53 protein-coding genes and 1 riboswitch (2 of these 54 running past the window's edge) are annotated in these 57671 nt (G+C 40.3%); of the genes, 41 read left to right on the plus strand and 12 right to left on the minus strand.

Features of this window, described 5'->3' with window-relative positions; all coding sequences use genetic code 11:
* The 6 genes from argS to cysK form a co-directional block, all read left to right on the plus strand.
* Positions 1-1371, plus strand: the 3' portion of a protein-coding gene (gene argS / locus KH286_RS06040; RefSeq protein WP_278617755.1) for an arginine--tRNA ligase. The gene continues 363 nt to the left of window position 1, outside the view; only the last 1371 of its 1734 coding nucleotides appear in the window; its start codon lies beyond the left edge, outside the window; it ends in the stop codon at positions 1369-1371.
* 15 nt (positions 1372-1386) lie between these two features.
* Positions 1387-2997, plus strand: a complete 1611-nt coding sequence (locus tag KH286_RS06045; protein ID WP_004695015.1) for a CTP synthase — start codon at positions 1387-1389, stop codon at positions 2995-2997.
* 9 nt (positions 2998-3006) lie between these two features.
* Complete coding sequence (locus KH286_RS06050; RefSeq protein WP_060919048.1) at positions 3007-3222, plus strand: hypothetical protein; 216 nt, start codon at positions 3007-3009, stop codon at positions 3220-3222.
* A 188-nt stretch (positions 3223-3410) separates the two neighbouring features.
* Positions 3411-3974, plus strand: a complete 564-nt coding sequence (ahpC, locus tag KH286_RS06055) for an alkyl hydroperoxide reductase subunit C (protein ID WP_004695016.1) — start codon at positions 3411-3413, stop codon at positions 3972-3974.
* Positions 3975-4456: 482 nt separating this feature from the next.
* Positions 4457-4906 carry an RrF2 family transcriptional regulator gene (locus tag KH286_RS06060; RefSeq protein WP_004695020.1) on the plus strand — a complete coding sequence of 150 codons (450 nt, stop codon included), beginning with the start codon at positions 4457-4459 and terminating at the stop codon, positions 4904-4906.
* Positions 4907-4921: 15 nt separating this feature from the next.
* A complete protein-coding gene (gene cysK / locus KH286_RS06065; protein ID WP_012864824.1) occupies positions 4922-5857 on the plus strand; it encodes a cysteine synthase A in 936 nt (311 codons plus the stop codon).
* 275 nt (positions 5858-6132) lie between these two features.
* Here the strand turns inward: cysK and KH286_RS06070 are convergent, their stop codons facing one another.
* The 5 genes from KH286_RS06070 to dapF all read right to left on the minus strand — a co-directional run bounded on the left by KH286_RS06070 (position 6133) and on the right by dapF (position 15634).
* The gene (locus KH286_RS06070) at positions 6133-9984 is read right to left on the minus strand and encodes a subtype B tannase (RefSeq protein ID WP_278617756.1); all 3852 of its coding nucleotides are present in this window, start codon (positions 9982-9984) and stop codon (positions 6133-6135) included.
* A gap of 446 nt (positions 9985-10430) precedes the next feature.
* Positions 10431-12425 (minus strand): PTS fructose transporter subunit IIABC, encoded by a 1995-nt coding sequence (locus tag KH286_RS06075; protein ID WP_004695026.1) that lies wholly within the window; start codon positions 12423-12425, stop codon positions 10431-10433.
* A gap of 33 nt (positions 12426-12458) precedes the next feature.
* Positions 12459-13373 carry a 1-phosphofructokinase gene (gene pfkB, locus KH286_RS06080; protein WP_101928485.1) on the minus strand — a complete coding sequence of 305 codons (915 nt, stop codon included), beginning with the start codon at positions 13371-13373 and terminating at the stop codon, positions 12459-12461.
* Positions 13374-13401: 28 nt separating this feature from the next.
* Positions 13402-14799, minus strand: a complete 1398-nt coding sequence (locus tag KH286_RS06085) for a Na+/H+ antiporter NhaC family protein (protein ID WP_042986489.1) — start codon at positions 14797-14799, stop codon at positions 13402-13404.
* Between the two features lies 1 nt (position 14800).
* Positions 14801-15634: a diaminopimelate epimerase gene (gene dapF, locus KH286_RS06090; protein ID WP_004695030.1), complete on the minus strand. Its 834-nt coding sequence runs from the start codon at positions 15632-15634 to the stop codon at positions 14801-14803.
* A gap of 318 nt (positions 15635-15952) precedes the next feature.
* Between dapF and ptsP the strand changes: the two genes are divergently transcribed.
* Both ptsP and KH286_RS06100 read left to right on the plus strand, forming a co-directional pair.
* Positions 15953-17680 carry a phosphoenolpyruvate--protein phosphotransferase gene (gene ptsP / locus KH286_RS06095; RefSeq protein WP_155085940.1) on the plus strand — a complete coding sequence of 576 codons (1728 nt, stop codon included), beginning with the start codon at positions 15953-15955 and terminating at the stop codon, positions 17678-17680.
* Positions 17681-17818: 138 nt separating this feature from the next.
* Positions 17819-18079: an HPr family phosphocarrier protein gene (locus KH286_RS06100; RefSeq protein ID WP_215675767.1), complete on the plus strand. Its 261-nt coding sequence runs from the start codon at positions 17819-17821 to the stop codon at positions 18077-18079.
* A gap of 92 nt (positions 18080-18171) precedes the next feature.
* Here KH286_RS06100 and KH286_RS06105 read toward each other — a convergent pair whose 3' ends face one another.
* A complete protein-coding gene (locus KH286_RS06105; RefSeq protein WP_004697521.1) occupies positions 18172-18450 on the minus strand; it encodes a metal-sensing transcriptional repressor in 279 nt (92 codons plus the stop codon).
* 331 nt (positions 18451-18781) lie between these two features.
* Here KH286_RS06105 and KH286_RS06110 point away from each other — a divergent pair, with 331 nt between their 5' ends.
* The 11 genes from KH286_RS06110 to KH286_RS06160 all read left to right on the plus strand — a co-directional run bounded on the left by KH286_RS06110 (position 18782) and on the right by KH286_RS06160 (position 33081).
* Positions 18782-19588 (plus strand): transglycosylase domain-containing protein, encoded by an 807-nt coding sequence (locus KH286_RS06110; protein WP_038125688.1) that lies wholly within the window; start codon positions 18782-18784, stop codon positions 19586-19588.
* Between the two features lie 123 nt (positions 19589-19711).
* Positions 19712-20413, plus strand: a complete 702-nt coding sequence (locus tag KH286_RS06115) for a hypothetical protein (protein WP_008714896.1) — start codon at positions 19712-19714, stop codon at positions 20411-20413.
* A gap of 334 nt (positions 20414-20747) precedes the next feature.
* Positions 20748-21959, plus strand: a complete 1212-nt coding sequence (locus KH286_RS06120; protein WP_004697508.1) for an argininosuccinate synthase — start codon at positions 20748-20750, stop codon at positions 21957-21959.
* The gene (gene argH, locus KH286_RS06125; protein ID WP_004697518.1) at positions 21959-23386 is read left to right on the plus strand and encodes an argininosuccinate lyase; all 1428 of its coding nucleotides are present in this window, start codon (positions 21959-21961) and stop codon (positions 23384-23386) included. The genes KH286_RS06120 and argH overlap by 1 nt, the downstream gene beginning before the upstream one ends.
* 589 nt (positions 23387-23975) lie before the next feature.
* Positions 23976-25307 carry a putrescine-ornithine antiporter gene (gene potE, locus KH286_RS06130; protein ID WP_004697529.1) on the plus strand — a complete coding sequence of 444 codons (1332 nt, stop codon included), beginning with the start codon at positions 23976-23978 and terminating at the stop codon, positions 25305-25307.
* Between the two features lie 402 nt (positions 25308-25709).
* A riboswitch (cobalamin riboswitch) is annotated at positions 25710-25897 on the plus strand.
* A gap of 144 nt (positions 25898-26041) precedes the next feature.
* Positions 26042-26980: a nickel ABC transporter permease gene (gene nikB, locus KH286_RS06135; RefSeq protein ID WP_004697516.1), complete on the plus strand. Its 939-nt coding sequence runs from the start codon at positions 26042-26044 to the stop codon at positions 26978-26980.
* Positions 26980-27801 (plus strand): nickel transporter permease, encoded by an 822-nt coding sequence (gene nikC, locus KH286_RS06140; protein ID WP_004695039.1) that lies wholly within the window; start codon positions 26980-26982, stop codon positions 27799-27801. The genes nikB and nikC overlap by 1 nt, the downstream gene beginning before the upstream one ends.
* Positions 27802-27954: 153 nt before the next feature.
* Positions 27955-29523 carry an ABC transporter substrate-binding protein gene (locus KH286_RS06145; RefSeq protein ID WP_004697531.1) on the plus strand — a complete coding sequence of 523 codons (1569 nt, stop codon included), beginning with the start codon at positions 27955-27957 and terminating at the stop codon, positions 29521-29523.
* A gap of 12 nt (positions 29524-29535) precedes the next feature.
* On the plus strand, positions 29536-30333 hold the full coding sequence (locus tag KH286_RS06150) for an ABC transporter ATP-binding protein (RefSeq protein ID WP_021148551.1): 798 nt from the start codon (positions 29536-29538) through the stop codon (positions 30331-30333).
* Positions 30326-31141: an ABC transporter ATP-binding protein gene (locus tag KH286_RS06155; RefSeq protein WP_038125689.1), complete on the plus strand. Its 816-nt coding sequence runs from the start codon at positions 30326-30328 to the stop codon at positions 31139-31141. The genes KH286_RS06150 and KH286_RS06155 overlap by 8 nt, the downstream gene beginning before the upstream one ends.
* Positions 31142-31527: 386 nt before the next feature.
* Positions 31528-33081: an ABC transporter substrate-binding protein gene (locus KH286_RS06160; RefSeq protein ID WP_004697524.1), complete on the plus strand. Its 1554-nt coding sequence runs from the start codon at positions 31528-31530 to the stop codon at positions 33079-33081.
* A 67-nt stretch (positions 33082-33148) separates the two neighbouring features.
* Here KH286_RS06160 and KH286_RS06165 read toward each other — a convergent pair whose 3' ends face one another.
* Positions 33149-34078, minus strand: a complete 930-nt coding sequence (locus tag KH286_RS06165; protein ID WP_008602411.1) for a DUF3829 domain-containing protein — start codon at positions 34076-34078, stop codon at positions 33149-33151.
* 314 nt (positions 34079-34392) lie between these two features.
* On the opposite strand from KH286_RS06165, the gene KH286_RS06170 reads away from it, so the two are divergent.
* The 6 genes from KH286_RS06170 to KH286_RS06195 all read left to right on the plus strand — a co-directional run bounded on the left by KH286_RS06170 (position 34393) and on the right by KH286_RS06195 (position 38286).
* Positions 34393-34557: a DNA/RNA helicase of DEAD/DEAH box family gene (locus KH286_RS06170; RefSeq protein WP_021148546.1), complete on the plus strand. Its 165-nt coding sequence runs from the start codon at positions 34393-34395 to the stop codon at positions 34555-34557.
* Positions 34558-34608: 51 nt separating this feature from the next.
* Complete coding sequence (locus KH286_RS06175; protein ID WP_008602416.1) at positions 34609-35427, plus strand: sulfurtransferase; 819 nt, start codon at positions 34609-34611, stop codon at positions 35425-35427.
* A 13-nt stretch (positions 35428-35440) separates the two neighbouring features.
* Entirely contained in the window at positions 35441-35668 is a 228-nt protein-coding gene (locus KH286_RS06180; RefSeq protein WP_004695048.1) for a hypothetical protein, read from the plus strand.
* 150 nt (positions 35669-35818) lie between these two features.
* Positions 35819-36574, plus strand: a complete 756-nt coding sequence (locus tag KH286_RS06185; RefSeq protein ID WP_278617757.1) for an exodeoxyribonuclease III — start codon at positions 35819-35821, stop codon at positions 36572-36574.
* Positions 36575-36642: 68 nt separating this feature from the next.
* Positions 36643-37332, plus strand: coding sequence for a 7-cyano-7-deazaguanine synthase QueC (gene queC, locus KH286_RS06190; protein ID WP_278617758.1), 690 nt, complete (start codon positions 36643-36645; stop codon positions 37330-37332).
* Between the two features lie 462 nt (positions 37333-37794).
* Positions 37795-38286, plus strand: coding sequence for a QueT transporter family protein (locus KH286_RS06195; RefSeq protein ID WP_278617759.1), 492 nt, complete (start codon positions 37795-37797; stop codon positions 38284-38286).
* A gap of 121 nt (positions 38287-38407) precedes the next feature.
* On the opposite strand, the gene KH286_RS06200 is transcribed toward KH286_RS06195, so the two are convergent.
* From KH286_RS06200 to ispE, 4 genes are all read right to left on the minus strand, one after another.
* Positions 38408-39664 (minus strand): Glu/Leu/Phe/Val family dehydrogenase, encoded by a 1257-nt coding sequence (locus KH286_RS06200; RefSeq protein ID WP_008602423.1) that lies wholly within the window; start codon positions 39662-39664, stop codon positions 38408-38410.
* Positions 39665-40006: 342 nt separating this feature from the next.
* Positions 40007-41467 (minus strand): alanine/glycine:cation symporter family protein, encoded by a 1461-nt coding sequence (locus tag KH286_RS06205; protein WP_278617760.1) that lies wholly within the window; start codon positions 41465-41467, stop codon positions 40007-40009.
* 140 nt (positions 41468-41607) lie between these two features.
* Positions 41608-42300 carry a GntR family transcriptional regulator gene (locus KH286_RS06210; protein ID WP_004697535.1) on the minus strand — a complete coding sequence of 231 codons (693 nt, stop codon included), beginning with the start codon at positions 42298-42300 and terminating at the stop codon, positions 41608-41610.
* The gene (gene ispE / locus KH286_RS06215; protein WP_004697538.1) at positions 42297-43193 is read right to left on the minus strand and encodes a 4-(cytidine 5'-diphospho)-2-C-methyl-D-erythritol kinase; all 897 of its coding nucleotides are present in this window, start codon (positions 43191-43193) and stop codon (positions 42297-42299) included. Before ispE ends, KH286_RS06210 begins: the two co-directional genes overlap by 4 nt.
* Positions 43194-43398: 205 nt before the next feature.
* Between ispE and KH286_RS06220 the strand changes: the two genes are divergently transcribed.
* The 16 genes from KH286_RS06220 (at position 43399) to atpC (ending at position 57345) form a co-directional block, all read left to right on the plus strand.
* The gene (locus tag KH286_RS06220; protein WP_156697263.1) at positions 43399-44349 is read left to right on the plus strand and encodes a YitT family protein; all 951 of its coding nucleotides are present in this window, start codon (positions 43399-43401) and stop codon (positions 44347-44349) included.
* Positions 44350-44513: 164 nt separating this feature from the next.
* Positions 44514-46151, plus strand: coding sequence for a phosphoglucomutase (locus KH286_RS06225; protein ID WP_278617761.1), 1638 nt, complete (start codon positions 44514-44516; stop codon positions 46149-46151).
* A gap of 134 nt (positions 46152-46285) precedes the next feature.
* Complete coding sequence (locus KH286_RS06230; protein ID WP_004695058.1) at positions 46286-46561, plus strand: ACT domain-containing protein; 276 nt, start codon at positions 46286-46288, stop codon at positions 46559-46561.
* A gap of 8 nt (positions 46562-46569) precedes the next feature.
* The gene (locus KH286_RS06235) at positions 46570-47928 is read left to right on the plus strand and encodes a PFL family protein (protein ID WP_101928468.1); all 1359 of its coding nucleotides are present in this window, start codon (positions 46570-46572) and stop codon (positions 47926-47928) included.
* A gap of 34 nt (positions 47929-47962) precedes the next feature.
* On the plus strand, positions 47963-49114 hold the full coding sequence (locus tag KH286_RS06240; RefSeq protein WP_278617762.1) for a glycosyltransferase family 4 protein: 1152 nt from the start codon (positions 47963-47965) through the stop codon (positions 49112-49114).
* A gap of 57 nt (positions 49115-49171) precedes the next feature.
* Positions 49172-50314, plus strand: a complete 1143-nt coding sequence (wecB, locus tag KH286_RS06245; protein WP_278617763.1) for a non-hydrolyzing UDP-N-acetylglucosamine 2-epimerase — start codon at positions 49172-49174, stop codon at positions 50312-50314.
* A 1-nt stretch (position 50315) separates the two neighbouring features.
* A complete protein-coding gene (locus tag KH286_RS06250) occupies positions 50316-50510 on the plus strand; it encodes an AtpZ/AtpI family protein (protein WP_012864790.1) in 195 nt (64 codons plus the stop codon).
* A gap of 76 nt (positions 50511-50586) precedes the next feature.
* Positions 50587-50889, plus strand: coding sequence for an ATP synthase subunit I (locus KH286_RS06255; protein ID WP_278617764.1), 303 nt, complete (start codon positions 50587-50589; stop codon positions 50887-50889).
* A 170-nt stretch (positions 50890-51059) separates the two neighbouring features.
* On the plus strand, positions 51060-51758 hold the full coding sequence (gene atpB, locus KH286_RS06260; protein ID WP_120056073.1) for a F0F1 ATP synthase subunit A: 699 nt from the start codon (positions 51060-51062) through the stop codon (positions 51756-51758).
* Between the two features lie 20 nt (positions 51759-51778).
* Positions 51779-52006 carry a F0F1 ATP synthase subunit C gene (atpE, locus tag KH286_RS06265; protein WP_004695064.1) on the plus strand — a complete coding sequence of 76 codons (228 nt, stop codon included), beginning with the start codon at positions 51779-51781 and terminating at the stop codon, positions 52004-52006.
* 18 nt (positions 52007-52024) lie between these two features.
* The gene (atpF, locus tag KH286_RS06270) at positions 52025-52522 is read left to right on the plus strand and encodes a F0F1 ATP synthase subunit B (RefSeq protein ID WP_278617765.1); all 498 of its coding nucleotides are present in this window, start codon (positions 52025-52027) and stop codon (positions 52520-52522) included.
* Between the two features lie 4 nt (positions 52523-52526).
* Positions 52527-53078: an ATP synthase F1 subunit delta gene (gene atpH, locus KH286_RS06275; RefSeq protein WP_278617766.1), complete on the plus strand. Its 552-nt coding sequence runs from the start codon at positions 52527-52529 to the stop codon at positions 53076-53078.
* A 16-nt stretch (positions 53079-53094) separates the two neighbouring features.
* The gene (gene atpA, locus KH286_RS06280; RefSeq protein ID WP_012864785.1) at positions 53095-54633 is read left to right on the plus strand and encodes a F0F1 ATP synthase subunit alpha; all 1539 of its coding nucleotides are present in this window, start codon (positions 53095-53097) and stop codon (positions 54631-54633) included.
* A gap of 3 nt (positions 54634-54636) precedes the next feature.
* Positions 54637-55491, plus strand: coding sequence for an ATP synthase F1 subunit gamma (gene atpG, locus KH286_RS06285; protein ID WP_004697537.1), 855 nt, complete (start codon positions 54637-54639; stop codon positions 55489-55491).
* Between the two features lie 18 nt (positions 55492-55509).
* A complete protein-coding gene (gene atpD, locus KH286_RS06290) occupies positions 55510-56934 on the plus strand; it encodes a F0F1 ATP synthase subunit beta (protein WP_105087018.1) in 1425 nt (474 codons plus the stop codon).
* A 3-nt stretch (positions 56935-56937) separates the two neighbouring features.
* Positions 56938-57345 (plus strand): ATP synthase F1 subunit epsilon, encoded by a 408-nt coding sequence (gene atpC, locus KH286_RS06295; protein WP_187002371.1) that lies wholly within the window; start codon positions 56938-56940, stop codon positions 57343-57345.
* A 44-nt stretch (positions 57346-57389) separates the two neighbouring features.
* On the opposite strand, the gene KH286_RS06300 is transcribed toward atpC, so the two are convergent.
* A protein-coding gene (locus KH286_RS06300; RefSeq protein ID WP_187002369.1) for a hypothetical protein crosses the window boundary here: on the minus strand, positions 57390-57671 show its end. The gene runs 627 nt beyond the window's last position; 282 of the gene's 909 nt are visible here — the last part of the coding sequence; its start codon lies beyond the right edge, outside the window; the stop codon is at positions 57390-57392.

Below are 57671 nucleotides of genomic sequence, written 5' to 3' on the forward strand. Positions count from 1 at the left end.
ATTCAAGTAGAGTACGTAAGTGCAAACCCAACAGGTCCATTGCATGTTGGTCATGGTCGCGGTGCTGCGTACGGTAGTGCTCTTGTAAACTTGTTACGTGCAACGGGTTATAATGTACAATCCGAGTACTATATCAATGATGCAGGTAATCAAATCGACAACATGGCTATTTCCATTGAGTACCGTTTCCAAGAGTTACAAGGTGCTACATTAGTATTCCCACCTAAACGCAATGAAGACGGTTCTATGCCTGAGTTCGATATTCCAGAAGGGGCTTTAGTGTTCCCTGAAAATGGCTATCGTGGCCCAGATATTATTGAAACAGCGAAAGCGATTGCAGAACGCGAAGGCTTTGATAAATTAAATGCTATGAACGAAGCAGATCGTGTAGCCTTGTTTAAGGAAGAGGGCTTAAAAGAAAAATTAGCTCGCTTAGAGGAAACATTAAGAAACTTCCGCGTTACTTTTGATAATTGGTTCTCTGAACGTACAGTTCATGAAACGGATGAGATTCATCATTCCGTAGAGGCATTAAAGGCCCTTGGCAAAGTTTATGAAAAAAACGGTGCTTTATGGTTAAAATCTACTGATTATGGTGATGATAAAGACCGCGTAGTTATTCGTGATAATGGGGTTCCTACATATTTGGCGGCAGATATTGCGTATCATCGCAATAAATTTGATCGTGGCTTTAAAGAAATGATTGATATTTGGGGCGCTGACCATCATGGCTATGTATGTCGTGTAAAAGCGGCTATGGCGGCATTTGGTTATGACCCTGATAAATTAACAGTATTGTTATTACAAATGGTAGCATTGTTCCGTGACGGACAACTTGTTAAATTGTCTAAACGTAGTGGTGATAGCGTTACATTAGATGAATTGATTGAAGAGGTTGGCGTAGATGCGTCTCGCTATTTCTTCTTGATGCGTTCCTTAGACAGCCAACTTGATTTCGATATTAACTTGGCAAAATCTCGCAGTAATGACAACCCGGTGTATTATATCCAATATGCTCATGCTCGTATTCACAGCATTTACAACCAAGTGCGTGAAGCTGGCATCGCATTTGGCGATTATAGTGAAACTGATTTCACAACACTTACAAGTGAAATGGAATTAGAATTAATTAAGAAATTAGCTGAATATCCGGAAGAGGTCGTTCAAGCTGCTGAACATCGTGCACCTCATCGTATTGCTCGGTACTTATACGATTTGGCAAGCATGTTCCATTCATTCTACCGTCAAGGTCGTATCATTGGCGTAGATCCAGCGTTGCAACAAGCTCGTCTTGGATTAATCACAGCGATTGCCCTCGTTCTTCGTCAAGGCTTGGGTATTTTAGGTATTTCCGCTCCGGAAAAAATGTAATAGGTGGGAGGCATCATGGCAACTAAGTATATTTTCGTAACTGGCGGCGTTGTTTCTTCTCTTGGAAAGGGGATTACAGCAGCATCTTTGGGTCGCTTACTAAAAAACCGCGGTTTCAATGTAACGATTCAAAAATTTGATCCATACATTAATATCGATCCTGGTACGATGAGCCCTTACCAACATGGTGAAGTATTCGTAACAGATGACGGCGCCGAAACGGACCTTGATTTGGGGCATTATGAACGCTTTATCGATATTAACCTTAGCAAACGTTCTAATATTACAGCTGGTAAAGTATATTGGTCTGTAATCAATAAAGAACGCAAAGGTGATTACCTAGGTAGCACTGTACAAGTAATTCCACATATTACAAATGAAATTAAACAAAATGTTTACCGTGTAGGTAAAGAGGATAATGCTGATGTAGTTATTACAGAAATCGGCGGTACTGTAGGTGATATTGAAAGCTTGCCATTTATGGAAGCTATTCGCCAGGTGAAAAAAGAAGTAGGCCGTAACGATGTACTTTACATTCACGTTACGTTAGTGCCTTACATCAATGCCGCAGGCGAGTTGAAAACAAAACCTACACAACATAGTGTAAAAGAATTGCGTAGCATTGGTATTCAACCAGATATTTTGGTATGTCGTAGTGAGAAACATATCTCTGATGATATGAAAGAAAAACTTGCTTTGTTCTGCGACGTAGAACCTGAAGCAGTTATTGAAAATCAAACTTGTAGCTCTATCTATGAAGTGCCATTGATGATGCAAGATCAAGGTCTTGATGATATTGTTATCAAAAAGTTAGGTCTTGAAGATCGTCCATGTGATATGACTGCATGGAAAGAAATGGTTCATAAGATCTTGAATCCTAATAAAGATATTACAGTTGCTATCGTTGGTAAATATGTAGCGTTGCATGATGCGTATTTATCCGTAGTTGAAGCTCTAGATCATGCTGGTATTGCTACAGGTACTAAAGTGAATATTCGTTGGATTGACTCTGAAGAACTTGATGATACTTCTGTAGATCCTAAAGAGGTATTTGAAGGTGTTGAAGGTATCATCGTGCCTGGTGGCTTTGGTTCCCGTGGTGTAGAAGGTAAAATTCGCACAATCCAATACGCTCGTGAAAACAATATTCCATATCTTGGCCTATGCCTTGGCATGCAATCTGCAGTAATGGAATTTGCTCGTAACGTATGTGGCATGGAAGGAGCAACCTCTAGCGAATTCGATGAAAATGCTAAGTACAAAGTAATTGACTTGATGAGTGATCAAGTTGATGTAGATAAAAAAGGCGGTACAATGCGTTTAGGTATCTATCCATGCAAAGTGGAAGCCGGTACGAAAACTCACGAGGCTTATGGAGAAGATTTGATTTATGAACGTCATCGCCATCGCTATGAGTTCAACAATGAATATCGTCAACAATTGACTGATGCAGGCCTCGTAATTTCTGGTACATCTCCAGATGGCCGTCTCGTTGAAAGTATTGAAGTAAAAAATCATCCATTCTTCATTGGTACACAAGCACATCCAGAACTTAAATCTCGTCCAAATAATGCACATCCATTATTCCGTGGTTTCGTAGATGCAATCTTAGAACTAAAAAAATAGATTAAAGCGATGGAATCTATTTTATCTATTATAGGTTTATTTATATTAGCTGCACTCAAACTAGAGCAGTTTGTATATGGTAAATCGGGAAAAGAACAATCTACAACTGGTCACATAGCACGGAGAGGGCTTGCTAATATAGCGGGTTTAATAGCTTTTGATCACGCTACTGTGAACAGTAAGTCTGTTGTAGTACGTAAAAAGAAGAAAGATGCTCAGAAATGAGCATTTTTCTTCTTTTTTTTGCCTACATCGAAAATGTTGAAAAAATATATCGATAAATTTAAAAATAACGCTTGCAATATTGAATGATATTTGTTATTATATAGACAAAGATAGATATAGATATGGTGTTAAGTACACCAATGTAAATATATTCGTTACATATGGAACTCAAATAAGGAGGACATAACATGTCTATTATTGGTAAACAACTTCCTGAATTTACACTTGATGCTTTCAAAAAACCTGAATTGGTAAAAGTTAGCACTGCAGACGTGTTGGGTAAATGGTCTGTATTCGTATTCTATCCAGCAGACTTCACATTCGTATGCCCTACTGAGTTGGAAGACGTACAAAATTCTTATGCAGAGTTGAAAGAATTGGGTTGCGAAGTTTACTCCGTATCTTGTGACTCCGAATTCGTTCACAAAGCATGGTCTGATGCTTCTCCAAGCATTAATAAAATCGAGTACTACATGTTGGCTGACAAAAAACATGAATTGGCTGATTTCTTCGATGTATTCCAAGAAGAATCTGCTATGGCTTACCGTGGTACATTCGTAGTAGATCCAGAAGGCTTCGTGCGTACAGCAGAAATTCATGATATGGGTATCGGCCGTTCCGCTGAAGAATTAGTTCGCAAAGTACAAGCTGCTCAATTTGTAGCTAAACATGGTGATCAAGTGTGCCCTGCACGTTGGAAACCAGGTAAAGATACTTTGAAACCAGGTCTTGATCTTGTAGGTAAAATCTAATTAAGAAACTTATACTTAAATGCTAGAGTAATCTAGACAACTCCTCAAATGACATAAACACGGGCGCGCATCGTTTTCCTGACGATACGGTAAGTCCCAATACCAGATGAACCCTCTCCAATTCATCATGGTAAACCTCATATAACAAACTACAAACTATACGCAAAAGGACTGGCCTTCGGGCTGGTCCTTTTGTGTTATAAGATTATCCTTACTTCGTTGTGTTGCGAATTAACAAAAGTATTATAACTTGAGCTTTCTACGAGGCAAGTTATTAAGTTAAAATATAGGATAAACTCAATAAATATAGAATGAGTAAATATCCCTTTATAAAAGTAGGAAATAAGTTCTTGCATTTTTATAGTGAGTGGTCTATAATGAAATTAATTCCTATTAATATGAAAGGTTTTATAAATATAATATAAGTACTTTATAATATGGGGTGTGTTTAACACTAACGTTTACAAAGAAAGGCAAAATATATGAGGATTTCCACAAAAGGTCGGTATGCATTGATGGTCCTCATCGATTTGGCAGAGCAAGGTCAAGATAAACCTGTCTCCTTGCGATCTGTGGCAGAACGACAAGGCATATCTGAAAAATACCTAGAAGGTATCGTAGCTCGTTTAGGCGCTGCAAAACTAGTGGATAGTATCCGCGGTAAGTATGGCGGCTATCGCTTATCTAAAAGTCCTAAAGAATATACAATTATTGAAATTTTGCTTGCTACAGAGGAATCTATGGCTATCATCTCTACCCTTGATGAAGGGGTGAGTACTGATACAGTGATCAACGAACGGACTGTTGGTTTCTGGGCAGGATTACAAAACTATATTCATGATTATTTAGAAAACGTAACCCTTCAAGATGTAATCGATGGGACCTATGCTAAACTTGATACAAAATATGATAATTGGGATGGTTCTATTTAATAAGGAGTGACCACTATGTCTAAAATTGCAAAATCTTTTGTTGAATTAATCGGTAAAACACCATTATTAGCTGCTACACGTTTTGGTAAAAAATATGGTGCAAACGCTAATATTTTCGCAAAATTGGAATACTTCAACCCAGGCGGTTCCGTAAAAGACCGTATCGCAGCAGCAATCATTCAAGCTGCAGTTGAATCTGGTGAATTACAACCAGGCGGCACAATCGTAGAAGCTACATCTGGTAATACTGGTATTGGCTTGTCTGCTGTAGGTGCTGCGCTTGGTTATAAAGTTGTAATCGTAATGCCTGAAACGATGTCCATTGAACGCCGTAAATTAATGCTTGGTTATGGCGCGCAACTCGTATTGACTGACGGTTCTCTTGGCATGAAAGGCGCTATTGCAAAAGCTAAGGAAATCGTAACGGCTACAGCCGGTGCTATTGAAGCAGGTCAGTTCGTAAATCAAGCTAATCCAGCAATTCATTACAGAACAACTGGACCTGAAATCTGGCAAGATACTGATGGTACTGTAGATATCTACGTGTCTGGTGTTGGTACAGGCGGTACGTTGACAGGTGCAGGTCGCTACTTGAAAGAACAAAACCCTGATGTACATGTGGTTGCCGTAGAACCAGCAGATTCTCCTGTATTGTCTAATGGTAAACCAGGCCCTCATAAAATCCAAGGCTTAGGTGCTGGCTTCATTCCAGATACATTGGATACTAACATTTACGATGAAGTAATCCAAGTTTCTAACGAGGATGCTTTTGCTACATCTCAAGCTTTCGGTCACACAGAAGGCGTATTGGTAGGTATTTCCTCTGGTGCTGCGCTTTGGGCGGCTCAAGAATTGGCAAAACGCCCTGAAAATAAAGGCAAAAATATTGTAGTAATTCTCCCTGATACAGGCGAACGCTACTTATCTACAGCATTGTTCCCTGAAGTTTAATCGCCTATCATGGTGAAAGCATAATAATTGCTTTTACCTGGCTCAAACACATAGATGCCCCCTGTATTTTACAGGGGGCATCCTTTTTTGATTGAATTCTTTTATTATTATAATAGGGTGATGTACTGATTAAATAATGGTGCAGATTATTCATAGTCGGAGAGGGACTTTCACAATAACATTTATAATTGAATACACAAGAAAATTTATAATTGTATATGAAAAAGGAACTACTAGGTAGCTCCTTTAGTATTTTGGTATGTATTTAATTGTGATTATCTACCGTTTTTAACGATATTATCCATCCAGTTGAATAATTCTTCTAAATCGTAGTCACCAGAGTGATCTACATTAAATGGTGTTGCCATATCTACTCTGTACCCAAGGTTTTGAGCACGTGTACCTACGATTAAAGGAATTGCAACAGATGTATTACTGTCGGCTGTGCCATAACGAATACGATAGAATCGTGCATTTGTCGCAGCAGGAGAACCAAGATAGTTCATTGGGTTCATCATAGTAACGATCTTAGCATTTTCTACGTATACATCTTGGTTAGCTGTTGAATCGTGTAATGCAGCAGTAATGGTAAAGTGATTATTATCTGTAGTACTTGTACCAAATAGATTGTTTTCACCTGTATCATTAGCACGAGAGTCAAAGGCACCAGGCGCTTTTGAGCGACTTACAAAGTGGTTATATGCTTCCCAGTTTATGTCTTTGATAGTTCCTGTTTTATTATCTCGTACAAGGTATGTATGCTTGGATAAATCAGTACCTTTAGCTGCTGCTTTATTAGCGGCAGCAACAATAAATTCTTTTACATAATTTTTGAAAGTACCGTTACCGTTCTTGTCAAGTTTTAGTACACGACCTAGAGAGTCACGTAATTGTAAGTTATTTACGTAATCAGGGAAGTGTTCGCTGAGCATTTTAGAGTATGATAGATCGTCTGCATTCAAGTTTACACGTTGCATCGTGCGTTGTGGTGGAGCAGAGTTGCCACCTACATTAGCTTGTGGTAATTCGCCTTGGCCCATAGTTACTTTGTTAAAGGATGTGATACCATTATAGCTCCATTCGTAAGCCATATCAGCCGCATCAAGGTTAGTGATAGGGGCATACGCAGATACTGCGTATACATTAGTTGCCGCTGTAGCTGCACCTAATGCTTGTAAATATGGTTGGAAGTCGGAACTGTTACCAGTTGCACCTTGTAACAAGGATACACCACCGCCTGCACTTGTACCATTTGTGATAATGCGGTTTGCATTACCTGGCATAGCGGAATCGTTAGCGTGTAAGTAGGCTGTAGCCGCTTGTAAGTCAACGATTACTGCCGGGGCCTTACCGATGAAGTTGCCATCGGAAGCTTTATTGGTACGACCACGAGTAGATGGGGAAGCTACTACATAACCACGGGATAATGCGTAAAGAACACTGTTAGGTTTTCCATTTTCCACCTTAGGCGTCATAGCTTGGCTCGGCATGTAACCACCTACTGCATTTGGCATGAAGATAGGGGCTGTTTGGGTATTGTAACCATTGATTGTACCGTTGTTGAAATATTCCTCTGGTACATAAATGTTCATGTATTGCTGATCTATGTCGATTGGATTAGCCACGTAAGGGATATACTCGAAGGCGCGATATTTAATTTCCTTATTATCTACTGTGGTAGACATGGATTCATAATTTTTCGCGTCGAAAGCAAGACTAATCTTTGCAGACGCATCAGCTTGCAATGGGGGTTCAATTGGTTGGGAGAGAATATTTTTCTCTTCTGTAACAGTAGAGCCCTTTGTGGAAGCTTCATTACGAGCGTTTACATAAGATTGCGGTAATTTACTTTCTTGAACCTGTTTAGTCTCTGCGTCAGATTTAGCTTTTGCTTCGGCTTCAGATTGAGCTTTAGCCTTAGCCTCGGCTTCAGCCTGAGCTTTAGCAGCAGCATCTACTTCTGCTTTAGCTTTTGCCTCTGCTTCAGCTTGCGCTTTAGCAGCAGCGTCTGCTTCTGCTTTAGCTTTTGCCTCTGCTTCAGCCCGAGCTTTAGCTGCAGCGTCTGCTTCTGCTTTAGCTTTTGCCTCTGCTTCAGCCTGAGCTTTAGCTGCAGCTGCCGCTTCTTCTTTTGCTAGTTGTTCAGCAGCTAAACGTTCTTGTTCTTCTTGGATCACAGCTTGTCTTGCAAGTTCCGCTTGTTTAGCAGCAATACGTTCTTGCTCCGCTTTTATAGCGGCTTCGCGTTCAGCTTTAGCTTTCTCGGCCGCGATACGCTCTTGTTCAGCTTTTAAAGCTGCTTGCCGTTGAGATTCAGCCTGTTGTGCGGCGATACGTTCTTGTTCTGCTTTAATAGCTGCTTGGCGTTGAGCTTCAGCCTGTTGAGCTGCCATACGTTCTTGTTCTGCTCTAATAACTGCTTGTCGTTCGGCTTCAGCTTTAGCGGCGGCTTCAGCACGTTGGCGAGCTGCTTCTTCAGCCGCTAAGCGTTCTTCTTCAGCCTGTTGAGCGAGGATACGCTCACGTTCAGCTTTTAAAGCCGCTTGGCGTTGAGCTTCCGCTTGTTGAGCAACGATACGTTCTTGTTCTGCTTTAATAGCTGCTTGGCGTTGAGCCTCGGCTTGTTGAGCAACGATACGTTCTTGTTCTGCTTTAATAGCTGCTTGGCGTTGAGCCTCGGCTTGTTGAGCGGCGATACGTTCTTGTTCCGCTCTAATAGCAGCTTGTCGTTGAGCCTCGGCTTGTTGAGCGGCGATACGTTCCTGTTCAGCTCTAATAGCTGCTTGACGTTGCGCCTCGGCTTGTTGAGCGGCGATACGTTCCTGTTCAGCTCTAATAGCCGCTTGACGTTGAGCTTCAGCTTGTTGAGCTGCCGCCATACGCTCTTGTTCAGCGCGTAAAGCTTCTTGTCGTTGCGCCTCAGCTTGTTGAGCGGCGATACGTTCCTGTTCAGCTCTAATAGCCGCTTGACGTTGCTCCTCGGCTTGTTGAGCGACGATACGTTCTTGCTCTGCTCTAATAGTCGCTTGACGTTGCGCCTCGGCTTGTTGAGCGGCGATACGTTCTTGCTCAGCTCTAATAGCAGCTTGGCGTTGCGCCTCGGCTTGTTGAGCCGCTAAACGTTCTTGATTTGCTTGTTGCTCAGCAATACGGCGTTGTTCCTCTTGGATACGGATGCGTTCTAGCTCAGCCGCTTGACGGCGTTCTTCTGCAATACGAGCTTGCTCAGCTTGTTGAGCCGCAATACGTTCCTGTTCAGCACGTAAAGCCGCTTGTCGTTGTGCCTCGGTTTGCTGAGCTACCACACGTTCTTGTTCCGCCCGCAAAGCTTCTTGCCGTTGTGCTTCTGCTTGTTGTTGTGCTTGTAGTGCTGCTTGCCGTTGAGCTTCAGCTTGTTTTTGAGCGAGTTGTTGTTGATCAACTTGTGATACATTTTCTTGTTGAGCTGCTTCTTCCGCGGCTAGTTGAGCTAAACGTTCACGCTCAGCTCGTTGAATATCTCGAATCGTAAGCCTCTGTTTTGCTACTACGGCTTTTGTTACTGTAGTATTAGATACAGTTAATGGCGCTATGGATTCTTGTTGAATAACAACAGGCGTACGCTGTACTTGTGTAGTTTGTACTTGTTGCTTACCATCTACTGGTTTCTCTACAGTAACAGGTTCAGTTTTTCGCTGTACATTTATCAAGCTGTGCATTGCTAATGTAGGTTCCATGACAGCCTTTGTATCTTTATTGACAACATACTGAGGTTGAGCTTGAACCTGTTGTTGAGATTGCATTGGTACTACTTGTTGCGGTACTGCTTGTAATGGTGTAACTTGTTGAGTTTGTATAGGGCTAACCGTTGCTGGTTGCATCACGTAGGATGGTTGAGGTTGTGCCATCGGTGGTGCTTGTTGTTGTACAATGGTGGCTGGTTGTGGTGTAGTTGGTAAGACTGGCTGAGTTGCCATTGGTTTCACGACTGGAGTTGCTACACTTGTAGTACTTTGTGTCGTTGATTCAGCACTGGTACTCGTACCTACTAAATCATTCATGTTAAGTGTAGGCTCTGCATGGGCAACACCACCCAGCGCAGCTGCGGCAAGAAATGCAGCAGTAACCTTACAATTTTTGGATGATTTCATGAATTAGTTCTCCGAACTAGATTTCTAATAATAATTTATAATTTTAAAGTTAATTAATATTTATATAGTTTAACATAAATCGATGTAATTGTACAATTTTGAGGATTTGCTTCCACTTTTGAAAGTAGTTTTGATAATGAATTATAAAATAATATTAATTATTTTTGAATATAAGAAAAGGACTAGAGCACGTATATTTTTGAACTATACCTCCTAAATTATGTCCAATTTTAGGTCAGTTCAGAATACGTATATTCTAGTCCTTTTACTATATCTACTAGTGTGACACTAGCTTTTACCATCATAAGAGTCATTAATCAATTAGTCGCTAAATGTTAACTATTAGTTACTAACTGCTAATCGTCGAAACTCATCATAAACAATCAACAATTATCAGCCATCAATCAATCATATATAAGCTATAATTGATGGTTAATTTTAATGATTTATTTTGTGATACTATTTTTTAAGCTTGGCTTTACAAGTGCTAAGATAAAGCAAGCCACAACGGAACCGATTGCGATGGACGCAAGGTATAGTAGTGGATTACCAATTGTTGGTACTACAAAAATGCCGCCGTGTGGAGCGCGTAGTGTGCATTCGAAGAACATGGATAACGCACCGGCTGTACCAGCACCGATAATACAAGCTGGTAATACGCGAACTGGATCGGCTGCTGCAAATGGGATGGCACCTTCTGTGATGAAGGAAAGGCCCATGATGTAGTTTGTGATACCAGATTTACGTTCAGCCTCTGTGAAGCGGCTAGGGAAGAATGTAGTACAAAGAGCGATTGCCAATGGAGGAACCATACCGCCTGCCATGACAGCCGCCATAATACCGTATTCGCCAGTTGCAAGAGCACCAGTACCGATAACATAAGCCGCTTTGTTTACAGGGCCGCCCATGTCAACGGACATCATAGCACCAAAGATAAGACCTAACAATACGCGGCTCGTTGTGCCCATGGATTGCAAGGAGTCCATCAACCAGTGGTTAAGTGCGGATACAGGAGGATTGATGATAAAGGTAATGGCGATACCAATGAATAATACGCCAAGCACAGGGTAGAAGAGAACCGGTTTTGTACCTTCTAAGGCTTGAGGTAAACCAGATACTAATTTCTTAACTAATAATACCAAATAACCTGCTGCGAAACCGGCAATCAATGCACCTAGGAAACCAGAGCCACCTTGGTTAGCTAATAAGCCTCCAACAAAACCAGCTACAAGACCTGGACGGTCCGCAATACTCATAGCGATGTAACCCGCTAATACGGGTAACATGAAGCCAAAGGAAGCGCCACCGATTTGCATTAAGAAAGCTGCAAGAGGTGTACCGGAACCAAAGTTTTTAGGATTTGCTGGGTCGAATACATCGAATAAAAAGGCAAGGGCAATTAAGATACCGCCACCGATAACGAATGGCAACATGTGGGAGACACCATTCATCAAATGTTTGTAGATTTGACGACCAAAGTTATCTGCCGCATCGAATGCAGCCACTGCACCATTTTTGTCAGATGGGGAAGCATGGTATACAGGTGCTGTACCAGCCATAGCTTCACGCAATAACTCTTCCGCTTTATTGATGCCGTTCGCAACCTTAGTTTGAATCATAGGTTTGCCATCAAAGCGTGCCATCTCTACTTGACGGTCAGAAGCTACGATAATGCATTTAGCGTGCTCGATTTCTTCTGCTGTAAGAGCGTCTTTAACACCAGATGCACCATTCTTTTCTACTTTTAAAGAAACACCCATTTCTTTAGCTTTGCGTTCTAAAGATTCAGCCGCCATATAGGTATGTGCAATGCCTGTAGGGCAGCCAGTAACAGCAAGTACATCATAATGCGGGTTATCTACAGAAATCTTAGGTGCTACCTTTTCAATTGCTTCTGTAGCCTTTGCTTCGATAGCATCGGTAATGCTGGTTGCTTTTTGATCCTCTGCTGGTTTGATATATCCTTCTACGGATGGGTCAAAGTTTCCTTCTTCTTTAGCTGTAATGAGCTCTAAGAATCGATCAACAGTAGCCGCTTGAATTAGGGCTTCTTTGAAGTCTGGGTCAATCACCATAGTTGCTAGTTTGCTCAATACCTCAACATGAGTGTCAGCGGCGCCTTCTGGAGCCGCAATCATGAAGAATAGGCGAGAAGGTTGACCATCTAATGCTTCAAAGTCTACCCCATTAGGTACAACCATAGCGGCGAGGCCTGGTTCTTTTACTCCTGCAGATTTAGCATGTGGTGTGGCAATACCGTCGCCAAGGCCTGTAGAACCAGACTCTTCACGAGCGAAGACAGCTTTTAAATATTCTGCCTTGTCTGTCAAATAGCCTCCTTTGTCCATCAATTCACCTAAGGTGTAAATGGCGTCAGCTTTTGTGACAGGATCTGCATTCAGTAGGATAGATTGAGGTTTTAATAGATCAGTGATTTTCATATGTGTACTCCTTGATGCACATAAAATATAAAACTATTTAACTCGTACTTGTGAAAGCAGTGTTTCTACTTCTTCAAGGGTTGCGAGGTTTTCAGAGTAAGCGGAGGCAGAGCCACTGGAGATACCCCAATAGAGCGCCTCTTGTAAGTCACCCGTCTTTTCATAGCCCGTAATAAAGCCGGCTACCATGGAGTCGCCAGCACCCACGGAATTCACGAGAGTTCCTTTAGGGGCAGGACTGGTATATACAGTGCCGTCAGCGGACACCAAAATAGCACCATCACCAGCCATGGAGATGAGCACGTGTTGTGCGCCTTTCTCTTGCAATGTTTTTGCTGCTTCTACAAGCTGATCTTTTGTAGATAAAGTGCGCCCAAAGATTTCACTAAGCTCGTGATTATTTGGCTTAATTAAAAATGGTTTATAAGGCAAGACTTTTGTGAGTAGATCCTTTGTAGCATCGACTACGATGCGAATATTTTTATGTTGTAAGCGCTCCATAATGAGTTCGTACATATCGCTTGGTAGGCTAGAAGGAATGCTGCCAGCAAGGATTAAGGTGTCCTTTTCGGTCAACGCATCAAGCTGTTTGTATAGAGCTTCTAATTCGTCGGTACCGATGATTGGGCCGCGGCCATTAATCTCTGTTTCCTCATCAGAGGCTTTTACCTTAACATTGATGCGGGTTAATCCTTCGCGAAGCCGGATGAAATCTTCTTTCACGCCGAATTTCTTGAGTTGTGTTACGATTTCTTCGCCTGTAAACCCTGCGATGAAGCCGAGTGCTGTCGTATCCATGCCAAGATTGTTGAGCACGATAGATACGTTGATACCTTTGCCACCACCGAGAACGTATTCTTGGATGGTGCGATTAATAGTACCCGTCTTGAGGTGATCAAGGCGCACGATATAATCGAGAGCTGGATTAAAGGTAATGGTATAAATCATACAATTTCCCCTTTTGAGATAATACTAATTAGCGTATGATTGGTTGATCTTGCTTCCGTAATCGTAACCAATAGATGAGTGGTACTAGATATAGGAAGAAGGCAAATGGTACATAACCTGTTGAACTTGTACCCATCATGACAATGGGCACGTAGGCAGCGATATTCCATGGTTGTAATGGAGCGATGAGAATGCCACTATTTTCAAAGTCTAGCATTACATCTTCGTCTTGAATACCTCGCTGTGCGTAGGTAATACGCATAATAGAGTGCGTCATAACTACCGCAATAGCTTGGCTGCATCCAACCGCACCTGTTAAGAAAGCAAGACCTACATTGGCAGCAAATACATCGCTCCGTGTTTTAGCTCGCTCTAACAGTTGTCGTATATCGTTCCAGAAGCCAACCCCTTCGAGCATGCCTGAAATGGCAGTAGCCATAAAAATTGAAAGGGTAGGGATAAACATCGTTTGTAGACCGCCGCCATGAATGATATTAGCTAGTGGATTATAGTGCGGTAGTTCAAAGCCTGTTAAGGTATACCATCCCAACTCTGAGAGGCTCACATCCTGATTGGTATAGGCTAGAATGGCCGCCGCTAATGCACTGAGTCCGATAGGCCAACGGATAGATACTTTCAAAGGCAATAGGCCAATGACGATGATGACTGGAATCCATAAAGTCCAATCGATATTGAAAATAAAGTGAATTGTATCGGATAGTAAACTATTTTCGTAATTGAGTGGGTACCACTGAGATAGTAATAGATACAGCACTGTAGAGATGATGAGTGCTGGAATACCATCTTTAAACATGATGGGAATATTTGTCGATACCTTTGTATGGGTCAAGGCCGCTACAAGAGATGCACTAGAGGATAGTGGACCGTTTCGATCACCAAAGTAAGCACCTGCAATAATGGCACCGGCCACAATATTTTCTGGAATACTTCCAGCTCTTGCCATCGTGATGAGTACGATGCCTATCGTGCCTACAGTGCCTAGTGCAGTACCTAACAACATACTCACTATAGCTGTTATTAAAAAGGCACAGACGATAAAGATGGATGGATCAATTAAATCGATACCTGTGGCGATAATCATAGGAATAACGCCTGCTGCTTGCCACATGGCGATGAGCCAACCGATGAGAAGGAAGATTTGCATCACTACGATGGATGTTTTCGCACCTGTCCAAGATAGGTTTAATAATTCTTTTAGTGTATATCCTTTGCGGTAGAACACGTAGGCCATGATGCTCCATACGACAATCAAGGCATAACCAATAGCGATGCTATTGGCTACGGCTATGAGGATGACGAGAATGGATGCAAGTAGTCCCAAAAGGGGCTCTATATTCCGTGGCATGAGTGTGCGGCCCTGTTGGTACCTTAGGAACGCATTTAATATAAGTTGTAACCACTTCATTTTAATCGATAGGAAGTTCTGTTTCGAAGACTTCCTCAGCCGGGCCTGTCATGAGCACCGTGCCATCCTCCAAGTATGAAATATGCAATGTTCCTAAATAGAGTTCCACATCTACTTCGCGGCCTGTTAAGCCCTTTTCAAAGGACATAGCGGCAGAGGCACAAGATCCTGTTCCACAAGCTAAAGTAGCGCCAGCGCCGCGTTCCCATGTGCGCACCTTGATGTGTTTGTCGTTTACCACTTCAATGTAGTTTACATTGGTGTTGGCAGGGAAGGCATCGTGCTTTTCAAGGATAGGGCCTTGTGTTGTAACAGGGGCTTTTGTAATGTCGTCGATGAATACCTCCGTATGAGGCACACCGAGCAATACAGAACTCACTGTTACGGTTTCACCGTTTACATTGAGGTCTACGTCGATAACCTTATCCATGTTTACATTCATAGGAATGTCTTGGGCCTTAAAAAATGGTTTGCCCATGTCTACAGTAACTTGTGTGACTATACCGTTTTCGATAGTCAATGTAGGCTTCATTACGCCAGCTAAGGTTTCAATGGTGAAAGTCTCCTTCGTTGTTTCACCGTGTTCATAAGCGTATTTGGCAAAGCAACGGATGGCATTACCGCACATTTCTGCTTCACTACCATCGGAGTTGATGATGCGCATGCGCACATCACAGGTTTCGGAAGGAACTAGGATAGCAAGACCATCAGCACCAATACCCGTGCGACGATCGCAAAGGCGGATGGCGAGGTCTGTGTAGTCTTTAGACGTCCCTTGTGGGTCGGCAAAGAGGATGAAGTCATTGCCGAGACCATGCATTTTCGTTAATTTCATAAAGTCTCCTATCAATAAGTAAGACTTTCACCATGAAGCCCGTGAAAGTCTCATATGTTTATTATTATATATTCTATATTATAATATTATATCATAAATAGGTCCTAAGCATGGCATGGAATCGTATAAATTTATAGCAAAATAAAGGGAAAATAAGGAAAGCTTACAACGTTTATTGAGAGTTATAGTAAAACAAAAAATGCCCCATATGGGACGGTTATTTAAGGGAGTATAGGTATTTGGATTACTTTATTGTTTAACAGAGAAATGATAAAATAAAGAGTAATGTAGTTAATCGTAATAGAAAGAGGAACACATATGCGAATTCAAGGGATTTCTGGATCTCGTGGCGTTGCAGTAGGCAATGTATATAGATATATTCAAGAGGAAATTGTCATTCCTGATTACAATGTAACGGAAGACAAGGTAGAAGAAGAAATTGGCAAGTTTGCAACTGCTATGGCATCTACCTTAAAACAATTGGATACTATTCGTAAAAAAGCGTTGGATGAAATGGGGCCAGAAGAGGCGGCTATTTTTGAAGCGCATATGCAAATTGCTCAAGACCCATCCTTATCTGACGGAATTAAATCCCTTGTTGAGTCTAGCCATATGAATGTGGTAGCGGCTACGGCTCAAACAATTGAAACCTTTGCCAATATCTTTCTCGGCATGGAAGACGCCTATATGCGTGAACGAGGCGCAGATATTAAGGATATCGGTGATCGTTTGATGCGTAATATGTTAGGCATGAACCCTCGCGGTTTATCACATATTTCTGGCGAGGTTATCTTGGTGGCTCATGATTTGGCACCATCTGATACGGCATCCCTTGATAAAGCGGTAGTAAAAGGTATCGTTACGGCAGCAGGTGGCCCTACATCTCATGCGGCTATTATGGCTCGCACCTTAGAGATTCCTGCAGTTATGGGCGTTGGTGATATTGAAAGCTTTGCAGATGGCGATAAGGCAGTCGTTCTTGGTACGGATGGTATCGTGGAAATCAATCCATCTGATGCGGATTGGACGGAGTATACAAATCAAGCGTTGGCGTTCCAAGAAGAGTTAAAACGGTTACGCGAATCCGCTAATCTTGAAGCTACTACCATTGATGGTCATCATGTAGAACTATTCGGCAACATTGGTAAGGCGAAGGATGCTAAACATGCGCTCACTATGGGCGCACAAGGTATTGGTTTGTATCGTACAGAATTCCTTTACATGGAAAATGACGAATTGCCTGCAGAAGAAATACAATTCGAAGAGTATAAAAAGGTAGCCCAAGATATGAAGGGGCAGCCTGTTATTATCCGTACCATGGACATCGGTGGAGACAAGGAATTGAAATGCCTTGATTTACCAAGTGAAATGAATCCATTCCTAGGATATCGCGCTATTCGTATATCCTTAAATCGTCCAGACATCTTTAAGGTACAATTGCGTGCCTTATTACGAGCTAGTGCGTTTGGTGATATTCACATCATGTATCCTATGATTGCTTCCGTTGAGGAAGTGAAGCAAGCGAATGCTATGCTTAGTGAATGTAAGGAGGAACTGGAGGCTGAGGGTAAGGATTTCAACAAGGATATCAAGGTTGGCATCATGATCGAAGTACCAGCGGCAGCTGTTATATCTCCAATTCTTGCTAAATATGTAGACTTCTTTAGTATCGGTACGAATGATCTTTGCCAATACACATTGGCAGTAGACCGTATGAACGAAGCAATTGGTAGCTTGTATCAACCATTGCATCCAGGTGTGTTACGTCTTATTAAGCACGTCATTGATGCTAGTCATGAACAAGGTAAATTTACAGGCATGTGTGGTGAGCTTGCTAGTGATCCTGTGGCGACCATGATTCTATTAGGTCTTGGCCTCGACGAATTCTCCATGACTGCTTCTTCGATTCCTCTTATTAAAAATATCTTGCGTTCTGTTTCCAAAGCAGAATGTGAAGAGGTGGCAAATAAAGCACTTACTATGGACACAGCAGAAGAAATTACAGAATACGCTAAATCTGTATTAGCTGAAAAAGGTTTACTATAATCCAGTTTTGCCTTAAATAGAATCATTATATAGCAAATAAGATGTAATATACTTGAATTGAAATACTTGATATTGATACAATATATCTATTAGAACGTATGAGATAGGCTCTGCCTATCGAGATAGAAAGAGGTTATCATGAAAGAATTAACAGTAGAAATTACTAACGAATCTGGTTTACATGCTCGTCCTGCTACAGCCTTCACACAATTGGCTGCTAAGTTTGCTTCCAAAGTGACTATTGCTGCCAATGGCAAAACAGCGGATGCTAAGTCTATCTTAACTGTATTGACTTTGGGTGCTACAAAAGGTACATCCGTTACATTGACTGCTGACGGTGCTGACGAAGATGATGTACTCGCTGCATTGAGCGAATTCTTAACAACTAACCACGATTAATATTGGGGTAATAAAAAGGACCCTACATTTTGAACTGCACCTCCCAAAATTATGTCTAATTTTTGGGTGCAATTCATTTGTAGAGTCCTTTTTTATTTACCCATATTTGCAAAGCGTTCTACAGCTTTTGTAAAGTCGCTAATGGTTTTTTCTACGTCACCATGTTCGATACCATCTCGTACGCAGTGGTTGATATGTCCTTCAAGAATTACTTGTCCTACTTTATGTAGTGCAGATTTAGCTGCATTAATTTGGCTCAACACATCTTCGCAGGGAATGTCTTCTTCAATCATTCGATCAATAGCTTGCACTTGACCTAAGATTTTACGCAATCGACGATGCAGATTTTCTGAATCCATACACTGTTTCATTTTACTCCTCCATAGGCATGTTTTTATCATCTCATACATTATACTCTATTTAAAGTTTTTAATACAACTTAATAAGTATAACTAATATGCATTAATCGGTATATATAGATATAGGGTATCATGCCATTATTAAGATATATTAAATATATTTGTAGTATGAGTGGACGTAAAAACTAGTGTTTTACATATCTTCTTATTGATTGATGTGATACAATACATTTAATATACTTTATATTTGTATATGTATATAAGGTATTGTATAGATAGCTAGATTATAAACCTATAGTTACATGTGTTTATATTACAGACCTTTAAGAAATAGGTGAAAGAAATGAAAGTATTTCGCTACCTTCGAAATCTAGTTGTGTTCGTGGTGGTCATGATTTTGGCTATGTTTATATATGACGGATACCATAGCTTTCAAGGGACAAATCGTGAGAGTAAAGCTCATACAATTGTTGAAAAACAAATAGAACAAAGTGAAGATACGCTCAGTCGTACAGATCGAATTATACGACTGTTTACATTTAGAGATAAAGTACAGATAGCTCTTAATCAACGTGTTTCAAAAGAGCATTGGGTGAAAGGGGATGTTATTCCTGAGTATACAAAAAATGCATTAATCGCTATTGAAGATAAGCGGTATTATAAACATGGAGCTATTGATGTACTCGGTATTATTCGCGCCTTGTACACAAACACTATAGCAGGTGAAACGCTAGAAGGCGGTAGTACTATTACACAACAACTTGTAAAAAATCTGTTCCTTTCCTCGAAGCGTATCATGAGTCGTAAGGTGGAAGAGGCCATCCTCGCTAGTGAAATGGAACATTACTACTCTAAGGAAGAAATCCTTACCATGTACTTGAATACCGTATATTATGGTCATAATTATTACGGTATCTATGAAGCAGCTCACGGATACTTTGGGACAAGCCCAAGCCGATTAACATTGGGGCAAAGTGCTTTGCTCGCAGCATTACCCAATGCACCGTCCTATTTAGATCCTTATACGAACTATGAAGGTGCTAAAGCACGGCAAAAGCTGGTGCTCGAACAAATGGTAGACCAAGGCATGATTACACAAGCCGAGGCAGACTATGCGTACGAACAGGACTTGGAGCTTGTGGAAGAATAATTAAATTACTATTTTAGAATCTCTGTTAGCTGATTAATAATTGGCTAATAGAGATTTTTTTGATACATTTGTGTTATTAAGATGATTTTTTAGAGAGAATTTCGAGCATAAGGAGCGTAGATATTGGATAATGTTGAATTAAAGCGTTATGAAAAGGGTAACTTTTCTTCTATCTATATAGGTGTAAAACCTATAATTAAGTTTGCCATGCTTAGGCTGGAGAATTTTATAGCCTATTATTTAAGAGGTCCTGGAGGAGTAGATTATAAGTCTGAATTGCTTGATGTAGATTCCTATGCTCGTGAAATCTTTTACATTGAACAAGCTGATGCTTATAAAATTGAAAACTGGATAGTTTATTATGATGATGAACATGATTGTATGGCTGTAAGACATTGCTTTTGGGATAAAGCCTTGGATAGAGAGTTAATAATGGCTGATGAATCGTTGCGAGCTACTGTTAGAGAAGAATATATTGTTGATACAATTCCACATATTTGTAATCAGACCATTGTCAGTGTAAATGTAATGGCGAAACATAATATCCTAAATGCTATAAATGCTTTTGATACAGCAATATCTAAGATGAATATATTGGAGTTATTTAGAAATGTAGATTACTCTACAGGTAATTATAGAATTTCTAGATCTTATGATTTAGATGTTCGCATTGAAGCTATTATTAATGAAGAACAAAATGAGCTTTACTCGATTATAGGTGAAATTAAGTCTTTTATTATTGAGACTTTAAAAGAACCCCTTGATACAACTGATGATTATAAGATAGCTTTAGATTACCAATTTTCACCTATTGATATAATTTAAGGCCATATATTCCAAAGTGGTAATAAAAATAATAATTTGCTTGAACTAATAAATGATTTACAGGTATTAATAATTAGTAAACACAAAAAAAGCTATAACATATGCTGGTTTAAAATGTTGGAGCTTTATTACTCTCGAATGGTTACGTTCCGAATAATATTATATAATTGTATAAAAATAATACTTGCATTTATAATTATACAGGTGTATACTATTTTTTGTCAGAAGGAGAAAATGCTTGTCGGTAATAGAAGATACCACGGTACTTTCACAATTATCTGATACTGTATTGATTATATGAGTCTAAATAGATAGTGGTTTATGAGGTGTTATCATGGGTAAAGCAAATAAAGTAGTACTCGCATATTCTGGTGGCTTAGATACTTCTGTTATCATTCCTTGGCTGAAAGAAAATTATGGCGCTGAAGTTATTGCAGTGTGTGTAGACTTGGGCCAACCTGAGGATTATGATGCAGTTGAGAAAAAAGCGATCAAATCTGGCGCATCTAAAGCGTACATCGTTGACGCTAAGGAAGAGTTTGTAAAAGATTATGTATGGCCTACTGTAAAAGCTGGTGCAATTTATGAAGGTAAATATTTATTAGGTACATCCTTCGCGAGACCTTTAATTGGTAAAATTCTTGTAGATATTGCAAAAAAAGAAGGCGCTGATGCAATCGCTCATGGTGCGACTGGTAAAGGTAATGACCAAGTTCGTTTTGAGTTGACTATCAAAGCATTAGCTCCTAACATGAAAATCATCGCTCCTTGGAGAGAATGGGATTTGAAATCTAGAACAGACTGTATGGAATATGCTGCTAAACACGATATTCCAGTTGTAGCTACAAAATCTCATCCATATTCTATGGACCAAAACGTATGGCATTTGTCCCATGAAGGCGGCGATCTTGAAAATCCAGCAAATGCACCTAAAGATGATGTGTACTTGGTAACACATACACCTGAACAAGCTCCAGATGAAGCTGGTTATGTAACTGTATCCTTCAAAGAAGGTGTACCTGTAGCTGTAGATGGTCAAGAAGGTACTCCATTACAAATATTAGAAAAACTCAACGAAATCGGTGCACACTATGGTGTAGGCGTTGTAGATATCGTCGAAAATAGATTGGTAGGCATGAAATCCCGTGGCGTTTATGAAAACCCAGGTGGCTCTATCATCATGTATGCTCATAGAGAACTTGAATACCTATGCCTCGACAGAGCTACATACCACTACAAAGAACTCATTGCTAACAAATACGCTGAACTCGTATATGATGGCATGTGGTTCGCACCATTGATGAACGCGTTACAAGCGTTTGTTGACGAAACTCAAAAAACTGTAACAGGTGAAGTAAAACTTAAATTGTACAAAGGAAATATCATTTCTGCAGGTAGTACTTCTCCATATTCTTTGTACAGCGAAGATTTCGTAACATTCGAAGAAGATGATGTATACGATCAATCTGATGCAGAAGGTTTCATCAACTTGTTCGGTTTACCTCTCAAAATTAATGCATTGATGAAAGAGAAAGCAGGTAAATAATGGCTAAATTGTGGGGCGGGCGTTTCACAAAAGGCACTGATAAAGCGGTAGAGGATTTTACATCCTCTATCGCTTTTGATGCGCGGATGTACGCCGAAGATATTGCAGGCAGCAAGGCTCATGCGACTATGCTGGCAAAACAACATATTATCTCCGACGCAGATCGAGATGCTATTTTAGTAGGTTTAACGAAGATTAAAAATCAGATTGATAAAGGAGAGTTTCCGTTCTCCGTGGCTCTTGAAGATATTCATATGAATATTGAAAAACGCCTTACTGATGATATCGGTGAAGCTGGTGGTCGTTTGCATACAGGCCGCAGCCGTAATGACCAATGTGCAGTAGACTTGCACATGTACGTGCGTAAAGCTGTTGTGGAAATGGGTGAACTCATCGTAGATATGCAGAAGGCTCTCATCGAAACAGCTGAAAAGTATAGTGATGTTATCATGCCTGGCTATACGCATTTACAACGGGCTCAACCTGTATTGTTTGGGCATCATATGATGGCCTATTTCTCTATGTTGGAACGTGATTTTGATCGTTTGTTGATGGTATTCAAACATGCTGACATCATGCCACTTGGGGCCGGCGCATTAGCTGGTTCTACATACGGCATTGATCAAACATATACGCAAAAGCTTTTGGGCTTTTCTCGTATTTACGAAAATAGTATGGACGCCGTATCTGACCGTGACTACGTAGTTGAATTCTTGTCCTTTGCATCTCTAGTAATGATGCATTTGAGTCGTCTTAGCGAAGAGTTGATCTTGTGGTCTACCAATGAGTTCAATTTTATTGAACTTGATGATGCTCACTGCACGGGCTCTAGTATTATGCCGCAAAAGAAAAATCCTGACGTTTGCGAGCTGGTTCGTGGTAAAACAGGCCGTACCTATGGTCATTTGTTAGGCCTTTTAACAACTTTGAAAGGCTTGCCTCTTACATACAACAAGGATATGCAAGAGGATAAAGAAGGTATCTTCGATGCTATTGATACAGTACACTTCGCATTGTCCATTAATGCGGCTATGATTCGTGGTATGAAGGTCAATGGGGCTCATATGAAAGCAGTCTTGGATGACGACTTCTCCAATGCTACAGATATGGCGGATTATCTTGCGAAGAAAGGTGTTCCATTCCGTGAAGCCCATGAAATCGTAGGTAATGCGGTGCATCATTGCATCGAAAAAGGTTGTGTACTCCTTGATCTATCCGTAGAGGACTTCAAAGCTATTTCCAACCATTTTGATGCAGATATTCTTGACGCTATCTCCATCGAAGCTTGTGTTGCAGGTCGTAATAACTATTCTGGTACGGCTCCAGAATGTGTGGAACGACAACGTAATAATGGTAAAATCATTATCGCTGCTGAGGAAAAGCAAATTGCTGAATGGAAAGAAATCGTTGAATCTGTAGAAGAGTAGAGCTTAGTGCGGAATAAGTAGTAGATAAAAATAAAGAATAGTTATCAATAAAATCTGGAAAAATAAGATCGATATACATATAAGGATTTCATTAAGGGTCTAATATTGCCCATTATACTTATATGTATATCGATTTTTTATTTAAAAGCTAGACGATACCTATAAAGCCCAAAATTCTAATTGATAATCCACTATTAAAATGATGTATTTACATGTACATATATAGTGGACTGTGAGAGAATAATAGTCTTGTACTAGGACACTATAACCGTGATAGATAGGAAAAATTACATCTATACACAGAATAAAATGGGGTAAAAATATACTTTGCTACGATTAAAATGAGTTCTGTTCGATTTTGATGATAAATTACCTATGATTTATTCAATTCGTGTAATATGCCTTGTCCGCCAATAAAGTACTTTTATTTTGGTTTCATAGGTGTTATTATTTAACTCGTAATAAGAATAAAAACGGTAAATTCACATTCAAGCCCATCACAGCACGAACTGAATTTACTTAGCGGTATATATATTTTAAGTGAATTATGGACGAGAAAAAATTCACCTTAGTGAAAGGGGATTGATATATGAAAACCACCGCTAAAAAAATGTCTGTATTCCAGCTAACCACAATGGTAGCAGCCAATATGCTAGGAGCTGGGATCATTATGTTACCAACTAATTTGGCTCAAGTTGGTACTATTTCAGTTTTATCTTGGCTCGTGACAGCTGTGGGTGCGCTTTTACTAGCGTATATTTTTGCTCAAGCGGGTATGTTCTCCCAAAAACAAGGGGGCATGGGCGGTTATGCAGAACATCGCTTCGGTAAAACTGGACATTTTATGGCGAGCTATGCTTACAGCATATCTCTCATCATTGCTAATATCGCCATCGCGGTATCTGCCGTAGGTTATGGCGCAGCTTTCTTTGGTGTTGACCTCAATGCGACACAAACAAGTCAAGTAACAATTGTGCTCTTGTGGTTTGCAGCGATTCTAAACTTCAGAGGGAATCGTTTCACAGGTCGACTCAGCAATATGACTATTTGGGGCTCTATTGTTCCAGTTTTATTAATCGGTACAATCGGCTGGTATTGGTTTGATCCATCTATCTATTGGGCGGCATGGAACCCAAATGATCTTCCGCTTTATGATGCGGTAAAACAATCTATTTCCCTAACTTTATGGGGCTTCCTAGGATTTGAGTCCGCAGCGGCTAATGCTGATGCTGTTGAGAATCCAAAGAAAAACGTACCTATCGCAACTGTGGCGGGTACATTAGCAGTGGCAGTGGTTTATATCTTGTCCACAAACGTTATGGCAGGTATTGTGCCTAACGTTGATTTATTAAATTCTAACGCACCATTCGGTTTGACATTCGTATACATGTTCAATGATACAATTGCAAACATCGTTATGGCTGCTATGGTTATTTCTTGCTTTGGCGCTTTGCTTTGCTGGCAATTCACATTGTCTCGCGTCTTCAAAAGTGCAGCAGAACATGGTTACTTCCCTAAAATATTCGCTCGTGTAAATAGCAAAGATGCTCCTGTTCGTGGTGTATTGATTTTACTCGCTGTTGAAACATTACTTACTTTATTCACTGCAAGCGAATCCTTGCGTGAGCAGTTTGAAATCCTAGTAAACTTAGCGGTTGTAACTAACGTAGTACCGTATGTATTGTGCATCTTGGCAGTACCTACAATGATGCGTATGGCTGGCGTAGCTGAAAGTCGTATTAAACGCTCTAATTACTTGTTCGGTATAGGCGTTCTTTACTGCCTATATGCAATCTACGCATGTGGCTTTGATGCTATGGTAGGTAGCGCAGTGGCAGTAAGCATAGGCTTGGTGATCTATGTTTTGCGTAAAGCGTGGGATACACGCAGAGCACACCGCTTACAACAAAGTATTGATTAACTGAATACATCTCGTCTTATTAGAGGCTATTACTTGGTAATAGCCTCTTTTTTATCATAATCATGCATTAGACTTATAATTAATGCGAGCTAGATATGAAAAAATATAAAGAGTATTATTATTAATCAAATTTTTGCTGTGTATAAAAAGATTTTATAATAAAGTTTTTACATTGCTTTATTATTATTAAAATTAATATATATACCGTCATATACAGTAAATATAATAAAAAATTATTTATATAAGTTAATTTATATAATTTTATGCAGGATTGTGAATTTAATCATTAATCAATATTTTTTATCAGTATAAAAATTATATTGAAAATATGCGAAATACATATACCCATAAGGGGTATATGTATTGTAAATAGAGTGTTAATATAGTATATTTATAATCGATAAAAATGAATGAACTAGTGAGTGTCGGTATTTACCGAGCGTAAAAGAGGAAAATGGGTGAAAAACCCATACTATGCAAATAGCTGTAATGAGGAGCAAGGTTTCATTATAGGGTCACTGGGAAACTGGGAAGGCCGAAATGTTGCGATGAATCAGAGTCAGAAAGCCTGCTCTAAAGGCATGGTATGCATATGCTGTGCTTAATTTGGGTTAGTCGGGCGACTAACCTTTTTTCGTTCCCTAGCCTTTAAGCTTCATCGCTATATAAAAAGCTAGTACCATTAGTTTGTCATTTGAATTGTTGTTAGTGTTTAGAGAGTTTAGGAGGCGCCTATGGGCAAACGCTTTGTCAAACAATTGGGGCAATTTATTGTTACCTTGTTTGGCATCACATTTTTGACATTTTGTCTCACCTATTTAGCACCAGGTGACCCAGTAACGATGTTACTTGAAACGGCAGATACTATCGTATCTCAGGAGCTTATCGATGAAACTCGAGCTCAGCTTGGGTTAGATAAACCATTTGTAGTACAGTATGCAAACTGGGTCGTCAATGCCGCACAAGGTGATTTAGGGATGAGTTATTCTGCTAAAAAACCAGTAGTAGATCGTATGTTGGAGGCTTTACCAGGTACATTAATGTTAGCGGGTACGGCTTTAGTATTTACGCTGCTCTATGCATTGCCTGCAGGTATTATAAGCGCCTTAAATCGTAACAAATGGGTTGATTATGTGTTGAGATTTCTATCCTTCGTAGGCGTATCTATGCCTACGTTCTGGTTAGGTCTTGTACTGATTTACATCTTCGGTCTTAAATTGGGCCTTGTACCGATTGCATCCTCTCGAGTGACTGCGTCTGGTGTTATTTTGCCCGCTATTACTTTGGCAGTTGTTGTTGGGTCTAAATACATGCGTCAAGTGCGGCTAGTTATCCTTGAGGAAATGCAAAAGGATTATGTTATTGGCGCTCGTGCTCGCGGTGTTAGTGAGATAAAAATTTTATTCGGTCATATTTTACCTAATGCGGTGTTACCACTCATCACTATTCTTGGTGTTGTTATTGGTTGGTTACTAGGTGGTGTGGCAGTCGTAGAAATGGTATTCTCTTGGCCGGGACTTGGGAATATGGCAATTTATGCTATTACTATGCGCGATTATCCATTGATTGAAGGTTTTGTGTTGTGGGTTGCTTTAGCATATATGTGTATTAACGCATTGGTTGATGCATCATATATCTTATTAGACCCTAGATTGAAAAGGGAGAGAGCATAATGGCAGAATTTATTCAAAAACATAAATTGTTCTCTTTCTATAGTGGGTTGATGATTATCATTGTTCTCATCGCTATCTTTGCACCCTGGCTTGCACCGGGCGATGCTTTCACCTCAAATATAAGTCAGGCATTGCAAGCACCAAGCAGCCAACATTGGTTTGGTACAGATAAATTAGGACGTGATGTATTATCTCGTATCATTTATGGTACTCAATTATCCTTGTTCATGGGCGTATCCATCGTCGTTATCATGGTGAGCATTGGTACTATCATCGGTGCTATAGCAGGCTATTTTGGCGGTAAAGTTGAAATGGTTCTTATGCGTTTAGCAGACATCATGTTATCATTCCCTGGTATCGTATTGGCTATTGCTATTGCTGGTATTCTAGGTGGTAGCATTGTAAATACGATTTTAGCCTTATCTGTTGTAGGTTGGGCAAAATATGCTCGTATTGTACGTTCTATGACGCTCAAGGTGCGCGGTGAGGAATATGTAACGGCTGCTGTTATGATGGGCGCATCTACGACGGCCATCATCAGACGTCATATCATTCCTAATATTATGCCTCTCGTTATTACAACAGGTGCATTAGATATCGGGGCTATCATGATTGAGGTAGCAGGTTTATCCTTCCTTGGCTTTGGTGCTCAGCCACCGACTCCAGAATGGGGTCTTATGCTTAACGAGGGTCGCCAGTACTTGCAAACGAGTCCATGGCTCATGGCATTCCCTGGTATGTCCATCCTTATCGTGGTTGCTATTTTTAATCTTTGGTCTGACTCCTTACGAGATGTAGTGGATCCAAAAAATCAAGGATAAAATTGTTTTTACCTTCATAAATTTGAATCTTTATCTAGTGAAAGTTTCATTATGACTGGTAAGAAATTATGGTTTTTCCATCACAACTATTTTAGATAGTGATGATGTTAAATGTTTTTATGTTTTACATGTAGTTGTAAAAGGAGATTTTAAATGAAAAAATCTTGGAAAAAGGCCCTATTAGCAGGTCTTAGTATTGTAATGATGGGTTCCTTCATAGCTGGTTGTGGGTCTGATAATAATGGTGCTGCTAACAAAGATGTATTAAAAGTAGGCGTTACTAACTTCGCATCCACATTAGAACCTACAGAAAACTTCTTCGCATGGGTTGTAATGCGCTATGGTGTAGGTGAAACATTGGCTAAGTTTGACGAACAAATGAAACCTCAACCATGGATTGCATCTAAATGGGAAGTATCCCCAGACCATAAAACGTGGACTTTCACAATCAATGATAAGGTGAAATTCTCCAATGGTAAAAAAGTTGATGCAGCAGCTGTAAAGGCGTCTATTGAACGTGCTTTTGCAAAGTCTAATCGTGCGAAAACATTCTTCGAATATGACTCTATGGAAGCTAATGGTCAACAATTAGTTATTCATACAACAAAAGAATATCCTAATATGCCTGGCCTTTTAGCGGATCCGTTGTTCCTAATCGTTGACGTTCAAGCTGAAAAAGATGGCCGTAACTTTGCGAAGGAAGGTCCTATCGGTACAGGCCCATATGTAGTTAAATCCTTCACTAAAGAACGTGCTGAAATGGCTGCGAACGAAAACTACTGGGATGGTACAGTACCATTTAAAACTGTAGAAATTCCTTCCATCGATGACCCTAATACGCGTGCTTTGAGCTTACAATCTGGCGACGTAGATATGGCTGTTAACATCGGTCCTGGTGAAATTGGTTTATTCCAAGGCAATGATAAATTCAAAGTAGATGAAATCGCATCTCTTCGTGTCGTATTGGCCCGTATTAATCAAAAAGGTATTCTTGGGGATGACAAAGTTCGTGCTGCAGTTATCTCTGCAACAGACCGTAAAAACTATGCTGATGTATTGTTAAAAGGTACATTTATTCCTGGTTCTGCTCCAATTCCACCATCCATGGACTATGGCTTCAACGATTTGAAAGATCCTAATGCGTATAATCCTGAACGTTCTAAACAATTGTTGGCTGAAGATGGTTGGAAAGATACTGATGGCGATGGGATCCTTGATAAAGATGGCAAACCATTAACATTCAACTTCATAGTATATAACTCTCGTGCAGAATTACCACTTTATGCAGAAGCTGTTCAAGCAGACCTTAAAAAGGTTGGCATCGATATGAAAATCAAAACAGTTGACTATAACTTGATCGATAAAATGGGTCAAGACGGCGACTATGATATGCTTATCTCCAACATTGTAACAGCTAATACAGGTGATCCAATCTGGTTCTTGGCTAACTATTGGCACACTAACAACAATGGCTCCAACCCTCAAAATGGTTCTGGTTACTCCAATCCACAAGTTGACCAATTGTTAGATGCAGCTGAAACTGAATTCGACCCAGCAAAACGTCGTGATTACGCAATGCAAATTCAACAATTGTTGATGAATGATGGTGCTGCATTATTCTTAGGCTATCCTAAAACTAATATCGTTACAGGTTCTTACTTGAAAGGTGCTGTAATGTACCCAAGTGATTACTACTGGATTACTAACAAAATTACAAAATAGTGAGGAGCTATAATGGCAGAAAACATACTAACTGTAGAAAACCTTAACATTGCGTACCAAGGTGTGCCTGCTGTTATGGATGTGAACTTTACCTTGGAACGCGGTAAGGTATTAACCATTGTAGGTGAGTCCGGATCCGGTAAAACTACTGTAATCCGGGCCCTCATGGGTTTATTATCTGTAGGTGGTGAGGTTACAGACGGTACAATGATCTTTAACGGTCACAACCTTCGTACCCTATCTAAGTCAGAATGGAGAGCCATACGTGGTAAAGATATGGCTATGATTTTCCAAGATAGTGGTAGTGCATTAGATCCAATTGTTCGCATTGGTAAACAATTTAGAGAATTGTTTACATCTCATATTGAAATCACTAATGATGAATGTGATCGACGAGCAATTGAGTTATTAGAATCTGTATCTCTTCCTAATGGAGCGGATATATTGCGCCGTTATCCACACGAATTATCTGGTGGTCAACGTCAACGTGTTGGTATTGCTATGGCGTTAGCATTGGACCCAGCATTACTCATCGGTGACGAACCGACATCTGCACTCGATGTAACAACACAATCTCAAGTGGTTATGCAAATGCTTGAACTAGCTAAAGAGCATAATTCTGCAATAGTCATGGTAACTCATAACCTTGGTGTAGCAGCGTATATGTCTGACTATATTATTGTTATGAAAAAGGGCCGTGTTGTAGATGCTGGAACCCCACAAGACATTTTGGAAAATCCATCTAATGAATATACGAAACAACTAAAAGACGCTGTGCCAACATTGGGAGGAGGTCGTTACATTGACTAATTACGCAGTAGAAATTAAGAATGTATGTAAACGATTCCCACTTCCTACTGGTGGTGAGCTTGAAGCATGTAAGGATATTAATATAACTCTCGAAAAAGGTCAGTCCCTTGGGATTGTAGGGGAATCTGGCTCTGGGAAAACAACATTGGTTCGTATGATTATGAAGATGCTTCCTATTACGGAAGGCGAGATTTATGTAGATGGTGTAGAGATTCAACATATGAATTCTGAACAAACGAAAGAATATCGTAAAAAGATTCAAATGGTATTCCAAGATCCATCTGCAGCTTTTAACCCACGTATGAAGGTTAAAGATATCATTCTTGAGCCACTTTATAATTTTGGTCTTCTTGAAAAGGGAAAAGAAGAGCAAATCGCAGGTGACTACCTGGAAATGGTAGATTTACCTCGCGAGTTTATGCATCGCTATCCTCATGAAATGTCTGGTGGTCAACGCCAACGTGTTGCCATTGCTCGTGCTATCGTTTTAGAGCCCGAAATCCTCGTGTTAGACGAGGCTACTAGTGCCCTAGATGTATCTGTACAAGACTCCATTGCGTACCTTTTGGCGCGTTTACAAAAAAAGAAAAATTTAACATACCTATTTATTGCTCATGATATTGCCTTTATTCGTACGATGTGCCACAAGGTGGTCGTAATGTACAAAGGTGCTATCGTTGAAGAACTAGATGCTTTCCACTTGGCGGATGCAAAACATCCATATACAAAGGTTTTATTGAGCTCTATCTTTGAAATTGGTCAAGATCATAAGCCGCTTACCTTGGATGAGGCTGCATTAGAAGCTTAATAGGAAAATTTACTTTCAAAATTTCAAAAGTATAAATTTGAAATGTAGAGAGTTACATCGGATAGGTAAACTTAAAATAGCAGTTAGTTTCAAGACTAACTGCTATTTTTATGCATAGTTAAGATATGAAATTTTTTAATAGATATATTGAAATGTTTCTCAAATTATACATTGTGTTAACACCTAATATATAGTATAGTTGACTGTATAAAATATACCCCTATGGGTATAACAAGATATGCTCATATGAAGTGATGTACATAGATTCTCTTTATATTAACTATTGTAAAAGCAGGTTATATTTACTAGATTATGTTAATGCAAAAAATAGTGAGTATCTGAGTATAAATAGATAGTTAATGTGTGTAGAAAGGTTAGGTGTATAAATGAAAGGATTACGCAAGGCTTTACTAATTGGTATGACCCTTGGTGTGACTATGCTCGGGACTATTGGTTGTATGAATCAAGATTCTGCTTCATCTAATGATGTATTAAAGGTAGGGGCTATTAGTTTTGCTGGCACATTAGAACCAACGGAAAATTATTTTAGTTGGGCCGTTGTACGATTTGGTATAGGTGAAACGCTTATCAAGTTTGATGATCAAATGAAAGCAACGCCTTGGCTTGCCACCTCTTGGAAGCAAGGTGATGACAAGTTAACATGGACTTTCACCATCAATGATAAAGTTAAATTCTCAAATGGTAATAGTTTGACAGCTGAGGCGGTAAAAGCATCTTTAGAACGAACTTTTGCTAAAAGTAAACGAGCAAAAACGTTCTTTAACTATACAGAAATTACTGCTAACGGTCAGGAGTTGACCATCAAGACTGACAAGGAATATTATAATTTGCCCAACTTGTTAGGAGATCCATTGTTTTTGATTATGGATGTGACAGCAGAGGCGAATGGTCGTGATATTGCAAAGGAAGGTCCTATTGGTACTGGTCCATATGTAGTATCCTCTTTCACAAAAGAGCGTGCTGAACTAAAGCGCAATGATAATTACTGGGATGGCAAGGCAGGCTTTGCTAAGGTTGAAATCCCATCTATTAATGATGCGAATACTCGTGCTATGGCGTTACAAGCGGGCGATGTAGATATGGCCGTTAACATTGGACCTGGTGAATATAGTATCTTCCAAAATGATAAGAAATTCACTATCTATGAAGTGGCTTCCTTGCGTGACGTATTTGTTCGTATGGGGCAAAAAGGGAAACTACGAAATCCAAATCTTCGTGCAGCCCTCATTGCAGCAGCAGACCGTGAGTCTTATGCGAAGAACCTCATGAAGGATACCTTCGTAGCCGGTAAGGCTCCATTGCCACCATCCATAGACTATGGCTTTAACCAATTGCGTGATCCTAATAAATATAATGTAGAACGTGCTAAAGAATTACTGAAACGTGAAGGTTATGAAGATACAAATGGCGACGGTATTGTAGATAAAGACGGTGAAAACCTCGTACTTGATTTTTATGCCTACACAACTCGTCCTGAATTGCCATTATATGCGGAAGCATTGCAAGCGGACTACAAAAAAATCGGTGTAGATTTACGAATTAAAATCGTAGATTATGCGGTTATCGACACATTATCTCAATCTGGTGATTATGATATGATTATCTCCAGTGTTGTAACCGCTAATACGGGTCAACCAGTATGGTTCTTGAAACAATATTGGGGTATAGGCGTTGAAACTAATGGGTCTGGCTTCTCTAATCCTCGTTTCGATGAATTGTTGGCTCTTGGTGAAAGTAGTAGCGATCCAGTGGTGCGTCGTAATGCGGTTATCAATGCCCAACAACTGATGTTAGATAACGCTGTAGCATTATTCCTTGGGTATCCTAAAATTAATATTGTAGGTAATAAACATATTGATGGTATCAAGATAACACCGTCTGAATATTACATCATTACAAAAGATTTGAAAAAGAAATAAAGTTTGCTGCTTACATAAAAATAAAAGGACTAGCTCGCATGGGCTAGTCCTTTGTGTTATCTAAATATTATTTTTTTTCTGTTACATCTAAGTCTGCCATGTTAACTGCATTGGCCTTGCCAATCATTTTATTATACTTGGTAAATAATTGCGTATAAGCTTCGCCATAAGATGAGTTGATAATAATGTAGTTGCGTGCCTCTGCAACAAATTCTTTTACTGAGTCTTGATACTCTCTTACCGCATTTTGTACTTCTGGTGTAGTACCAGGTTGTAATTTATTGAGGCGTTGTGTAATTTGTTGTAAGTTTGATTCTACCTTTTGGGTGTCTGTATTCCCATCTGGATCAATAAGGTCAATAGTTTGTGCTGTTATGAGATTTATCTCTATAAAGTTAACCGCATTTTCCCGCTTTTCTCCCTGATACTCAGTCATGCGTTCGTTATAAAGCTCATTATTACGATTATCTAAAGCTAAGTCTAATGCATTATATGTAGCGTAGAACTGTTCTGCTAAAGGTACATATTGAGCTGCTAGCTCATCGCTACCTTTATAATTATCCTTTTCATAACGACGTTCCACATAGTAAGATTGCAACTGATCAGCAATAGGAATAATTTGATCAAGTACTACGAGGACGTCATTTGTCGCTTGGTTTACGTCTTCGTAGGGTGTAGAACTATCTTGTTTTGCTACCTCTAATGCAGCTTTAAGTTCCTTATATTTAGGTAAGGTAATCGTCGTATTATGAGACCCATTGCGCAACTCTTCAAGAGTTGGCTGTAATTGGTTAGCATAGGCTACACTGTATGAGTTATATGCATCTAATGCAACAATATAAGGTCGTATGGCGTTGATTTTATCGTCAACGGTTGATCGATATAAAATTGTCGTTGTATTGGATGATAAGAGTGTATACACCCCATAGATCCCACCACCGATAATAGCAGCACCGAGCACAATGGCTGCTATTAACTTGATGTACCCCTTTTTCAACTGCGCACGCTCCTTGAAAACACACTAACTCTTTTGGATCCATTTGGACAGACTAATGTCCTAAGAGTAATTATTTACATTATATCACAACTTTACGTGGCAAAAAAGACGTATAGATACGATAATTATAAGGAATAGATGAAAATGTTAGATTTGGACATGTATTTATATTTATAATTAGCGATTAAACGATGAATGAGGCTGTAAGCTGTTATAAAAATATACTTTTAAAAGTAAAACTATATACTCTCTAGACGTTGTAGCTGCGGCTGGTATAATAGCAAGTATAGTATTCATTATATGGGGAGTTCGTTATGTCAGAATCGAATCATTTAATCAATTTTGCTACATCTTCGGAACTTATTGCTAATGGGGAAGGGCGTAATGTGCTATCTGCCATTGAGGACGGATTACGCAGTTGTGATGAGTTTTTAATATCAGTAGCTTTCAATTGTATATCCCGCTATAGTCGTATATAATAATATTAAAAGATTTGTATTTTTCGATATAATCAAAGAAAGGAGTACAACATGTCAAATTTTATCACTCCTAAAGAATTATTAGCTTGTTTCGATGAGGTCATCATTTTAGATGCTAGAGGGTATCAAGATTATAAAAAAGGCCATATTAAGGGGGCTTATGCGGTAGATTTAGACAAGGATTTGACTGGTCCTTTAGGCGAGCATGGTGGTCGTCATCCATTGCCAGATATGGAACAGTTAGCTCATACCTTTGAGTCTTATGGCATCACTCGTAACTCAAAGGTTGTAGTATATGATTCGTGGCTATTCTTAGCGGGCCGTCTTTGGTGGACGTTACGTTACATGGGCTTAACAGATGTACGCGTTTTATCCGGTGGTATTGAACGATGGGTTCGAGAGGGCCATCTCTTAACTAAAGAGCCGACCCCGTTACCTGCTGAACCATCTATTTTTAACTACGAGTTGCAAACGGATATGGTTATGAGTCGCGATGAGGTGCTCAAGGCTAGTGAAAGCGGAGATCATGTTATTATTGATGCTCGTGCGCCATTCCGTTATGATGGATCTCAAGTGGATACGATGGATGGTATGACAGGGCATATTCCTGGGGCTGTTAATCATTTTTATGAAAGTGGCTATACCGTAGATGGTCCTAAATCCTTGAAAGATTTAGAGGCTGAGTATTACAACGAAATCTACCAAAATAGGCCAGTTGTAACGTACTGTGGGTCTGGTGTGACTGCCTGCAATGCGTTGTTAACCATGAGTGAAGTAGGACTTGAATCTGCTTTATATGTTGGTAGTTCTAGTGACTGGGTAACGTATGAAGGCTTCCCGCTTAGTACAGGTGTAGAAACATTAAACTAACTTAGGAGGGCGAATGAATCTATTAAAACAATTACTAACAGTCGTTGCCTTTGGTTATTTGTGTTATCACATCTATACCTTTGGACCTGGTATGTTTAATGTAACTGTATTAGTGATTCTTATCTTGTCGGCGGTGGCTAACTATTTTCGTGAGAAACGTGAAAGCGATCTTAAAGCAAATGAAAATGCCCGCAAGGCTCGTGCAGAAGCAAGGCATGCTAAGAAACATAAAAAGCAGTAGTATTGCTAAAATATAATCCTTAAATTAGCTTACGTTAAGCAAAAACTTGATGTATATTCTATGTGAAAGAGACTTTCACCAAGTTAAATACGGTGAATAGTATTAGATTGATGCGAAGTATTATAAAGAAGTATTATAAAGGAGTAAGAATTGAAATTAATTTCTTGGAATGTAAACGGCCTCCGCGCCGCTGTAACAAAGGGATTCATGGAATCCTTTAATGAATTAGATGCAGATATTTTCTGCCTGCAAGAAACAAAATTGCAACCCAATCAAATTTCTTTGGAGTTGCCAGGGTATGAGCAATATTGGAATAGTGCAGTTAAGAAAGGCTATAGTGGCACGGCTGTATTCACGCGTATTAAGCCATTGTCCGTAACTAATGGCATCGGTATCGAAGAGCATGATCAAGAGGGGCGTGTTATCACTGCTGAATATGATAATTTCTATTTAGTATGCTGCTATACACCGAATAGCCAACGAGAATTGGCACGCCTTGATTATCGTATGACTTGGGAAGACGCATTCCGTAATTATCTACTTGAATTAGATAAGAAAAAGCCTGTCATTCTATGTGGTGATCTCAATGTAGCCCATCAAGAAATCGACCTTAAAAATCCTAAGACGAACCGTAAAAATGCGGGCTTCTCCGATGAAGAACGTACAAAGATGACAGAACTCTTAGGGGCAGGTTTTACAGATACATTCCGTCACCTCTATCCAGATGCTATTGAGCAATACAGCTGGTGGTCCTATATGGGGAAAGCTCGTGAACGAAATACAGGATGGAGAATTGACTATTTCATCACATCTAAACGTCTTGATGATAAAATCCAAGAAGCGAAGATTCATCAACAAATCTTTGGCTCCGACCACTGTCCAGTAGAATTGGTTATTGATCTATAAAATTTTAGTGAATGTAAAAGCACAGCCTCATCTACGGATGAGGCTGTTGTGATAGAAAAGGAGATACTATGGCTCAAAAACAAAAAGCTGTCGTTCTATTTAGCGGAGGTGTAGATAGTACTACGTGTTTAGCCCTTGCTATTGAACGATTTGGCAAAGATAATGTGGTACCCTTATCGATTCAATATGGTCAAAAACATAGTAAAGAATTAGAGGCTGCTATAGCTATTTTAGAGTACTATGGTATGGAAGGTAAAACGATGGATGTTACTAAGTTATTTGCCTTTAGTAACTGCTCCTTATTAGCACAATCTAGTGAAGATATTCCGCAAGGTTCCTACAAAGAGCAACAAGAGGCAGAAGGGGAAGGTACGGTAAGTACCTATGTACCGTTTAGAAATGGTCTATTCTTATCCGCTGCAGCATCTTTGGCGCTATCCTTAGATTGTGGCTATATCTATTATGGTGCTCACAGTGATGATGCGGCGGGTAATGCCTATCCTGACTGTACAGAACACTTCTACAAATCCATGGGCGACGCCATCTTTGAAGGCTCTGGTAAAGAATGCTCCTTAGAAGCACCCTTTATTAATGCCAACAAAGCTGACATCGTAAAAGAAGGCCTACGCCTCGGCGTACCATACCACCTCACATGGTCCTGCTACGAAGGCGGAGACAAACCATGCGGACACTGCGGTACCTGTATTGATAGAGCTAAAGCCTTCCATGTCAACGGCGTCGAAGACCCAGCACTATAACTCCCATAAACTGGATTAGACAAGTTATGGGCAGGCTGTAAGATGATATAGTGTAACTATTAAATAATATATATAGAGGTATAGTGATTTAAAGTGGCCATTTGAGTCACTACATAACTATAATATTGATTTGCTAAATTCGAAGTGGAAGAAAATACCTTTTCAAAGAGCGACTTTGGCAGGTCGAGGCCCTAGGCCGATGACCGGTTCGCCAGTGGAGCGATGAGGAAAGGTATTTTCTGACACCCCGTCCTTGCAAACATTGCACCGATAGTAGTTACTGTCAAAGGCCACTTTAATCTGCCTGTGACTTGTAAATATCGAGAATATATGATATTATAAGCGCACAACTAAATAAGACAGTTTGAAACCATCCTGTCTCTAAACAAAACTACGGAAATTCATAAGCATTGTAAGCATGGTAGTTTTGCCATGCTTTTTTATTTTGAGGAGGTGAGTGTTATGATTTCTACACGTAAATTGACTATTTCTGCCATGGTTGTGGCATTGTACATCGTTGTATTGTATGTAACGCAAAGCGTTTCTTTTGGGGCTTATCAAATTCGTATAGCAACATCATTATATGCACTTGCTTATGCCTTTCCGTTCTTGGTGATTCCCATGGGGATTGGCAACCTCATTTCTAACTTCCTATTCGGCGGTCTTGGTATCTTCGATATGGTAGGGGGCTTTGGTGTAGGTGTAGTAACGACAGGCATCATCGTAGGCATGCGCAAGCTTGGCCTTAGTGCTTGGTGGGCAATGCTTCCAATCGTCCTTGTGCCTGCGTTATGTGTGCCCTTGTGGCTCAGCCCATTACTTGGTCTACCGTACTGGCCATTAGTGTTGAATCTTATCGTGGGTCAAACTATTCCAGCGATTCTTGGTTCTGTATTGGTGAAAGCCTTAATCAGTCGTCCTAGCATGGCTGCCTTATTAGGTGCTTTCAAATAAAACTAAAGAGAGGGCGTTAATTTCCATTCATATGGAGCATTAACGAATACAAATAAAAAGGCGTAAGCTCAATGTGAGCTTACGCCTTTTTCATGGCTAATATGTATGGAGGTATAGGAGTTTAACAGTTGTAGCCACGCCATTTAGTTTCAACTACGAGTCGTTCAAGAGCAACCATGTACGCTGCTTGACGAGGTGGTACATTGTATTTATGTTGCATTTCCCAAACAGCTTCGAAGCTATTTTGCATATTTTTAGTTAATCTTTCATTAACCTCTTCTTCAGTCCAGTAGAAGCTTGCTTTGTTTTGTACCCATTCGTAGTAGGATACAACTACGCCACCACCGTTGGCAAGCACGTCAGGAATGATATCAATGCCCTTTTCATAGAAGTATTTATCCGCATCATTAGTAGTAGGACCATTAGCTCCTTCCAAGATGATCTTAGCTTGGATATTTTCCATGTTGTCTTTATTTAATTGGTTCTCAAGGGCTGCCATGTACAATACATCCACTGGTTGAGCCAATAACTCTTGAGGCCCAATTGTAGTCATGCCTGGTTCGCTGTAACCTTCTAGGGAACGACCGTGGGAGTTAGCATATTCGTATGCTTTTTCAACATCGAGACCGTTAGGATTGTAGATGTTAACACTTACGTCGCCGATAGCCACAACTTTTGCACCTGCTTGTGCAATGAGACGAGCACCTACGGAACCTACGTTACCAAAGCCTTGAACTGCAACTGTAAGGTTTTTAATATCTAAGTTTTTCTTAGCAAGATAGCTTTGCAATGCGATGAGACAACCGCGACCAGTCGCTTCATTACGGCCTAAGGAACCGCCTACTTCGATTGGTTTACCTGTAACGATACCTGGGCTCCATTCGCCTTTTAATGTGCTGTATTCGTCAGCAATCCAGCTCATGATTTGGGCATTCGTATTTACGTCTGGTGCAGGAACGTCAGTATTAACACCAATGATAGGTGCAATACGGCGTACGAAGTTACGAGTTAAGCGTTCTAACTCACGAGGGTTTAAAGTTTTTGGATCGACTTTAATGCCCCCTTTACCACCGCCATAAGGAATGTTAGCGATAGCGTTTTTAATAGTCATCCATGCCGCAAGTGCACGCACTTCATTTTCGTCGGAATCTGGATGGAAGCGAAGACCGCCCTTAGCACTACCACGCAATGTGGAATGTTGGCATCGATAGCCTTCGTATACGCGAACTTCGCCATTGTCTAGTTGAAGAGGAACTGCTACTTTTAGTTCCCGTTCTGGGTGACGCAATACTTCGTATTCACTACGAGTATAGCCGAGCTTTTCAGCTGCTACGTCTAATGTGTTTAACATGTTTTCATATGGGTTATAACCGCTCATAATTACCTCCCGGATAACAGAGTAAATTAATTAGTGCTAATTTTTCACATACTTAAGTATTCGACATTATAAATAGAATACCCTTTATATTTTTATAAATATATTCTATAGTTTTTAACCTTTAAAAGTAGGAAAAATATAGATGGTTACTGTGATATCTGTCACTTTAAAATCTCTTGGTGGAGGATAGTCTTATCTATGAAAATGGATACTTTTACAAAAAATAAAAATCTATATTCCGAAGAATATAGACCCATCTGTATGTATTAATAAAGTATTTTAAAGATTATACGAAAAAGACTGGTGAAAGATACTTTCACCAGCCTCATAGGTCAATATATTTTATTTTTCCACTGTATCTTCAATCGGAGTAGGAGGTACGGAGGAGTCTGTAGTTTGACCATCGCCCCACCATACGATGCCATATGTGTGATTTAGGATGGAACGGTTAAATACAGGCGTTTCAATACCTGCTTTGCGTTGTTTGATATAGTCGTCAAGGGCAAGACCTGCTGTGCGCCCCATGCGTACGATGGAACTTACGTTAGTTAATACTAAGAAAGCCATGAATAAATCGGCTAGATTCCATACGAGATCTAGAGAAGCAATAGAGCCAACAAATGTCATAAGAATTACGCCAATACGGAACAAATGTAGGTAGAATCGTTTATTTGTTAAGTGGCTGATATTGATTTCACCGTAGTAATAGTTACCAATTAAGGAACTAAAGGAGAACATAACGATGAAAATGGCTACGGCTGTAGGCGCCCAAGAACCAAGTTGTTGAGCTAGATTATGTTGTACAAGAGCAATGCCTGTTAGACCTGTAGTGCTGTAATCACCCACGATGAGTACGATGAAAGCAGAAGCTGTACAAATGATGAATGTATCAAGGAATACGCCGAATGCTTGTACAAGACCTTGTTCTACAGGGTGGTTAACAGCTGCCGTAGCGGCTGCGTTTGGAACAGAACCTTCCCCGGCTTCGTTAGAGAAGAGCCCCCGTTTGATACCATTCATAACAGTAGCACCTAATAAGCCACCACCTGCTGCAACAGGCTCAAATGCGGAGGCGAAAATAGTATAGATTACATGTGGGAATTGGGTGATATTCATAATTACCACAAATAATGCAGTAGCAATGTATAGAATCGCCATGATAGGAACGATGATTTCAGATGCTTTTGCAACGCGGTTGATACCACCGAATATGATAATACCAAGAAGGATCGCCACTACAGCGCCCGTATAGGATACATCAAGGTTGAAAACCTGGAGAGATGCAGCCAAGGTATTGGCTTGTACAGAATTGTAAATCCAACCATAGGTAATACTGATTAAAATAGCGAATAGAACAGATAACGCTTTGTTGTTTAGACCATAGCGAATATAGTAAGCTGGTCCACCATAGAAACCGCCCTTAGCAACAGGTTCTTTGTAGATTTGTGCTAATGTGGATTCGATGAAGCCAGTGGCAGCACCGATGAGAGCGATAACCCACATCCAAAAAATAGCACCAGGGCCACCAAGTACAACGGCAATAGCTATACCTGCGATGTTACCAACACCTACACGAGATGCGGTACTAACACAGAATGCTTGGAATGAGGATACATGGTTCTTTTCTGTAGAGCTACCTGCGCCGTTAATTACGAGGCGAATCATTTCTTTAATCATGCGAATTTGTACAAAATTCGTTGTCATCGTAAAGAAGAGACCTGCGCCGATGAGAATAAAAATGATGAAATAACTCCATAAATAACCGTTTATGGTGGATATAGCATCATTGAGCATTGCTTCCATAAAAACTCCCTTTCTTATAAAAAATCCATATTTCATAATAATCAATGATATTGTATCAATTTCTATAGACTATGTAAAACAAAAATCCTTCACAAATAGGAAGGATTTTTGCTTTATATAGTATTTTTGTAGGATGTTGTTTATGCCTTAGTAAATTCTTGTGACTCTTCCATTCCTTGCAACAAGGTTTGTTCAGAATGTTCCATGTGAATTCGAGCTAGTTTGCGAGCTTGCGCAGCATTGTGAGAGGCAATGGCTTCCACTAATTGACGATGCTCCTCCCAAGTTTTTCTAAGACGACCTGGTTGGTTCATGGAGAAACTGCGGAAACGGTAGGTTTGTTCTCGTAAATTGTGAACAATATCAGCCAATCTTTCGTTACGAGAAGCGCGGTAGAGGACTTCGTGGAACTCTACATCCGCAGCGACGACGGATTCCATATTTTTGTTTTCCATATGATCGCCAATTTCTACGAGCATTCTTTCCAGCGTTTCGATTTCCTCTTCTGTAATGCGTTCTGCTGCAAGGCCTGCTGCAAGTTCTTCAAGGGCAGAGCGAATTTCAAATACTTGAGTGATATCCTTTAAAGATATGTTGGCAACGTAGGTACCGCGACGAGGAACCATAACGACAAAGCCTTCTAGTTCTAGTTTACGTATGGCTTCACGAATGGGGGTACGACTTACACCTAACTCTTCGGCAAGGGGAATTTCCATGAGGCGCTCCCCAGGTTTTAACACCCCATCTTGGATGGCTTGACGCAATGTTTCACTTACCACTTCTCTTAGTGGTTTATACGCATCGAGTCGTATAGGTTGTAACCGTTTTGTCATACTAAGTCCTCCTGTGTACATGTTTTAGTAATGAGTGACAGCCAATCATGACCAGCTGCTTTAATCTCTTCTTGTAATTGTAAGGCTTCCATAGGTTTGTTAAGTAATACTACCATCGTAGGACCGCTTCCTGTCATGATGGTTGGGTAACCACGGTTGGTGAAAAACTCCTTACATATTCCTAGTTCTTCGTGATCTGGGAATAATAATTCTTCGAAAGTATTAGCGCTACTAGTGAAAGCAGATTGTAAATCATTATTCTGAAGATGATTCAGAACGGTATCGATTGTTTTTGCGGTGGCATTAGATTTACCGTTGAAGCGACCATAAGCAACCGCTGTAGAAATAGATACCTTTGGCTTTACTAGTAATAGCCAATGTGCTTCTGGCGATTGGCTATAGGTTAACACTTCGCCACGACCAGTTCCGCGAGCTGTACCACCTTGTAGTAGGAACGGCACATCAGATCCTAGTGAGGCACCAATATTTAAAAGTTCCTCTTGTGTGAGCCGTAAGTCCCAAAAGCGGTTGAGACCTAATAACATGGCTGCTGCGTCTGCACTACCGCCACCAAGACCCGCTTGAATAGGAACGCGTTTTAATAGGTGGATGGCGGCACCGGCTTTACAACCCGTATAGGCCTGTATGGCGCGTAACGCTTTGAGCGCGAGATTATCTTCTCCATAGCTTACGAGTTTTTGCATGTAGTCAGGCAATTCGGGAGCGCCACCAGAAAATACTACGGAATGATGCTTAGCGAAATAAATAGAATCACTAAGGCGAATCGATTGAAATATAGAATCGATGTCGTGGTATCCATCGTCACGCTTGCCTGTAATAGCAAGCCCAATATTAATTTTGCTGCAACCGAGTTGCTCAAAACTTTTACTCATAATAGCCTCGTTTGTAATGTACAAAATATATGCAGTTTATATGTTTATTTTATACTGTTATAAAGTGATTGAAAATAACCATTAAGTGGTTTATGATGATTTTGTATATACCTGTTGTTTGATTATTAAAAGCATTGTAAACAGCGTATGTTTTAATTAGTTCATTATAGAATATTTATAGTGAAATGGCAATTTGGAGGGAGCTATGTTCGCCAAGTATAAAGATGTTGTCTATCAATGTGTCATAGTTGCTATTGGTTGTGCAATTTTTGGTGCTGGTTTAGATGCCTTTGTACTACCTCACAAACTGGTTAGTACTGGTATTAGTGGGGTAGGGTTGATTTTGTATTATCTAACGGGATTATCCGTTGGTTCTTGGAACGTTATTTTGAACGTCCCTATATTTTGGGCTGCTTGGAAGTGGCTTGGTAAACGCGTAGTGCTTAATACCTTGTATGGTACGCTCATGTTATCGTGGATGATTGATCTGTTTAGTTTCTTGCAATATGACATGATCATTAAGGATCCACTACTCAGTTCTATGATGGCAGGTATCACAACTGGACTAGGGCTTGGTATCGTCTACCGTGTAGGTGGTAATACAGGGGGACTTGATCCAATTGCACTTATCGTTCGCAAATATTATGGCCTTCAAATGGGGTCCATTAATAGCGCTATCAACTGTGCCATCCTCTTAGTTGCTGTCGGCGTTGTTGGACTTGAAGCGGTAGCTGTAACTCTTATCAGTGTGTATGTGTATACTATTATTACAAATAAGGTGGTAATCGGGTTTAATCAACGTAAAGTTGCTTTTATCATTACCTATCGCACCGATGAAGTATGTGAGTGTATTATCAATAAGGTTGGTCGTGGTGCCACTATTATTAATGGTATTGGTGCCTATACACGGACACCTAAGCAAATTGTGATGGTTGCAGTCAACTTGCTGCAGGTAAATAAATTGAAAGAGGTTATTCAAGAAGCGGACCCAAATGTGTTTATCTTGATTACTGATGCCCAAGAGGTTATCGGTCAAGGTTTTACTCAACCTATTGTTCCTGCGGAAATATCTAAACAGCTAAAATCACAAGATATAACTACCGAAGCGAACAATAATGTTGTAATAGATGAAAATAGTTGTAACAAATTAAAATAAAGAATTATGATAAATCTCTGGCTGTTGTCATCTTATATTAATTATGCGTAAATATAATATTTTATGAATGATACATACATTTTGAAAATAATTTAATGTGATTGATTGAATATCAAGGTTGTAAAATGAGAGGGCTTGCCCTCAAGATAAGATTAGAGGTTTCTATGACTCACAAATTAGCAGGTACGCCTGTACAAGAACAAGATATTATCGATGTGCAAACCCTTGTGGATGCATATTTTGATAATACTCCGGATATTACAGATCCGACACAACTCGTATCCTTTGGCACATCTGGCCATCGCGGTACATCTTTAAATAGTACGTTTACAGATTTACATGTGGCCGCTATTACACAGGCTATTTGTGATGGCCGTGGTCAATTCGGCGCTACAGGTCCGATTTTTGTCGGTCAAGATACACATGCTTTATCTCAGCCAGCCCTTGTGACGGTTCTAGAGGTCCTTGCTGGCAATGGTGTAACGGCAATGGTTGATTCCGATATGGATTTCGTGCCAACACCATCTATATCTCGTGCTATTATTCGTTATAATGAAAGCCACGATGATAAGGCAGATGGTATCGTGATTACGCCATCTCATAATCCTCCAGATAACGGTGGCATCAAGTATAACGCTACTAATGGCGGTCCGGCGGATACTCTCGTTACAAAATGGATTGAAACTCGAGCTAATGAGTATGTTCGTGCATATTGTGAACTAGAAGGGTTCAAACGTATTAGCATCGACAATATTGAACCTGACCAACAAGTTCCATATGACTATAAAGGTCTATATGTAGAAGAACTATCTTCTATCATTAATATGGAGGCAATCCAAAGTGCAAAACCTAAGGTCCTCGTTAATGCCCTCGGCGGTAGTGGACTAGGTTATTGGCGTGCTATTAAAGAGCGGTATAATCTAAACCTAGATATTATTAATGATGAGTATGATCCAACCTTTAGCTTTATGACCTATGACCATGATGGTAAGGTACGTATGGATTGCTCATCTGAATATGCCATGGCTGACGTAATTAAACAAATTGGTAATTATGATCTCGCTGTTGGGAATGACCCTGATTATGATCGCTATGGTATCGTTAGTCCGCATGGGCTAGCTTCTCCAAACGCATTTCTTGTGACTGCGGCGGATTATTTGTTTACGACTCGTGGTTGGACAAATAAAGGGGTCGGTAAAACCGTTGTTTGTACCACTATGATTGATAAATGGGCTGCTAGTAAAGAGGTTCCTGTTTATGAGGTTCCAGTAGGTTTTAAATATTTTAGTTCCCTATTATTCGATGGTGAGATTGGTATTGGCGGTGAAGAATCTGCTGGTGCATCGTTCCTTAAAAAAGATGGTACCGTATGGACCACAGATAAAGATGGTATGATTATGGCTCTCTTAGCAATGGAGATGTATGCTGTAATGGGCGCAACTGTTGAGAGACTATATAACAATATTGTGGAAGGCTGTGGGGATCCACGATTTGGTCGTATTGATGCGCCTTGTACAAAGGTGGCCAAGGCTAAGTTGAAACAATTAAATGCAAGCTCCATTACGGCTACCGAAGTAGATGGTGATGCGATTACTAATGTTCGCACTACTTCTCTGTATAAAGATATGCCTATTGATGGCGTTCGTGTGGAAACGGAAACAGGCTGGTTTGTAGCACGTCCATCTGGTACTGAAGATTTATATAAAATTTATGGTGAAAGCTATAAAGGTGACAAAGGTCTTATTGCATTGTTAACTGCTGGTGAAGAGATTGTAACAAGTGCTTTGTCTGACGAAGTATAACATATTGTTTTCACTAGAAAACTCATAAAGATTTCACTCATGAAAAATAATAAATGTGTTATAATATATTAATATAGTTTATTGAATGCCCTATACTGGCTATATAGTTTGTAGTGCTTAGAGAAGGTGATGTTATGAAATTAGTTGTTACCGTTGTCGGCGTAGACCGCGTTGGTATCATTGCTGGGGTTAGTACCGTACTCGCTAACTACGGTGTAAATATTATGTCGATAAATCAGACCATCCTTGATGGTGTTTTCAATATGATTATGATGTGTGAAACCAAGTCTGAAGATATGAAAAATCTTACAGCTATCCAAGAGGCTTTGACGACTCAAGGTAAAGAACTAGGTGTTGAAATCCGTGCACAACATGCTGATATTTTCTTGAGCATGCACCGTGTAGGATAGGAGGCACTATGTTATCTATCGACAATATTTTAGAAACGAATCAGATGATTCACGATAATAAGCTTGATGTGCGCACTATTACGATGGGGATTAGCTTGCTAGAATGTGCATCTAGTTCTGGTAAAGAGCTGTGTGACCGTATTTATGACCGTATTACAAAAGAGGCAGAACATCTTGTATCTACAGGGGAAGATATTGAGCGAGAATTCGGCATTCCTATTATCAATAAGCGTATTTCTGTAACACCCATTTCTCTAGTTGCAGGGGGGAGTGATTTAACAGCTTATGTTCCTGTGGCGGAAGCTATGGATCGTGCTGCAAAAACTGTAGGTGTTAATTTTATTGGTGGCTTTTCTGCGCTTGTAACAAAGGGCGCCACTCGAGCTGACCGCATTTTGATTGACTCTATTCCTGAAGCGCTGGCAACTACGGATATCGTTTGTAGCTCTGTTGCTGTGGGCTCTACTAAAACTGGTATCAACATGGACGCAGTGCGAGACATGGGAATCATCGTTAAGAAAACTGCAGAGCTTACAAAGGATAATGATGCTCTTGGCTGCGCTAAGCTCGTAATTTTCTGTAATCCTGTAGAGGATAACCCGTTTATGGCGGGTGCTTTCTTCGGGGTAACAGAAGGGGATAGTGCTATTTCTGTAGGTGTATCTGGCCCGGGCGTTGTAAAACATGCGCTTGAATCCGTTCGAGGTCAATCCTTTGACGTTGTAGCAGAAACGATTAAACGTACTGCTTTCAAAATCACGCGCGTAGGTCAATTGGTAGCCCAAGAGGCATCCCGTCGTCTCGGTAAACCATTTGGTATTATTGATTTATCTTTGGCACCAACGCCAGCTGTAGGTGACTCTGTAGCTCATGTTCTTGAAGAAATGGGCTTGTCCTCTTGTGGTTGTCATGGTACCACAGCGGCACTAGCATTACTTAATGATGCGGTGAAAAAAGGTGGTCTTATGGCTTCCTCTCACGTAGGTGGTCTTAGTGGTGCATTCATTCCTGTCTCGGAAGATGCAGGCATGATTGATGCTGTATCCTGTGGCAGTTTGACGCTTGATAAATTAGAGGCCATGACATGTGTTTGTTCTGTAGGGCTTGATATGATTGCTATTCCTGGAGACACTACTGCTGACACCATTTCTGCTATCATTGCAGATGAATCAGCAATTGGTATGATTAATAATAAGACAACTGCGGTTCGTGTAATTCCTGTACCTGGTAAGACTGTTGGAGAGGTTGTTGAATTTGGTGGATTATTAGGTTATGCTCCTATTATCGAAGTGAGTCCATATAGTGCAGCCGAGTTCATCGCCCGTGGTGGCAGAATTCCTGCTCCTATTCGTAGCTTAACGAACTAATCCGTTTTTACAACCTACTTGTTGGAGGTGTCTTATGAGTGAATATGTGCTCGATTATGTGTGGGCCTTTGCACTAGCGCTCATCATAACCTTTGCACTTACCCCATTGGTAAAACGCTTTGCCGTTGCTGTTGGGGCAATAGATAAGCCTGATGCTCGAAAGGTGCATCATGGTGCGATTCCACGACTTGGTGGATTAGCAATCTTTCTCGGTTATGTGGGATCGGTTCTTTTTAACGATTCCATTCCGCATGAACATAAATTGTTTGGGTTTGTCCTTGGTACAGTCATTTTGGTGCTAGTTGGTATTTGGGACGACATTAAACAAATTGAGCCAAAAACTAAGTTAATGGGCCAAATTATAGCCGCCGCTATCCTAGTGGCTTATGATATTCGAGTAGATTTCATCAACCTTCCTTGGGGTGGTGTAGTATATCTCAAGTATTGGGCTATCCCATTGACTATTTTCTGGATAGTTGGTTTTACAAATATTGTAAACCTTATCGATGGCCTTGATGGCTTGGCTGCAGGTATTTCTTTTATCGCATGTATCGCTGTTTGTGCAATGACATTGCAACTAGGTCAAACTGATCTTGCTTGTATCTCTCTTGCCTTAGCAGGTGCGACTGTAGGTTTCTTGCGGTATAATTTCAATCCTGCAAAAATATTCATGGGTGATACGGGATCCATGTTATTAGGCTATACATTAGCAGCTATTTCCGTTATGGGGGCTGTGAAGACAGCGGCTATGATTGCTCTAGTGGTACCTGCCATTGTGTTAGGCTTGCCTATTTTGGACACCTTATTTGCTATTGTGCGCCGTAAAATCAGTGGACGTCCCATCTTTAAACCCGATAAAGGTCATGTTCACCATCGTTTATTGGCACAAGGATTAACACAAAAGCAAGCTGTATTGTTGATGTATGCAGTAACAGCTCTTTTCGGCGGTGTATCTGTTATCGTTGCAGAGGTTAATGCTTGGGTCGGCGCGACCTTGGTATTAGTAATTTTCTTGTGTAGTATTTATATTGCACGACGTCTTGGCGTTATCATGCATAGTGATGCGGCAGGGCATCCGTTACCACGTCCTACAATTGAACGCAGCGACTCGGATGATACCATATCCTTTGATCGCGATGAATTGGCTAAAGCCTTGGAGAATACTGATGATTCTCATAAGGAATAACCATCTGTGGGGCGCTTGGCGCCCCATTTTTTCTATCCTACTACGTTGGAGGCAACTATGTTAAAAGTTATGACAATCTTTGGTACAAGACCTGAGGCTATCAAGATGGCTCCTCTTGTAAAAGCATTACAAGCAGCACCAGATATGGAACCTATCGTAACCGTTACGGCACAGCATCGAGATATGCTCGATCAAGTACTAAACTTGTTTAATATTACCCCAGACTATGATTTAAATATTATGAGCCAAGGTCAAACACTATATGATGTAACTAATCGTGCTTTGATGGGCCTTAAAGACGTATTAGAAGAAGCAAAACCTGATGTGGTACTAGTTCATGGTGATACTACAACTACCTTTGCTGGTGCTTTGGCTTCTTTCTACCAAGAAATTCCTGTAGGTCACGTAGAAGCAGGATTACGGACAGGTGATATTTACTCTCCGTTCCCTGAAGAGATGAACCGCAAATTGACAGGTTCTATTGCGACATATCACTTTGCGCCTACTTCTAGTTCTGAAAGCAATTTAAAAAAAGAAAATATTAATACAGAACATCTTTATGTAACGGGTAATACTGTTATCGATGCTCTTGATACGACGGTACAAGATAATTATGTATTCGATGATGCGGCTATTAATGCTCTTGATCCTAAAAAACGCACGGTTCTTGTTACCACACATCGCCGAGAAAATTTAGGTGAGCCCATGCGCCATGTGTATCAAGCCATTCGCGATTTAATCAATGAATTTGAAGATATTCAAGTTGTTTTCCCTGTACATAAAAATCCTAAAGTTCGTCAAGTTGTACAAGAGGAACTTGGTTCTGTGGATCGTGTTACATTAATTGACCCTCTTGATTATGAACCATTTGCGAACTTGATGGCTAAATCTTACTTGATTTTGACTGATTCAGGTGGGATTCAAGAGGAAGCCCCAGCTCTTGGTAAACCAGTTCTCGTATTGCGTGATACGACAGAGCGTCCTGAAGCGGTAGCAGCAGGTACCGTTCGCCTTGTAGGTACTGATAAAGATGCGGTGCATAAAGCCGCTTATGAATTATTGAGCAATGCTGAAGCGTATAAGTTAATGTCTAATTCTGTTAACCCATATGGTGACGGTAAAGCATCTGAACGTATCATTCAAGCATTGCGACATGAATTCTTAGGTGATGCGCACCGTCCTGAACGTTTTGGTAAATAATATGGATAAGGATCTTGTGAAAGCCCTCGCCATGGCAACATCAGCGGGGGTCACACTGGTCTCCTGTATAGGAGGTTTTATTTGGCTAGGTTATAAATTGGATACTTGGCTTCAAACGGAACCACTCTGCATGGTCATATTTGGCCTAATAGGAGCTATAACAGGGTTTTATATGTTATATAAACAAGTTAAGTAGTGAGGTATGTATGAATCAATATATAAAATTCATAGTGCGCGTGCTACTGACTTGTTTTTTTATTGCCTTTTTAGGGGTGATAGTACAAGTTGCATGCGGATTACAACATTATGTATGGGGCTGGTTGTGGGGCATTTTTATAATGGTGCTCTACTTGTTAAGTTTAGCTTTGCATGGTCAATCCATTGTATCAGGGGATCCTTACAAAGCCGTTCGTAAAGCTCGTAGACAGATGATATGGCGTCTTATGTTAGTAGGTTCATTAGTAGTCTTAGGATTAAAGATTCCCGGCATAGAGGCTATTAGCGTGTTTGTTGGTGTGGCACTTATTCAGCCTGCATTATATGTTGTTTACTGGTGGCTTAGTCGACATTTCTAATCTTATGATGTGTTAAATTATAGATATATTCCAATAATGCATTATACACAATACATTCATGAGTAATTAGAATTGTTTACCTTTCAAGTGTTGATTATATATCTATAACGATGTATGATGATACATATATATTATATTTATATTTATTGTAAATATATTAGTTTTTTATTATGTCTATGGAAGGGGTTGAGAACGTGGAATTACATGCGGGACACCATGAAGTCGTGCAGTGGTTAGGGTTGACATTTAATTTGGATACTCTAATTGCTACATGGGTCACTATGGCTATTGTAATACTGATAACAGTACTAGCCACCCGGGGACGAAAATTGGTGCCTGTAGGCTTGCAAAATATAGTTGAATCTATATTGGAAGGCTTAGAGGGGCAATTAGCTCCGAACTTAGGTCGTCATTGGCCGATGGTGAGTTCCTTGTTATTTACGTTTTTCTTATTTATTTTTGTAGGAAACGAATTAGGTTTAATGCCTACGTTTAAGGCTTTAACATCACCAACATCCGATATTAATACTACTGTTGCATTAGCTCTATGTAGCACATTAGTAGTATGGGTTATGGGGATTAAAGTTAAAGGCTTATCCTATTTCAAGCATTTCGTACGACCTTATAAGGCTTTGCTAATACTGAATATTTTTGAAGAGATTGCTAGACCTGTTACACTTGCCTTCCGTCTATTTGGTAATATCGTAGCTGGTGAAATTCTGTTAGAAGTATTGTACAATTTGCCTTGGTTTGTACCGGCACCATGGGTATGGATTGCTTTTAGTTTATTTATTGGTATTATTCAAGCCTTTATTTTTACCGTTCTTACTGCCTCCTACTTGGGGATGGCTCTTAGTGAGGAACATTAATTTTTTACGGAGGATGTATTATGGAAGCTCAAGGTTTATTCGCATTAGCAGCAGCAATCGCAGTAGGTTGTGGTGCCATTGGTGCAGGTATCGGTGACGGTCTTGTATCTAGTAAAGTAATCGAAGGTATTACACGCCAACCTGAATTGCGTGGTCAATTGATGTCTACTATGTTCGTTGCGATTGGTTTAATCGAAGCGATGCCTATCATCGGTGTAGTAGTAGCATTTATTTTGTTATTCAGATAATAACGAGGAGGAATAACCTTGGTTGACTTAAGCCTTGGAACGATTCTTGCTCAAATGTTGAACTTTTTTATATTAGTTTGGCTATTAGCTCGTTTTGCATATAAACCATTATTGGCTATAATGACAGAACGTAAAGAACGAATTGCTAAAGACTTAGAAGCTGCAGAAAAAGCTCGTGTAGAGGCAGAGGGCTTTAAAGCTGATTATGCTGCTCAAATTGCTAAAGCACGTCAAGAAGCACAACAAATTGTTGAAAAAGCAGTTCAAGAAGCAGAAAATACAACACGCGAACAATTAGTGACAGCACGCGAACAAATTGAACAAGAAAAAAATCGTGCTCGCCAAGATATTGCAATCGAACGTGATCGTGCTATGAATAGTTTACGCAATGAAGTTGTTTCTTTGTCTGTAGCTATGGCTGGTAAAGTTGTTGCTAAAGATATGAACAGTGAAACTAATACAAAATTGATCGAAGACGCTATTCGTCAACTTGATAGTAAAACGATAGGGTTGTGATACGATGAGCATAGAAATTGTAGCAGATAAATACGGTTCGGCTATGTTTGAATTAGCTCAAGAACAAAATAATTTGGAACTCATGGAGGAGCAATTAGGTTATGTAGTGTCCGTTATGGCGGAACAGCCTGAACTTCGTTCATTCCTTGAAAATCCAATCGTTACAGAAGATGCAAAGATTAAGTTAGTTGGTTCTATTTTTGAATCTAGTATCGACAAAGTTGCTTTACATTTTATCTATGTGATGATTAAACGCGGTCGCCATCGTTATATTGCGCAGGCCATTGCAGCGTTTATTCAAAAATCACGAGAGGCTCGTGGTATTTTGGAAGCTACTGTAACTGTAGCAGAACCAATCACAGCTGATGTAGAAGCATCTGTACAAGCTAAATTACGAGAAGTAACAGGGAAAGATGTTATTTTATCTGTGCGTCAAGATTCATCTATTATGGGTGGTATCGTTATCCAAGTAGGGGATAAACGCATTGATGGCTCTGTATCTCGTCGTTTAGAGGAATTAGAAAAATCTTTATTAAGAACGAACTCTATTAGATAGGGGTGAATGGGTATATATGAAAATGAAGCCTGAAGAAATCACTGCTATAATCAAACAGCAGATTCAGGACTATGATGTTGACCTCAATGTCGATGACGTGGGTACTGTTCTCGACGTAGGGGATGGCATCGCCCATATTTATGGTCTTGAAAGAGCCATGGCCGGTGAGTTGCTAGAATTACCACACGGCGTATATGGCTTGGTTTTGAACTTAGAATTAGATAATGTTGGTGCCGTACTATTAGGTGATGACTTCTTGATTAAAGAAGGAGACCAAGTGCGCCGTACTGGCAAAATTATGGACGTTCCTGCTGGAGATGCCTTGATTGGTCGCGTAGTAAACCCTCTTGGTCAACCTCTTGATGGCAAGGGTGCTATCCAAGCTACAGAACGTCGTCCTATCGAACATCCAGCACCTGGTATTGCGGATCGTCAATCCGTAAACGAACCATTGCAAACAGGTCTTAAAGCGATTGATGCGATGGTACCAATCGGCCGTGGTCAACGTGAGCTTATCATCGGTGACCGTGGTACAGGTAAAACTGCGATTGCCTTAGATACTATTTTGAACCAAAAAGGCAAAGATGTTATTTGTATTTATGTAGCTATTGGTCAAAAAGAATCTACGGTTGCTCGTGTAGTACAAAAACTTGAAGAAGCAGGGGCTATGGAATATACAATCGTAGTTTCTGCGAGTGCTTCCACTGGTGCACCTCTTCAATACATTGCCCCATACGCTGGTGTTGCCATGGGTGAATACTTTATGTACCAAGGTAAACACGTATTATGCGTATATGATGACTTAACAAAACAAGCGGCTGCATACCGTGCTATGTCCCTATTATTGCGCCGTCCACCAGGACGTGAGGCATATCCAGGTGACGTATTCTACTTACACAGCCGTCTATTAGAGCGGGCTGCGAAACTTTCACCTGAACTTGGTGGAGGTTCTATTACAGCGTTGCCAATCATTGAAACACAAGCAGGTGACGTATCTGCATACATCCCAACAAACGTAATTTCCATCACCGATGGTCAAATTTTCTTGGGTACAGATATGTTCTACTCTGGTATTCGTCCAGCTGTTGACGTAGGTTTATCTGTATCTCGTGTAGGTGGTAGCGCTCAAACTAAAGCGATGAAACAAGTAGCGGGTCAATTACGTTTGGACCTTGCTCAATATCGTGAGTTGGCTGCTTTCGCTCAGTTTGGTTCCGACCTTGATGCGGCTACACGCGCTCAACTTGATCGTGGTGAACGCTTAACTGAAATGTTAAAACAAGGTCAATATGAGCCTATGAGCGTAGCGGAAATGGTTATTAACCTTTACGCTGGTACAAAAGGGTACTTAGCAGATATTCAAGTGGCAGATGTATTGTCCTTTGAAGCTGAACTTTTACGCTATGTAAAAGCAAATTACCCTGAAATCATCACTAACATTGAAACGTCTAAGAAAATTGACGAAGAAACTGAAAATCTATTGAAGCAAGCAATCCCAGAATGTGTTGAAGCATTTGGCTCTACACATACATTAGTGTCTCGTAAGGAGGCGTAATGTATGGCTAGTGCACAAGATTTGCGAAAACGCATAAAAAGTGTTACCAATACGCAGCAAATTACAAAAGCGATGAAGATGGTAGCTTCTGCTCGTCTTCGTAGGGCACAAACAAAAGCGGAAGCTACTCGTCCTTACGCAGAAAAGATAGGGCAAATCTTGCGTCATATGTCTAATAGTGATTTAGAAGGCTTTGAAAGTCCTCTCTTAGATGTGCGACCTGTAGAACGCACTTGCTACATTGTAGTAGGTGCAGATAAAGGTCTTGCAGGGGCATTTTCGTCTAATGTGTTGAAATTTGCTATGGAACAATTACATGGTAAATCTCCTGATACATACCGTGTTATCACGGCAGGCAGAAAGCCTAGAGATAGCATGAAATCTAGAGGTATTCGCATCGATAAGTCTTATGCGGGCTTTTCTGATAAACCGTCCTATGAACATGCGCGTGCCATCATGCATGAAGCACTTTCACTATATGAACGTCATGAAGTAGACGAAGTCATCATGATCTATACACGTTTTGTAAATTCTATGACGCAAATTGCACAGGCTGAGCGCTTGTTGCCAATAGAGCAACCACAAGATGAGGTAAAAGGCGAAGAGTATGATTTTATGCCGTCCGCTGTATCCGTCTTGGAGGCGTTGCTGCCAAAATACTTAGAAATTACAGTTTATAATGGATTGTTACAATCTGCAGCTAGTGAATTGGGTGCTCGTATGACGGCCATGACATCGGCTACAGATAATGCAGGGGAACTCATTGAGTCCTTAGGCCTTGAATACAACAAGTTGCGTCAATCTAGCATTACAAACGAAATTTCTGAAATCGTTGGTGGCGCTAATGCCTTGCAATAGATAAGGAGACATCTGTCGATGAGTAATAATATTGGTAAAGTTGTGCAGGTCATCGGCCCAGTTGTAGACGTGCGCTTTGATGCTGGTCATTTACCAGCTATCTACAACGCCATCCACATCTACCATGACCACAAGGCACACGATAGACAAAAAATCGTAGTAGAGGTTATGCAACACTTAGGCGACGATACAGTTCGTTGCGTTGCCATGAGTTCTACTGACGGTATGACACGTAATATGGAAGCAGAAGATACTGGTGCTCCAATTTCCGTTCCTGTAGGGGAAGGTGTATTGGGTCGTATCTTTAACGTACTTGGTGAAACTGTAGACCATGATCCAGCACCAGTTGTGGCTGATGAAAAATGGCCTATTCACCGTCCTGCACCTAAATTTGATGACCTTTCTCCAGACACAAAAATCTTGGAAACAGGTATTAAGGTCGTTGACCTTATCGCTCCATATGTAAAAGGTGGTAAGATTGGCCTCTTCGGTGGTGCTGGTGTAGGTAAAACCGTATTGATCATGGAGTTGATTCACAATGTTGCTACAGAGCACGGCGGTTATTCCGTATTCTCCGGCGTAGGCGAACGTACTCGTGAAGGTAACGACTTGTGGAACGAAATGAAAGAGTCCGGCGTTATCAACAAAACAGCTCTCGTATATGGACAAATGAATGAGCCACCAGGGGCTCGTATGCGCGTAGGTCTTACAGGCCTTACAATGGCTGAATATTTCCGTGATGTGAAAAAACAAGACGTGCTCTTGTTCATTGATAACATATTCCGCTTTATCCAAGCGGGTTCCGAAGTATCCGCCCTCTTAGGTCGTATGCCATCTGCCGTAGGTTATCAACCTACATTGGCTAATGACGTAGGGGCATTGCAAGAACGTATTACATCTACAAAAGAAGGTTCTATTACCTCCGTACAAGCTGTATATGTACCTGCCGATGACTTGACTGACCCGGCTCCAGCAGCGACATTCGCTCACTTGGATGCGACAACAGTATTGTCTCGTTCCATTGCGGAACTTGGTATCTATCCGGCGGTGGATCCTCTGGATTCTACAAGCCGTATTTTGGACCCACATGTACTTGGTGAAGAGCACTACGCAGTGGCTCGTGGCGTACAAGAAGTATTGCAAAAATATCGCGATCTTCAAGATATTATCGCAATCCTCGGTATGGAAGAATTGTCTGACGAAGATAAACTCACTGTATCTCGCGCTCGTAAGATTCAACGTTTCTTGAGTCAACCATTCTTCGTAGCAGAAGTATTTACCGGTTCTCCTGGTAAATATGTGCCATTGTCCGAAACATTGAGAGGCTTCAGAGAAATCTTGGATGGTAAACATGATGAATTGCCAGAAGGTGCATTCTACATGGTTGGTACCATAGATGAAGCCGTTCAAAAAGCAAAGGAAATGCAAGAGAAGGGGGAATAATCCATGGCGGAACCTATGACCCTACAGATAATTACACCTGATGCGATTGTATTCGAAGGCCAATCTACATTCTTTGTAGGTAAAGCTATCGATGGTGGTTTTGGTATTTTGCCAAATCATGCGCCTATGATTATTGCATTAGACTTAGCACCTTTACGCATTGATCAACCAGATGGAACATCTCGTGAATATGCTGTATTTGGTGGCTTCTGTGAAATTGAACATAATAAGGTGAGTATTGTAACCCCTGACTGTCAAGATCCAACATCCATTGATGTGGAACGTGCTCGTCGAGCTAAAGAGCGTGCAGAAGGCCGGTTATCAAATCTTACACCTGATATTGATGTAGAAAGAGCGGAAGCAGCATTGCAACGTGCTTTACTGCGCTTGCATGTTACAAAAATGTTATAAGAAAAAGGCTAGCCATCTGGCTAGCCTTTTTTTTATAAATTTATCTACAAGACGCTCACACCTTTTAAGGAGTATGCAGTATTCTTAGGTTGTTCTACTTGAAAATCTAATACAACAGGTGCCTCAGAATTAATACCAGGTGCTTGGTAACGGTCACGGTCTGTTGGAATTCGTTTGTATGGTAATTTATCAAGTAATATAGTCATAACTTTGTTCCAAACTGATTTATGTGTTGGCATAGTTAAAGAGTCATCAGTTTGGTTGAAGCCCGTACGAACAGTATGGATTACCTTATCGTTTACATCATAATAGTATAAAAGGGCATT

This window comes from Veillonella parvula, assembly GCF_018378075.1.
Taxonomy (GTDB): Bacteria; Bacillota; Negativicutes; order Veillonellales; family Veillonellaceae; genus Veillonella; species Veillonella parvula_K.

Coding starts and splice junctions, on each gene's coding strand:
- KH286_RS06195 (WP_278617759.1), top strand. CDS start 37,795: ATGATTTCTACACGTAAATTGACTATTTCTGCCATGGTTGTGGCATTG.
- KH286_RS06150 (WP_021148551.1), top strand. CDS start 29,536: ATGGCAGAAAACATACTAACTGTAGAAAACCTTAACATTGCGTACCAA.
- pfkB (WP_101928485.1), bottom strand. CDS start 13,373: ATGATTTATACCATTACCTTTAATCCAGCTCTCGATTATATCGTGCGC.
- KH286_RS06160 (WP_004697524.1), top strand. CDS start 31,528: ATGAAAGGATTACGCAAGGCTTTACTAATTGGTATGACCCTTGGTGTG.
- argH (WP_004697518.1), top strand. CDS start 21,959: ATGGCTAAATTGTGGGGCGGGCGTTTCACAAAAGGCACTGATAAAGCG.
- KH286_RS06170 (WP_021148546.1), top strand. CDS start 34,393: ATGTCAGAATCGAATCATTTAATCAATTTTGCTACATCTTCGGAACTT.
- nikC (WP_004695039.1), top strand. CDS start 26,980: ATGGCAGAATTTATTCAAAAACATAAATTGTTCTCTTTCTATAGTGGG.
- KH286_RS06100 (WP_215675767.1), top strand. CDS start 17,819: ATGAAAGAATTAACAGTAGAAATTACTAACGAATCTGGTTTACATGCT.
- ptsP (WP_155085940.1), top strand. CDS start 15,953: ATGCGAATTCAAGGGATTTCTGGATCTCGTGGCGTTGCAGTAGGCAAT.
- KH286_RS06045 (WP_004695015.1), top strand. CDS start 1,387: ATGGCAACTAAGTATATTTTCGTAACTGGCGGCGTTGTTTCTTCTCTT.
- KH286_RS06250 (WP_012864790.1), top strand. CDS start 50,316: ATGGATAAGGATCTTGTGAAAGCCCTCGCCATGGCAACATCAGCGGGG.
- KH286_RS06180 (WP_004695048.1), top strand. CDS start 35,441: ATGAATCTATTAAAACAATTACTAACAGTCGTTGCCTTTGGTTATTTG.
- KH286_RS06075 (WP_004695026.1), bottom strand. CDS start 12,425: ATGAAAATCACTGATCTATTAAAACCTCAATCTATCCTACTGAATGCA.
- dapF (WP_004695030.1), bottom strand. CDS start 15,634: ATGAAATTAACGAAAATGCATGGTCTCGGCAATGACTTCATCCTCTTT.
- wecB (WP_278617763.1), top strand. CDS start 49,172: ATGTTAAAAGTTATGACAATCTTTGGTACAAGACCTGAGGCTATCAAG.
- atpD (WP_105087018.1), top strand. CDS start 55,510: ATGAGTAATAATATTGGTAAAGTTGTGCAGGTCATCGGCCCAGTTGTA.
- KH286_RS06240 (WP_278617762.1), top strand. CDS start 47,963: ATGAGTGAATATGTGCTCGATTATGTGTGGGCCTTTGCACTAGCGCTC.
- atpC (WP_187002371.1), top strand. CDS start 56,938: ATGGCGGAACCTATGACCCTACAGATAATTACACCTGATGCGATTGTA.
- atpG (WP_004697537.1), top strand. CDS start 54,637: ATGGCTAGTGCACAAGATTTGCGAAAACGCATAAAAAGTGTTACCAAT.
- KH286_RS06225 (WP_278617761.1), top strand. CDS start 44,514: ATGACTCACAAATTAGCAGGTACGCCTGTACAAGAACAAGATATTATC.
- KH286_RS06105 (WP_004697521.1), bottom strand. CDS start 18,450: ATGAAACAGTGTATGGATTCAGAAAATCTGCATCGTCGATTGCGTAAA.
- atpA (WP_012864785.1), top strand. CDS start 53,095: ATGAAAATGAAGCCTGAAGAAATCACTGCTATAATCAAACAGCAGATT.
- queC (WP_278617758.1), top strand. CDS start 36,643: ATGGCTCAAAAACAAAAAGCTGTCGTTCTATTTAGCGGAGGTGTAGAT.
- KH286_RS06050 (WP_060919048.1), top strand. CDS start 3,007: ATGGAATCTATTTTATCTATTATAGGTTTATTTATATTAGCTGCACTC.
- atpH (WP_278617766.1), top strand. CDS start 52,527: ATGAGCATAGAAATTGTAGCAGATAAATACGGTTCGGCTATGTTTGAA.
- atpB (WP_120056073.1), top strand. CDS start 51,060: ATGTCTATGGAAGGGGTTGAGAACGTGGAATTACATGCGGGACACCAT.
- atpE (WP_004695064.1), top strand. CDS start 51,779: ATGGAAGCTCAAGGTTTATTCGCATTAGCAGCAGCAATCGCAGTAGGT.
- KH286_RS06110 (WP_038125688.1), top strand. CDS start 18,782: ATGAAAGTATTTCGCTACCTTCGAAATCTAGTTGTGTTCGTGGTGGTC.
- KH286_RS06230 (WP_004695058.1), top strand. CDS start 46,286: ATGAAATTAGTTGTTACCGTTGTCGGCGTAGACCGCGTTGGTATCATT.
- KH286_RS06070 (WP_278617756.1), bottom strand. CDS start 9,984: ATGAAATCATCCAAAAATTGTAAGGTTACTGCTGCATTTCTTGCCGCA.
- potE (WP_004697529.1), top strand. CDS start 23,976: ATGAAAACCACCGCTAAAAAAATGTCTGTATTCCAGCTAACCACAATG.
- KH286_RS06175 (WP_008602416.1), top strand. CDS start 34,609: ATGTCAAATTTTATCACTCCTAAAGAATTATTAGCTTGTTTCGATGAG.
- ahpC (WP_004695016.1), top strand. CDS start 3,411: ATGTCTATTATTGGTAAACAACTTCCTGAATTTACACTTGATGCTTTC.
- nikB (WP_004697516.1), top strand. CDS start 26,042: ATGGGCAAACGCTTTGTCAAACAATTGGGGCAATTTATTGTTACCTTG.
- KH286_RS06205 (WP_278617760.1), bottom strand. CDS start 41,467: ATGGAAGCAATGCTCAATGATGCTATATCCACCATAAACGGTTATTTA.
- cysK (WP_012864824.1), top strand. CDS start 4,922: ATGTCTAAAATTGCAAAATCTTTTGTTGAATTAATCGGTAAAACACCA.
- KH286_RS06200 (WP_008602423.1), bottom strand. CDS start 39,664: ATGAGCGGTTATAACCCATATGAAAACATGTTAAACACATTAGACGTA.
- KH286_RS06060 (WP_004695020.1), top strand. CDS start 4,457: ATGAGGATTTCCACAAAAGGTCGGTATGCATTGATGGTCCTCATCGAT.
- ispE (WP_004697538.1), bottom strand. CDS start 43,193: ATGAGTAAAAGTTTTGAGCAACTCGGTTGCAGCAAAATTAATATTGGG.
- KH286_RS06235 (WP_101928468.1), top strand. CDS start 46,570: ATGTTATCTATCGACAATATTTTAGAAACGAATCAGATGATTCACGAT.
- KH286_RS06210 (WP_004697535.1), bottom strand. CDS start 42,300: ATGACAAAACGGTTACAACCTATACGACTCGATGCGTATAAACCACTA.
- KH286_RS06145 (WP_004697531.1), top strand. CDS start 27,955: ATGAAAAAATCTTGGAAAAAGGCCCTATTAGCAGGTCTTAGTATTGTA.
- KH286_RS06085 (WP_042986489.1), bottom strand. CDS start 14,799: ATGAAGTGGTTACAACTTATATTAAATGCGTTCCTAAGGTACCAACAG.
- KH286_RS06220 (WP_156697263.1), top strand. CDS start 43,399: ATGTTCGCCAAGTATAAAGATGTTGTCTATCAATGTGTCATAGTTGCT.
- KH286_RS06120 (WP_004697508.1), top strand. CDS start 20,748: ATGGGTAAAGCAAATAAAGTAGTACTCGCATATTCTGGTGGCTTAGAT.